General features: G+C 56.3%; 58 protein-coding genes and 1 tRNA gene (1 of these 59 only partly in view). 40 read left to right on the forward strand and 19 right to left on the reverse strand.

The window, feature by feature from the left end; all coding sequences use genetic code 11:
• Positions 1-187: 187 nt before the first annotated feature.
• Complete coding sequence (locus ACUTQ5_RS00005) at positions 188-577, reverse strand: hypothetical protein (RefSeq protein ID WP_445649569.1); 390 nt, start codon at positions 575-577, stop codon at positions 188-190.
• 285 nt (positions 578-862) lie between these two features.
• On the opposite strand from ACUTQ5_RS00005, the gene ACUTQ5_RS00010 reads away from it, so the two are divergent.
• The 17 genes from ACUTQ5_RS00010 (at position 863) to dkgB (ending at position 15,346) form a co-directional block, all read left to right on the forward strand.
• Positions 863-1,579, forward strand: a complete 717-nt coding sequence (locus ACUTQ5_RS00010) for a beta-ketoacyl synthase chain length factor (protein ID WP_445649570.1) — start codon at positions 863-865, stop codon at positions 1,577-1,579.
• Complete coding sequence (locus ACUTQ5_RS00015; RefSeq protein WP_445649571.1) at positions 1,579-2,397, forward strand: lysophospholipid acyltransferase family protein; 819 nt, start codon at positions 1,579-1,581, stop codon at positions 2,395-2,397. The genes ACUTQ5_RS00010 and ACUTQ5_RS00015 overlap by 1 nt, the downstream gene beginning before the upstream one ends.
• 4 nt (positions 2,398-2,401) lie before the next feature.
• Entirely contained in the window at positions 2,402-2,662 is a 261-nt protein-coding gene (locus ACUTQ5_RS00020) for a phosphopantetheine-binding protein (protein WP_017891685.1), read from the forward strand.
• Positions 2,663-2,671: 9 nt separating this feature from the next.
• Positions 2,672-2,923: an acyl carrier protein gene (locus ACUTQ5_RS00025; protein WP_445649572.1), complete on the forward strand. Its 252-nt coding sequence runs from the start codon at positions 2,672-2,674 to the stop codon at positions 2,921-2,923.
• Between the two features lie 42 nt (positions 2,924-2,965).
• Complete coding sequence (locus ACUTQ5_RS00030; RefSeq protein ID WP_445650229.1) at positions 2,966-3,523, forward strand: hypothetical protein; 558 nt, start codon at positions 2,966-2,968, stop codon at positions 3,521-3,523.
• A complete protein-coding gene (locus ACUTQ5_RS00035) occupies positions 3,490-4,863 on the forward strand; it encodes an AMP-binding protein (RefSeq protein ID WP_445649573.1) in 1,374 nt (457 codons plus the stop codon). Before ACUTQ5_RS00030 ends, ACUTQ5_RS00035 begins: the two co-directional genes overlap by 34 nt.
• Positions 4,860-5,204 carry an ApeI family dehydratase gene (locus ACUTQ5_RS00040; RefSeq protein WP_445649574.1) on the forward strand — a complete coding sequence of 115 codons (345 nt, stop codon included), beginning with the start codon at positions 4,860-4,862 and terminating at the stop codon, positions 5,202-5,204. The genes ACUTQ5_RS00035 and ACUTQ5_RS00040 overlap by 4 nt, the downstream gene beginning before the upstream one ends.
• Positions 5,195-6,913 (forward strand): glycosyltransferase family 2 protein, encoded by a 1,719-nt coding sequence (locus ACUTQ5_RS00045; protein WP_445649575.1) that lies wholly within the window; start codon positions 5,195-5,197, stop codon positions 6,911-6,913. The genes ACUTQ5_RS00040 and ACUTQ5_RS00045 overlap by 10 nt, the downstream gene beginning before the upstream one ends.
• Positions 6,910-7,338 carry an acyl-CoA thioesterase gene (locus ACUTQ5_RS00050; protein ID WP_445649576.1) on the forward strand — a complete coding sequence of 143 codons (429 nt, stop codon included), beginning with the start codon at positions 6,910-6,912 and terminating at the stop codon, positions 7,336-7,338. The genes ACUTQ5_RS00045 and ACUTQ5_RS00050 overlap by 4 nt, the downstream gene beginning before the upstream one ends.
• The gene (locus ACUTQ5_RS00055) at positions 7,335-7,940 is read left to right on the forward strand and encodes a LolA family protein (RefSeq protein ID WP_445649577.1); all 606 of its coding nucleotides are present in this window, start codon (positions 7,335-7,337) and stop codon (positions 7,938-7,940) included. Before ACUTQ5_RS00050 ends, ACUTQ5_RS00055 begins: the two co-directional genes overlap by 4 nt.
• Positions 7,930-10,236 carry an MMPL family transporter gene (locus ACUTQ5_RS00060; protein WP_445649578.1) on the forward strand — a complete coding sequence of 769 codons (2,307 nt, stop codon included), beginning with the start codon at positions 7,930-7,932 and terminating at the stop codon, positions 10,234-10,236. The genes ACUTQ5_RS00055 and ACUTQ5_RS00060 overlap by 11 nt, the downstream gene beginning before the upstream one ends.
• A complete protein-coding gene (locus ACUTQ5_RS00065) occupies positions 10,236-10,808 on the forward strand; it encodes a DUF3261 domain-containing protein (protein WP_445649579.1) in 573 nt (190 codons plus the stop codon). The genes ACUTQ5_RS00060 and ACUTQ5_RS00065 overlap by 1 nt, the downstream gene beginning before the upstream one ends.
• Complete coding sequence (locus tag ACUTQ5_RS00070; RefSeq protein WP_445649580.1) at positions 10,808-11,977, forward strand: beta-ketoacyl-[acyl-carrier-protein] synthase family protein; 1,170 nt, start codon at positions 10,808-10,810, stop codon at positions 11,975-11,977. The genes ACUTQ5_RS00065 and ACUTQ5_RS00070 overlap by 1 nt, the downstream gene beginning before the upstream one ends.
• The gene (locus ACUTQ5_RS00075; protein WP_445649581.1) at positions 11,974-12,447 is read left to right on the forward strand and encodes an ApeP family dehydratase; all 474 of its coding nucleotides are present in this window, start codon (positions 11,974-11,976) and stop codon (positions 12,445-12,447) included. Before ACUTQ5_RS00070 ends, ACUTQ5_RS00075 begins: the two co-directional genes overlap by 4 nt.
• Entirely contained in the window at positions 12,444-13,175 is a 732-nt protein-coding gene (locus ACUTQ5_RS00080; protein WP_445649582.1) for a 3-ketoacyl-ACP reductase FabG2, read from the forward strand. The genes ACUTQ5_RS00075 and ACUTQ5_RS00080 overlap by 4 nt, the downstream gene beginning before the upstream one ends.
• Positions 13,172-14,401: a beta-ketoacyl-ACP synthase gene (locus ACUTQ5_RS00085; RefSeq protein WP_445649583.1), complete on the forward strand. Its 1,230-nt coding sequence runs from the start codon at positions 13,172-13,174 to the stop codon at positions 14,399-14,401. The genes ACUTQ5_RS00080 and ACUTQ5_RS00085 overlap by 4 nt, the downstream gene beginning before the upstream one ends.
• 141 nt (positions 14,402-14,542) lie before the next feature.
• On the forward strand, positions 14,543-15,346 hold the full coding sequence (dkgB, locus tag ACUTQ5_RS00090; RefSeq protein WP_445649584.1) for a 2,5-didehydrogluconate reductase DkgB: 804 nt from the start codon (positions 14,543-14,545) through the stop codon (positions 15,344-15,346).
• 44 nt (positions 15,347-15,390) lie between these two features.
• On the opposite strand, the gene yafC is transcribed toward dkgB, so the two are convergent.
• Positions 15,391-16,275: a DNA-binding transcriptional regulator YafC gene (gene yafC, locus ACUTQ5_RS00095; RefSeq protein ID WP_445649585.1), complete on the reverse strand. Its 885-nt coding sequence runs from the start codon at positions 16,273-16,275 to the stop codon at positions 15,391-15,393.
• Positions 16,276-16,380: 105 nt separating this feature from the next.
• Here yafC and ACUTQ5_RS00100 point away from each other — a divergent pair, with 105 nt between their 5' ends.
• Positions 16,381-17,556 (forward strand): MFS transporter, encoded by a 1,176-nt coding sequence (locus ACUTQ5_RS00100; protein WP_445649586.1) that lies wholly within the window; start codon positions 16,381-16,383, stop codon positions 17,554-17,556.
• Between the two features lie 242 nt (positions 17,557-17,798).
• A complete protein-coding gene (locus tag ACUTQ5_RS00105) occupies positions 17,799-18,593 on the forward strand; it encodes an endonuclease/exonuclease/phosphatase family protein (RefSeq protein ID WP_445649587.1) in 795 nt (264 codons plus the stop codon).
• A 62-nt stretch (positions 18,594-18,655) separates the two neighbouring features.
• Here ACUTQ5_RS00105 and mltD read toward each other — a convergent pair whose 3' ends face one another.
• Entirely contained in the window at positions 18,656-20,044 is a 1,389-nt protein-coding gene (gene mltD, locus ACUTQ5_RS00110; RefSeq protein ID WP_445650230.1) for a murein transglycosylase D, read from the reverse strand.
• A gap of 71 nt (positions 20,045-20,115) precedes the next feature.
• Positions 20,116-20,871, reverse strand: coding sequence for a hydroxyacylglutathione hydrolase (gene gloB / locus ACUTQ5_RS00115; RefSeq protein ID WP_445649588.1), 756 nt, complete (start codon positions 20,869-20,871; stop codon positions 20,116-20,118).
• A gap of 44 nt (positions 20,872-20,915) precedes the next feature.
• Here gloB and ACUTQ5_RS00120 point away from each other — a divergent pair, with 44 nt between their 5' ends.
• A complete protein-coding gene (locus ACUTQ5_RS00120) occupies positions 20,916-21,635 on the forward strand; it encodes a class I SAM-dependent methyltransferase (protein ID WP_445649589.1) in 720 nt (239 codons plus the stop codon).
• Here ACUTQ5_RS00120 and rnhA read toward each other — a convergent pair.
• The gene (gene rnhA / locus ACUTQ5_RS00125) at positions 21,632-22,099 is read right to left on the reverse strand and encodes a ribonuclease HI (RefSeq protein WP_017891706.1); all 468 of its coding nucleotides are present in this window, start codon (positions 22,097-22,099) and stop codon (positions 21,632-21,634) included. The genes ACUTQ5_RS00120 and rnhA overlap by 4 nt on opposite strands.
• 72 nt (positions 22,100-22,171) lie before the next feature.
• Here rnhA and dnaQ point away from each other — a divergent pair, with 72 nt between their 5' ends.
• Together dnaQ and ACUTQ5_RS00135 are read left to right on the forward strand one after the other, a co-directional pair.
• Positions 22,172-22,912, forward strand: a complete 741-nt coding sequence (gene dnaQ, locus ACUTQ5_RS00130) for a DNA polymerase III subunit epsilon (protein ID WP_445649590.1) — start codon at positions 22,172-22,174, stop codon at positions 22,910-22,912.
• A gap of 146 nt (positions 22,913-23,058) precedes the next feature.
• Positions 23,059-23,135 (forward strand) — tRNA-Asp (locus ACUTQ5_RS00135).
• A 46-nt stretch (positions 23,136-23,181) separates the two neighbouring features.
• Here the strand turns inward: ACUTQ5_RS00135 and ACUTQ5_RS00140 are convergent.
• The gene (locus ACUTQ5_RS00140) at positions 23,182-24,642 is read right to left on the reverse strand and encodes an NCS1 family nucleobase:cation symporter-1 (RefSeq protein ID WP_445649591.1); all 1,461 of its coding nucleotides are present in this window, start codon (positions 24,640-24,642) and stop codon (positions 23,182-23,184) included.
• A 127-nt stretch (positions 24,643-24,769) separates the two neighbouring features.
• Here ACUTQ5_RS00140 and ACUTQ5_RS00145 point away from each other — a divergent pair, with 127 nt between their 5' ends.
• From ACUTQ5_RS00145 to puuE, 3 genes are read left to right on the forward strand one after another with little or no spacing between them, the layout of a single operon-like run.
• Positions 24,770-24,931 (forward strand): hypothetical protein, encoded by a 162-nt coding sequence (locus ACUTQ5_RS00145; RefSeq protein WP_445649592.1) that lies wholly within the window; start codon positions 24,770-24,772, stop codon positions 24,929-24,931.
• The gene (locus ACUTQ5_RS00150) at positions 24,931-25,662 is read left to right on the forward strand and encodes an aspartate/glutamate racemase family protein (RefSeq protein ID WP_445650231.1); all 732 of its coding nucleotides are present in this window, start codon (positions 24,931-24,933) and stop codon (positions 25,660-25,662) included. Before ACUTQ5_RS00145 ends, ACUTQ5_RS00150 begins: the two co-directional genes overlap by 1 nt.
• Positions 25,663-25,681: 19 nt before the next feature.
• Complete coding sequence (puuE, locus tag ACUTQ5_RS00155; protein ID WP_445649593.1) at positions 25,682-26,620, forward strand: allantoinase PuuE; 939 nt, start codon at positions 25,682-25,684, stop codon at positions 26,618-26,620.
• Positions 26,621-26,683: 63 nt separating this feature from the next.
• Here puuE and ACUTQ5_RS00160 read toward each other — a convergent pair whose 3' ends face one another.
• From ACUTQ5_RS00160 to ACUTQ5_RS00180, 5 genes are all read right to left on the reverse strand, one after another.
• On the reverse strand, positions 26,684-28,921 hold the full coding sequence (locus tag ACUTQ5_RS00160; RefSeq protein ID WP_445650232.1) for a TonB-dependent siderophore receptor: 2,238 nt from the start codon (positions 28,919-28,921) through the stop codon (positions 26,684-26,686).
• Positions 28,922-29,082: 161 nt separating this feature from the next.
• The gene (locus ACUTQ5_RS00165) at positions 29,083-30,411 is read right to left on the reverse strand and encodes a lysine N(6)-hydroxylase/L-ornithine N(5)-oxygenase family protein (RefSeq protein ID WP_445649594.1); all 1,329 of its coding nucleotides are present in this window, start codon (positions 30,409-30,411) and stop codon (positions 29,083-29,085) included.
• On the reverse strand, positions 30,408-32,156 hold the full coding sequence (gene iucC, locus ACUTQ5_RS00170) for an aerobactin synthase IucC (protein ID WP_445649595.1): 1,749 nt from the start codon (positions 32,154-32,156) through the stop codon (positions 30,408-30,410). Before iucC ends, ACUTQ5_RS00165 begins: the two co-directional genes overlap by 4 nt.
• Positions 32,153-33,103 carry a GNAT family N-acetyltransferase gene (locus ACUTQ5_RS00175; RefSeq protein ID WP_445649596.1) on the reverse strand — a complete coding sequence of 317 codons (951 nt, stop codon included), beginning with the start codon at positions 33,101-33,103 and terminating at the stop codon, positions 32,153-32,155. Before ACUTQ5_RS00175 ends, iucC begins: the two co-directional genes overlap by 4 nt.
• Entirely contained in the window at positions 33,100-34,845 is a 1,746-nt protein-coding gene (locus ACUTQ5_RS00180; protein WP_445649597.1) for an IucA/IucC family protein, read from the reverse strand. The genes ACUTQ5_RS00175 and ACUTQ5_RS00180 overlap by 4 nt, the downstream gene beginning before the upstream one ends.
• Before the next feature lie 137 nt (positions 34,846-34,982).
• Here ACUTQ5_RS00180 and ACUTQ5_RS00185 point away from each other — a divergent pair, with 137 nt between their 5' ends.
• Together ACUTQ5_RS00185 and ACUTQ5_RS00190 are read left to right on the forward strand one after the other, a co-directional pair.
• Complete coding sequence (locus ACUTQ5_RS00185; protein WP_445649598.1) at positions 34,983-36,206, forward strand: MFS transporter; 1,224 nt, start codon at positions 34,983-34,985, stop codon at positions 36,204-36,206.
• A 5-nt stretch (positions 36,207-36,211) separates the two neighbouring features.
• Positions 36,212-37,096, forward strand: coding sequence for a siderophore-interacting protein (locus ACUTQ5_RS00190; protein WP_445649599.1), 885 nt, complete (start codon positions 36,212-36,214; stop codon positions 37,094-37,096).
• Positions 37,097-37,105: 9 nt separating this feature from the next.
• Here ACUTQ5_RS00190 and ACUTQ5_RS00195 read toward each other — a convergent pair whose 3' ends face one another.
• From ACUTQ5_RS00195 to ACUTQ5_RS00215, 5 genes are read right to left on the reverse strand one after another with little or no spacing between them, the layout of a single operon-like run.
• Positions 37,106-37,231 carry an addiction module toxin RelE gene (locus tag ACUTQ5_RS00195; RefSeq protein WP_445649600.1) on the reverse strand — a complete coding sequence of 42 codons (126 nt, stop codon included), beginning with the start codon at positions 37,229-37,231 and terminating at the stop codon, positions 37,106-37,108.
• Positions 37,232-37,279: 48 nt separating this feature from the next.
• A complete protein-coding gene (hpxZ, locus tag ACUTQ5_RS00200) occupies positions 37,280-37,666 on the reverse strand; it encodes an oxalurate catabolism protein HpxZ (protein ID WP_445649601.1) in 387 nt (128 codons plus the stop codon).
• Between the two features lie 3 nt (positions 37,667-37,669).
• Positions 37,670-39,070: an AtzE family amidohydrolase gene (locus tag ACUTQ5_RS00205; RefSeq protein WP_445649602.1), complete on the reverse strand. Its 1,401-nt coding sequence runs from the start codon at positions 39,068-39,070 to the stop codon at positions 37,670-37,672.
• Positions 39,067-39,258, reverse strand: a complete 192-nt coding sequence (gene hpxX / locus ACUTQ5_RS00210) for an oxalurate catabolism protein HpxX (RefSeq protein WP_174355396.1) — start codon at positions 39,256-39,258, stop codon at positions 39,067-39,069. The genes ACUTQ5_RS00205 and hpxX overlap by 4 nt, the downstream gene beginning before the upstream one ends.
• A 25-nt stretch (positions 39,259-39,283) precedes the next feature.
• Positions 39,284-40,870, reverse strand: a complete 1,587-nt coding sequence (locus ACUTQ5_RS00215) for a gamma-glutamyltransferase family protein (RefSeq protein ID WP_445649603.1) — start codon at positions 40,868-40,870, stop codon at positions 39,284-39,286.
• 270 nt (positions 40,871-41,140) lie between these two features.
• On the opposite strand from ACUTQ5_RS00215, the gene ACUTQ5_RS00220 reads away from it, so the two are divergent.
• From ACUTQ5_RS00220 to ACUTQ5_RS00265, 10 genes are all read left to right on the forward strand, one after another.
• Entirely contained in the window at positions 41,141-41,980 is an 840-nt protein-coding gene (locus tag ACUTQ5_RS00220; protein ID WP_445649604.1) for a MurR/RpiR family transcriptional regulator, read from the forward strand.
• Between the two features lie 218 nt (positions 41,981-42,198).
• Positions 42,199-42,990 (forward strand): transporter substrate-binding domain-containing protein, encoded by a 792-nt coding sequence (locus ACUTQ5_RS00225; protein WP_445649605.1) that lies wholly within the window; start codon positions 42,199-42,201, stop codon positions 42,988-42,990.
• Positions 42,991-43,002: 12 nt separating this feature from the next.
• Positions 43,003-43,668 carry an amino acid ABC transporter permease gene (locus ACUTQ5_RS00230; protein ID WP_445649606.1) on the forward strand — a complete coding sequence of 222 codons (666 nt, stop codon included), beginning with the start codon at positions 43,003-43,005 and terminating at the stop codon, positions 43,666-43,668.
• Positions 43,668-44,324 carry an amino acid ABC transporter permease gene (locus ACUTQ5_RS00235; RefSeq protein ID WP_445649607.1) on the forward strand — a complete coding sequence of 219 codons (657 nt, stop codon included), beginning with the start codon at positions 43,668-43,670 and terminating at the stop codon, positions 44,322-44,324. The genes ACUTQ5_RS00230 and ACUTQ5_RS00235 overlap by 1 nt, the downstream gene beginning before the upstream one ends.
• Entirely contained in the window at positions 44,305-45,048 is a 744-nt protein-coding gene (locus ACUTQ5_RS00240) for an amino acid ABC transporter ATP-binding protein (RefSeq protein ID WP_261093905.1), read from the forward strand. The genes ACUTQ5_RS00235 and ACUTQ5_RS00240 overlap by 20 nt, the downstream gene beginning before the upstream one ends.
• 43 nt (positions 45,049-45,091) lie before the next feature.
• On the forward strand, positions 45,092-46,333 hold the full coding sequence (locus ACUTQ5_RS00245) for a pyridoxal-phosphate-dependent aminotransferase family protein (RefSeq protein WP_445649608.1): 1,242 nt from the start codon (positions 45,092-45,094) through the stop codon (positions 46,331-46,333).
• Positions 46,333-47,589: an allantoate amidohydrolase gene (gene hpxK, locus ACUTQ5_RS00250; RefSeq protein ID WP_445650233.1), complete on the forward strand. Its 1,257-nt coding sequence runs from the start codon at positions 46,333-46,335 to the stop codon at positions 47,587-47,589. The genes ACUTQ5_RS00245 and hpxK overlap by 1 nt, the downstream gene beginning before the upstream one ends.
• A complete protein-coding gene (uraD, locus tag ACUTQ5_RS00255) occupies positions 47,589-48,089 on the forward strand; it encodes a 2-oxo-4-hydroxy-4-carboxy-5-ureidoimidazoline decarboxylase (RefSeq protein WP_445649609.1) in 501 nt (166 codons plus the stop codon). Before hpxK ends, uraD begins: the two co-directional genes overlap by 1 nt.
• Positions 48,082-48,417: a hydroxyisourate hydrolase gene (gene uraH / locus ACUTQ5_RS00260; RefSeq protein WP_445649610.1), complete on the forward strand. Its 336-nt coding sequence runs from the start codon at positions 48,082-48,084 to the stop codon at positions 48,415-48,417. Before uraD ends, uraH begins: the two co-directional genes overlap by 8 nt.
• A 37-nt stretch (positions 48,418-48,454) precedes the next feature.
• Positions 48,455-49,807: a nucleobase:cation symporter-2 family protein gene (locus ACUTQ5_RS00265; protein ID WP_445649611.1), complete on the forward strand. Its 1,353-nt coding sequence runs from the start codon at positions 48,455-48,457 to the stop codon at positions 49,805-49,807.
• A gap of 33 nt (positions 49,808-49,840) precedes the next feature.
• Here ACUTQ5_RS00265 and ACUTQ5_RS00270 read toward each other — a convergent pair whose 3' ends face one another.
• Positions 49,841-50,614, reverse strand: a complete 774-nt coding sequence (locus ACUTQ5_RS00270; RefSeq protein WP_445649612.1) for an amidohydrolase — start codon at positions 50,612-50,614, stop codon at positions 49,841-49,843.
• Entirely contained in the window at positions 50,602-51,762 is a 1,161-nt protein-coding gene (locus tag ACUTQ5_RS00275; RefSeq protein ID WP_445649613.1) for a pyridoxal phosphate-dependent aminotransferase, read from the reverse strand. The genes ACUTQ5_RS00270 and ACUTQ5_RS00275 overlap by 13 nt, the downstream gene beginning before the upstream one ends.
• Positions 51,763-51,922: 160 nt before the next feature.
• On the opposite strand from ACUTQ5_RS00275, the gene ACUTQ5_RS00280 reads away from it, so the two are divergent.
• Genes ACUTQ5_RS00280 through ACUTQ5_RS00290 form a run of 3 tightly spaced genes read left to right on the forward strand, consistent with a single transcriptional unit; the run spans position 51,923 to position 53,762 of the window.
• Complete coding sequence (locus ACUTQ5_RS00280; protein ID WP_135315276.1) at positions 51,923-52,537, forward strand: methylthioribulose 1-phosphate dehydratase; 615 nt, start codon at positions 51,923-51,925, stop codon at positions 52,535-52,537.
• A complete protein-coding gene (mtnC, locus tag ACUTQ5_RS00285; protein ID WP_445649614.1) occupies positions 52,534-53,223 on the forward strand; it encodes an acireductone synthase in 690 nt (229 codons plus the stop codon). The genes ACUTQ5_RS00280 and mtnC overlap by 4 nt, the downstream gene beginning before the upstream one ends.
• Positions 53,220-53,762: a 1,2-dihydroxy-3-keto-5-methylthiopentene dioxygenase gene (locus tag ACUTQ5_RS00290; protein ID WP_445649615.1), complete on the forward strand. Its 543-nt coding sequence runs from the start codon at positions 53,220-53,222 to the stop codon at positions 53,760-53,762. The genes mtnC and ACUTQ5_RS00290 overlap by 4 nt, the downstream gene beginning before the upstream one ends.
• A gap of 17 nt (positions 53,763-53,779) precedes the next feature.
• Here ACUTQ5_RS00290 and mtnA read toward each other — a convergent pair whose 3' ends face one another.
• On the reverse strand, positions 53,780-54,762 hold the 3' portion of the coding sequence (mtnA, locus tag ACUTQ5_RS00295) for an S-methyl-5-thioribose-1-phosphate isomerase (protein ID WP_445649616.1). 46 nt of this gene lie beyond the right edge of the window; only the last 983 of its 1,029 coding nucleotides appear in the window; its start codon lies beyond the right edge, outside the window; the stop codon is at positions 53,780-53,782.

The following is a 54,762-nucleotide window of genomic DNA, read 5'->3' on the forward strand; positions in this document are numbered from 1 at the left end:
CTTATTTGATAAGCCCTGAGTTTTTGACTCAGGGCTTTTTCATATGCAAAATTCAACGAAAATGAATATAGCTGCGTGATTTATGCGGTGAAAATCTGCTCTGATAAATAATTATCCGAATTGCATGCCAATATAAAGGTTAATATACCCGGCAGTAGACCTCCGCCGGGTAATAAATTTTTTGTCGTTATTGAATATTCTGACGTGCCAGTTCTAACTGAATATCCTTATCCAGGTTGGCCACCCAGCGATTATAGTTTGGATGAATTTTTCCGTCTTTGGCATCCATATTACCGCTAGCAACATAGTTAATCTGATAACTATTTGTATTGTAAGTGATACGTATACCTGCGCTGTGGCCACGTAGCAAAATCTTGCCATCGATAACGCCATCTGCGGTAGGGTTCATAATCCAGCCGCGGCTCAAGCCGGCGGAGAGGATCGCCTGGCGTACCTGTGCATCACTGCGACTACCCGCAATGTTTTGGCTGACGTTTTTAACGGGAGCCGTGCCTGCGCAACCGGTGACCAGAATAGCGGCGAATACGCCAGTTAAAATGAGCTTAAATGGTTTCATACTCTTGTCCATGAGTGTTGGTAAATAAGAAATGTATTAATCATGCAGGGGAAGTGATGCATGACGATCCCTGACTAAGATACACTCATCGGAAAAATTCGACAAATACTGCTGTTTTTCATCGTTGTAATTCCCTTTTTTCTCAAGTGTTGCCAATTTGTGCCGATAATTAAGCCTAATCGTTTAATCAAATACACCGTGTAAAAATAGGAATTTTGGGAATGCATTCTGGGGTTAGATATAATAAATTTACCCACGGAATTTTTTTGACCGGTAATCCCCTTAATGGCGGGCGACATGAATATACTCAGTTGGTGGGCAATGGCCCCCGATCGTGGAACGCGTGATGCATGGCGCCAATGGGCTACGGATAATGCTCTTACCGCTGAAAATCCGGGAGTATTACCCGGGTGCTCTCATATCCCCATGATGTCACTGCGTCGAATGAGTATCGGAACGCGCCTGGCGGTAGAAAGTGGGCTGATATTATTGAATGATTACCCGGCGGATATGGCAATTTTTACCAGTCGTCATGGCGAGTTGGAGCGGACGCACAAAATCCTCCAGCACTTGCATCAGCAGCAACCCTTATCGCCAACGGATTTTGCCATGTCGGTACACAACACGGCGGCGGGATGGTTGACTATTATGGCGAAGAATACTTTGCCGACCACTTCACTGGCCGCCGGCGAAGACAGCTTCCAGCAGGGGATGATTGAGGCCCAGGCCGCATTGGCCACGGGCAGTGCGGAACGGGTGTTATTAATCGACTTCGACGGGGTCGTACCGGATGTTTACCGGCCTTTTGCGCCTGAAAATTCGGTTCCCTATGCTGTCGCCCTGCTGCTCGAAAGTGGTGGCACGCTGCAATGCCAGGCAATAACGCCCGAACAAGTGAGTCACCAGGAGCCGCAGGGCCTGTCTTTTTTGCGGGGGTGGCTGGGCGCTGATGATGAATTTACGGTACCGGGCCCAAGGCACGGCTGGTGGTGGAAACGCTGATGGCTACAACGATCCCTGCCCAAACGGATCCCGAACAATCCTCATGGTTTAATCGCTGTTGGCGGGTGGTGGCTACGGGCTTTTGCTTTTCGCTATTTGGTTTGGGTGGCCTGTTACTGTCTGGCGTCTGGTTTAACCTGATGCGTCTGGTAGTGCGAGATCCCGCACGCCGCAGCCGGTTAACGCAAAACTCAATCCGTCACAGTTTCCGTTTCTTCCTGGCCACGACGCGTTTTTTTGGTGTGCTGGATTACCATTTCGATAATATAGAACGCTTCAGTGAGGATCGCGGCTGCCTAGTGATCGCCAACCATCCCAGCCTGTTGGATTATGTGTTACTGGCGTCACAAATGCCGCGCTGCGACTGCATCGTCAAAGAGGCCTTGCTGAATAATATATTTGTCAGTGGGGTGATCAAAGCGGCGGGATATTTGGCTAATGCGCAGTCGGATATTCTATTGGAACAATGTCACCAACGTCTGACCAGCGGAGGGACCATCCTGATCTTCCCGGAAGGCACCCGTACCACGCCGGGCAAGGCGCTGACGCTGCAACGGGGGGCGGCCAATATTGCGCTGCGGGGGCAATGTGACATCCGGGTTGTGCATATCCACTGCCATCCCTCCATGCTGACGAAGCAGGGTAAATGGTATAAGATCCCGGCGATAAAACCGCAGTTCCATATCACCGTTCAGGATAAGATCGACGCCCGCGCATTCATTCATGCAAATGACGTTTCTCCCGCCCTTGCGGCAAGAAGATTAACCCAGCATTTAACTGACGCCTTACAGTCAGAACCTATAAATAATGAGATATAGCGGAATGAATTTATTGAGCACTGAAATCAAGCAATTGATCATTGATACGCTCAATCTTGAAGGTATGACACCGGAGGAGATTGACGCCGAGGCACCGCTGTTTGGTGATGGACTGGGTCTGGACTCCATCGATGCATTGGAATTGGGTTTAGCATTAAAGAACCGTTATGGCGTTGTGCTGTCGGCTGAAAGCCAGGATATGCGCCAACATTTTTATTCCGTGGAAACGCTGGCAAAGTTTGTTTCTGCACAGCGTAGCAAATAAGGGTTTTTCATGGATAAGCAAGAAATTTACCTGCAAATTAAGGCGTTGCTGGTCAAACTGTTTGAGCTTGATGCCGATGACATCAAGCCAGAATCCCGTCTGTACGAGGAACTGGATCTGGACAGCATTGATGCTGTGGATCTGGTGGTGCAACTGCAAAAAACAACCGGCAAGAAGATCAAACCGGAAATGTTCAAGTCGGTGCGCACCGTGCAAGACGTAGTTGATGCCATTGATGAGTTGCTTAAGTCAAATAGCTAAGGCCGCTGCGTTAAGGTGAAAACGTCCCCTTGGATACACCCGATGTTGCGGCTGTTGCAGGCCATGACCTGGCTGGCGCTGCTGCTTTATCCGCTGGCGGTCTGGTTTGGGTTGGCGCGCTGGGGCACCAACGTCCTGGTACCGCTGCTGGTGACTGTCTTCACCTTACGCCTGATATTGCTGCGCGGTAAACTTCGTCAGCAAATGTGGTTGGGCAAGGCCTTGGCGATTGTCGGCATCTTGCTGGCGCTTGCCAGTTGGGCGCTGAAGCAAAGCCATTGGCTGCTGTATTATCCGGTCTTGGTCAACGCATTACTGCTGTTGCTGTTTGCATACTCGTTGTTTGCCTCCCCCACCGTGGTGGAGCGATTGGCGCGTATAACCGAGCCACAGTTGGATGCCGCTGGCGTGGCTTATACTCGCAAGGTGACTCAGATCTGGTGCGGGTTCTTTATTGCTAACGGTGCAATATCGCTGGCAACCTGTCTGTCTGGGGATATCACACTCTGGACGCTGTATAACGGCGGCATCAGCTACCTGCTGATGGGGGCATTAATGGGTATTGAATGGATAGTCAGGAAAAGGGTCAGGCGCGCCTGAGTTTACCGATGAGCCAATGGCTCAGTGTGGAGCGTGATGATGGGGTGCTTATTGCCTGGCGTGGCGCTCAGGGATTCTGTCTCGGTCAGTTTCGCCGTGATGTCGCCGCATTGGTCGCACAACTGGCAGGCAGGGAAGAGCAGCGTTGGGCGCTGTGTTTTGATGATAGCTATCGTTTTGCCGTTGCGTTGTTGGCCTCTTTGTATGCCAGCAGAATGCCGGTAATTTTTGGTCATCAGCGCGAAGCTATCCTCAAAGAGCAGCGGGCAGATTTCGACGCACTGCTAACTGATTTACCTCTCGCTCTTGATGTACCGGTTTTGCCGGTACCAGAAGGGGGCAATACGGAGATAGCATTGCCCGTCTGGCCTCAAGACCCAAGGTTCATCCTTTATACTTCCGGCTCGACCGGCCAACCACAGGCAGTGACCAAGTCCGTTGCCTGCATGGATCGTGAAAGCGAACTGTTGGCCGCAAGCTGGAAGGATGTCTTTCAGGGGTGCAGCGTGATCGCGTCGGTCTCTCACCAGCATATGTATGGCCTGAGCTTTCGCTTATTCCTGCCACTGGCTTTTGGCCTGCCGTTTGATGCGCAGTTAACGCAATATCACGAGCAGTTGATTGCCCGTCACCAGGGGCGACGTTTGCTGTTTGTCAGCAGCCCCGCCTGGCTTAAACGTTTGGATAACCACCTGGCACTGGCCGAGTGCGTTGAGGTATTTTCCGCTGGCGGTCCGCTCTCTTACGCGGAGGCTAAACTGTCGCAGCGAGCATTGGGCGTATTGCCGCTGGAAATTTACGGCACAACGGAAACCGGCACGCTGGCATGGCGCAAGCAACTTCGGGAGGTCACCCTGTGGCGGCTGTTTGCCGGCGTGACGCTAACGGCAAACCCAGATAACAGCATAAATGTTGCGTCGCCCCTGATACCCGATACCGGTGAACTCGCACTGAGCGATGTGATTCAGCTCGCGCCGGATGGTCGGCAATTTCAGTTAAACGGCCGCGTTGACCGCATTATCAAGCTGGAAGAAAAACGTCTGTCGCTGACCGAAGTTGAGCGCCGGCTGGTTTCCCTGCCGGAGGTCGCCGCTGCTGCCGTGCTAACGCAGCAGCAAACCGGGCGCACAGTATTGGTCGCGGCGATCGTGTTGTCACCCTATGGCGAAACCCGTCGACAAAAATTGCCGGAAGGGGAGTTAACCCGCGAACTGCATCAGGCGTTGCGGGGCTGGCTGGAGCCGGTGGCTCTGCCGCGCCGTTGGCGTATTATCGAGGCTATCCCTCTGAATCCGCAGGGCAAGCGTGCCTATGCTGAACTACAGGAGCTGTTTTTATGATGCAACCTGAGGTGCTGCAGCAGCAGGTGAGCGATGCTACCCATGCCAGCCTGCTGCTGCGTTTGCCCACAGAGCTATTTTGGTTTCGCGGCCATTTTCCTGAATATCCGATCCTGCCGGGAGTCACGCAGTTGAATTGGGTGATGCAGTATGCCCGTCAGTTGCTGGCTATCGAGGCCGGATTCAAAGGCATTGAAGTGGTGAAGTTTCAACAGCCCTTACTGCCGGAGCAAAGTGTGTTATTACAGCTTGAGTGGCAGCCGGCACGGCATAAACTGTTGTTCAGCTACCGCGTGGGTGAGGCGACCGCCAGCAGCGGCAAGATCTCATTATGTCAGTGAAAGTTCCCTTTACTCCCTGCATTGTTATCCCCTGTTTCAATCATGGACAGATGATGGCCGCAGTGCTGACCAGGTTAGCCGATTATGGCCTGCCATGCCTGATAGTGGACGATGGTAGCGATGCCAGCACCGCCGAAGAGCTGCAGAGCCTGGCTGCTGATCGGCCATGGGTCAGGTTAATGCGGCTGGATGAAAACCAGGGAAAAGGAGCGGCGGTGATCGCCGGCCTGCAACTGGCGCAACGGCAGGGCTACAGCCACGCTTTACAGGTGGATGCCGACGGCCAGCATCAACTGAGTGACATTCCGGCAATGATTGACGAAGCCCGCGCTCATCCGGATTGTCTGATTTCCGGCAGTCCCATTTACGACAGCTCCGTGCCAAAAGCACGCCTGTATGGTCGCTATGTCACCCATGTCTGGGTGTGGATAGAAACCCTGTCGCTTTCGCTGAAAGACAGCATGTGCGGTTTCCGCGTTTACCCGGTGGCTCCGACGTTGGCGTTAACGACGCGTCATCCGCTCGGTAAACGGATGGATTTCGATACCGAAGTGATGGTCAGACTGTATTGGCAGGGCGTGCCCAGCCGTTTTCTGCCGACGCGCGTCACCTATCCGGTTGACGGTGTTTCTCATTTTGACGCACTGAGCGATAACTTACGTATTTCCTGGATGCATACCCGCTTGTTCTTCGGTATGTTGCCGCGTATTCCTCGTCTGCTGCGCCAACGCCGACAAACGGCCAGTCCGAAACACTGGTCGGCAACCCAGGAGCGCCACGGCCTATGGGGCATCCGGTTGATGTTACAAGTCTACCGACTGTTTGGCCGCCGGGTTTTTCAATTATTGTTGTATCCGGTGATTGGTTATTTCTGGCTGACTGGGCGTAGCCAGCGTGAGGCATCACGCGACTATCTGCAGCGCCTGCGGCAATTCGCCGAGCAGCGGCAACAGCCATTGCCTGCACCGCTCAACAGCTTCAGTCACTTTATGAGATTTGGTGATGCGATGCTCGACAAGCTGGCGAGCTGGCGCGGGGAGCACAATGACATTCGTCTGGTGGATCGTACGCGTTGTGAACGGCAGATAGCGTCCGGAAAAGGCACCCTGATCCTGGCTTCACACCTGGGGGATATCGAGTCTTGCCGCGCACTGGGTGAGCTGGATTCTGGCGTAAAGGTGAATGCCCTGGTGTTTACCGAGCACGCCGAGCGCTTCAATCAGGTGATGAAAGAGGTAAATCCGCGAGCAAATCTGAACCTGATCCAGGTGACGTCGCTGGGGCCAGAAACGGCCATGCGTCTGCAGGACAAACTCGACGCTGGCGAGTGGGTAGCTATCGTTGGCGATCGCACTTCGGCCGGCAAGCATCAGCGGGGTGAGCAACCGCGCGTGGTATGGAGCAACTTCCTTGGCCAACCGGCGCCGTTTCCTCAGGGGCCATTTGTCCTGGCCGCGGCTCTGCGTTGTCCGGTATTTCTGATGTTCGGCCTCAAGCAGCAGGGGCGTCTTAACGTTTATTTCGAACCCTTTGCCGATCCGCTGTTATTACCCCGTCAGCAGCGCCAACAGGCGTTGCAAGATGCGGTGGACGGTTATGCCGCGCGGCTGGAGCATTATTGCCTGTTGGCACCGCTCGACTGGTTTAATTTTTTCGATTTCTGGCAGTTGGCGGCGCAGCCGTCAGTGCAACAGGGGCCTGAGACATGAAGCTAAAAGACGATCCGCGATTTTCCGTCAGCATTGAAATCGCTATCCCTTTCCATGATACCGATGCCATGGGCGTGGTATGGCACGGCAACTACTTCCGTTATTTCGAGGTCGCGCGTGAAGCGCTACTCAAACAGTTTAATTACGGCTATCGGCAGATGCAGGCTTCAGGCTATGTCTGGCCGATCGTGGATACGCGAGTGAAATACATCGCGCCAGTGCTGTTTGAACAACGCATCATCGTCTGTGCCGAACTGGAAGAGTATGAAAACCGCCTGCGCATTGGTTACCGAATCCTCGATGCGGATAGCGGCAAACTCACTACTCGCGGTCATACCATTCAAGTAGCGGTAGAGGCTGACAGCAAAGAAATGTGTTTTGCCTCGCCACAGGTGCTGTTGGATAACATAGAGGGGGCACAATGAAGTACGGGTTATTGTTTCTTATCACCTTTTTCAGCCTGAGCGTCCAGGCGGTCACGCTGCCGGAGCTGCAACAGCGCTTTAGCCAACAGCCGGTGCTGCGCGCCGAGTTCGAACAGCAGCGCAGCATCAGCGGTATGGCGAAACCCCTGAAATCCAGCGGTGAGCTGCTGATTTCACAGCAAAAAGGGCTGTGGTGGGCGCAACAAAAACCCTTCCCACTGACCCTGCTGCTGGATGATAAGCGTATGGTGCAAACTCTGGCCGGCCAGCCGCCGCAGGTAGTGACGGCAGAAAACAACCCGCAGATGTTCCAGTTCAACCACTTGCTGACCGCATTATTCCATGCCGACAGTCAGGCATTGGAGCAAAACTTTGCTTTGCAGTTCAGCGACCTGGGTAATAACCAATGGCGACTGGTGCTGACACCGAAAACCACACCGCTCGACAAACTGTTCAGGCGCATCACCCTTAATGGTGCGCAATTCCTGGAAACCATTGATATCGATGACATGCAAAGTGATGCCACCCATATCCGTTTCTTTAACCAGCGTACGGCACCACTGACGCTGACCGCCGGGGAGCAACAGCGTTTTGCGTCCTGAGCTGCACCGGCGGCTGGCGTTTGGCTGGCTGGCGATTTGCCTGCTGTTGTTGGCTGCACTGTGTTGGCTGCTGCCGCGCAGCCAGATCAACAGCAGCGTATTGGCGTTATTACCGAAGCAGCAACTGGTGGGCGTGCCGGATGAACTGGCCGAAGGTTTCAGCCGTCGGCTTGACCGGCAACTGATGTGGTTGGTCAGCCCGCCGCCGGGGGCGGACAACGCTGCGGTGAGCTGGTGGTGGCAGCAGTTGCGCCAGATGCCAGAACTACAGCAGGTAGGCGGGCCTATGGATGCGCAGCGTCAGCAGCAGTGGGGGCGTTTTTTCTATCAGCACCGTAATGTGCTGCTCGATGACACTACCCGGCGGCGTTTGCAGCAGGGCGCGGACGCGCAAAGTCAGTGGATCCTCGGGCAACTCTATTCTGCCTTCGCCGGGGTCAGTGGCAAGGAGCTGGCGAACGATCCGTTGATGCTGGTACGTGCCTCGCAGTTGGCGCAGCAGCAAAACGGTGGCTTGCTGAGCCTGTCCAAGGAGTGGCTGGTGGCGCGTGATCTACAGGGGCGCAGTTGGTATTTGTTGCACGCCGAGCTTAGCGCATCATCTTATGACATCAGCAGTGCCCGGCTAACGGTAGATAAACTGACAGCATTGCAGCAACAGCTGCAGCTGCGCTGGCCGGGAGCTGAAGTGCTCAGCCGCGGCACGTTGTTTTACAGCAACTATGCCAGCCAACAGGCCGAAAAGGATATTTCCACGATTGGCCTGGCGTCGGTGGCGGGCGTGTTTTTATTGGTGTTGTTTATGTTCCGCTCACCTTTGCCGCTGTTGTTGTGCGCGCTGTCGGTGGGTATTGGCGCTCTGGCTGGCACCGTCGCTACGCTGTTAGCATTTGGCGAAATACATTTGATGACGCTGGTGCTGAGCATCAGCATCGTCGGCATCTCAGCCGATTACACGCTCTATTTCCTGACCGAGCGAATGGTGCATGGCCGGCAGTCGACGCCATTAGCCAGTTTGCAAAAGCTGTTGCCGGCATTATCGATGGCGTTGCTGACCACCGTAGTGGCCTACCTGGCGCTGTTGATTGCGCCGTTCCCCGGTTTGCAGCAGTTGGCGGTATTTGCCGCTGCCGGATTGAGCGCCGCCTGCATTACCGTTATTTGCTGGTACCCGCAATTGTCGCGACGGTTGCCGGTACGCCCGGCACCGGGATTAACGCTGATCCTGAATTGGCTGCATGCCTGGCGCCATCGGCCGCTGTTGCGTTATGGGTTGCCCGGCGCGGTGCTGTTGCTGGTGGTCGCGGGGTTCAGCCAGTTGAAGGTAGATGACGATATTGGTCAACTGCAGGCATTACCTGCGGCGTTACAGCAGCAAGAGCAGCGTATCGCCGCACTGACGGGCCAACATAACGATCAGAAGTGGCTGGTGGTCTACGGCGCTCATGCCGAGCAGTTGTTGCAACGTATCGAGCTGTTGCAACCCAAACTGGCTGAGGCCAAACGACAAGGTGTGCTGGCGGATTATCGACTGTTGCCTCTGCCTTCTCTCCAGCGCCAGCAAGAAAACATCGCTTTATTGCAGCGCGTGGCGCCGCAGGTGATGAACAACCTGCAGCAGGCAGAGTTGGTACTGAGTACACCAGATTTAACGCCTGAATGGGTGAGCCCGCAGCAGTGGCTGGGTAGCGTGGTTAGTGAGGGTTGGCGTCTGCTGTGGCTGACGTTGCCCGATGGACGCAGTGCGGCGCTGGTGCCCGTTAACGGCGTGAAGAACAGTGCGGCAATGAAGACATTGGCGGAGCAGGTTCCCGGCACCGGTTGGATCGATCGGAAAACCGAGTTCAGTGACCTGTTTGGTCAATACCGCCTGTATCTTTCTTATCTGTTGGCATTGTCGGTTGCAGCGATTGCGCTGATTTACCTGTGGCGTTTTGGTCTGCGTCACGGTCTGCGCTGCATGGTGCCAACGCTGCTGTCACTGGGCAGCGGCATTGCGGTATTGGCACTGAGCGGCCATACGCTGAACCTGTTCTCGCTGTTGGCGCTGGTGCTGGTTTTGGGGATCGGCATCAACTATACGTTGTTCTTTACCAATCCCCGGGGCACGCCGACCACCTCGATGTTCGCCATTTTTATGGCGGTATTCACTACCCAACTGACGTTCGGCATGCTGGTACTGAGCCACACTCAGGCCATCAGCAGTTTTGGTATCGTATTGAGCAGCGGAATTGCCGTGGCATTTTTATTGGCACCGCTGACGTTAGTAACGAAAAGAAAAAGAGGAAAAGCCTGATGCGCGGCTTACGAATGGTGCTGTTAATGTGGATTGTCGTGCTGGCCGGCTGCGCCGGTTCGCAGGATCCGACGCTGCCACAGGCGTGGCTAAAACCCGGTACGCAGGTGACCTTACCTCCTCCTGCGCTGGCTCAGCCGATTAATCAGCAACAGTTGCTGACCGCCGAAGTGAAAGGGCAGCAACATTCGATGCTGGTGCTGCTCAATGCCGACGGCCAGCGCTTGCAACTGGTGGGCATGTCGCCGCTCGGTATCCGTCTGTTTAACCTGACCTACGATCGTCAGGGGATCCACACCGAACAATTGATCAAGGTGGGAGAACTGCCGCCAGCCAGCCAGGTGCTGGCGGATATCATGTTGAGCTACTGGCCGGTGAAGGACTGGCAACCCTTGCTGCCAGCAGGGTGGCGACTGGAAGACCAGACGCTGGTGCGTCGCTTGTATGACGAGTATGGGGCGGTGATCAATGAAATCCGTTACCAGCAGATGGACGGAAGGCGAGAACCGGTGTCGATCGCTCAATCCGCCTTCCATTACCGGATCATCATTCAAACGCTGGGGAACGAATAATGATCTATTTCTCCGCCGTAGGGATGGTGAATGCGTTGGGCAGCAGCCTGTCGCAGATCGCGGAAAATCTAGCGCTTGGCGTGTCGCCCGGCATGCAGCAGCAGACGCAGTGGCTGCTGGACGGGGAACCTTCCTGGTTCGGTAATGTACAGGGTGAGCTGCCCGTCATTCCTGAACTTCTCAAACGGCATAACTCGCGCAATAACCGCCTGCTGTTGGCGGCACTGGCGCAGATCGACACGCCAGTTCGTGCAGCCATCGCCCGCTACGGTGCGGATCGTGTCGCGGTGATTATGGGCACCAGTACCTCCGGTATCCATGAAGGCGAGCTGGCGTTGCAGCAGTATCAGACGGGACAGTGGCCACCGGGTTATGACTATCAGCAGCAGGAGCTGGGCGATCCGGGGCTGTTTCTTAGCGCTTTTCTCGCGACCCGTGGCCCGGCCTATACCCTGTCTACGGCCTGTTCCTCCAGCGCGCGAGCCATCATCAGCGGTAAGCGGCTGATCGACGCTGGGCTGGTGGATGCGGCGATTGTCGGCGGTGCCGACAGCCTGTGCCAAATGCCCATTAACGGTTTCAACAGCCTGGAGTCACTGTCCTCACAACGTTGCACGCCGTTTGCGGTCGGGCGCAGTGGCATTAATATCGGCGAGGCAGCGGCGTTGATGCTGCTGACGCGGGAACCTGCGCCGGTGGCGTTGTTGGGCGTTGGCGAGTCATCTGATGCCTGGCATATGTCAGCACCGCATCCCGCCGGTGAGGGGGCTGAACGGGCCATCAGCATGGCGCTACGGCAGGCAGGTCTCAATGCCGGGCAAATTGGTTATATTAATCTGCACGGCACCGCTACGCGGCTGAACGATCAGGTTGAAGCGCAGGTAATCAATCGCCTGTTTGGCGAGCGGACACCGTGCAGTTCGACCAAGCATCTTACCGGGCACACGCTGGGTGCGGCCGGTGCGGTGGAGGCGGCGTTGAGTTGGCTATTGCTGACTCAGCCGTTGCCGCTGCCACAGCAAGATTTCAGCCGCGTGCCGCGCGATGCCGAACTGGCACCGATCGGTTTGGTTTGCCAGCCACAACCGCTGGGGCTGCGTGCGATTTTGTCCAATTCGTTCGCCTTTGGCGGTAACAATGCTTGTCTGCTGCTGGGGGATGCCCGATGAATCGTTATTATGCTGCCGAACACTACCTACCCCATGCCTCTCCCATGGTGCTGCTGGAGCAGGTGCTTGAAGTGGGGGAAGAGCATGCCCAATGCGCCGTCACGGTGAGTAGCGACGGCGTGCTGGCACCGTTTCTTGACGCACAAGGCGCACTGCCGGGTTGGTATGGTATTGAGTTGATGGCACAGGCAATTGGCGTCTGGAGTGGCTGGCATGGCCGTCAGAGTGCCAAGACGCCGCAGCTTGGCATGTTGCTGGGCGGGCGGGCGATTCACTGCGAGTTACCGGCTTTTCCTGCCGGGAGTAAACTGTTGGTTAGCGTGCAGCAACTGTTGAAAGACGAAAAGCTGGCCAATTTTGAGTGTGAAATCAGTATCGATAATGTGTGCATCGCACAGGGCAGGCTGAACACCTACCAGCCTGATCAACAAGAAATCATTCAATTGACGACCTTAAGGGGAGACGCATGATGCGTTCCGTTTTAGTCACCGGCGCCAGCAAAGGGATTGGTCAGGCTATTGCCTGCCGCCTGGCTGCCGATGGCTTTTTGATTGTAGTCCACTACCACAGCGATAAGACCGGGGCAGAACACACCTTGCAGCAAATTGTCAGTGCTGGCGGGCAAGGGCGATTGATTCAGTTTGATATCAGCCATCGTAGCCAGTGCCGTGCGGCGCTGGAGCAGGATATTGCCACCCACGGTGCCTATTATGGCGTGGTGAACAATGCCGGCATTACCCGCGATGGCGCTTTCCCGGCGCTGAGCGAAGACGATTGGGATGGCGTGATCCACACCAATCTCGACAGCTTCTACAACGTGCTGCATCCCTGCGTGATGCCGATGATTGGCCTGCGCAAAGGTGGGCGGATCATCGCGCTGTCGTCGGTGTCGGGCGTCATTGGCAACCGTGGACAGGTAAACTACAGTGCGGCCAAGGCCGGGGTGATCGGCGCCTGCAAGGCACTGGCGATTGAGCTGGCGAAACGCAAAATTACCGTTAACTGCATCGCTCCTGGGCTGATTGACACCGGCATGATCGACATGGAGCCGGCGGCGCTGGATGAAGCGATGCGGGCAATCCCGCTTAAGCGTATGGGTTCGGCGGAAGAGGTGGCCGGGCTGGCCAGCTACCTGATGTCGGATATCGCCGGCTATGTAACGCGGCAGGTCATTTCCATTAATGGAGGAATGGTATGACGCAACGAGTGGTCGTCACAGGCATGGCGGGCGTTACGGCGTTCGGCAATAGCTGGACAGAGGTGTCCAGCCGGTTGAAGCAGGGCAAGAATGCGGTGCGTTACATGACGCAATGGGAAGAATATCAGGGGTTGAACACCCATCTCGGTGCCCCGATCGAGAATTTCGTACTGCCGGATCACTATACGCGCAAGCGTATTCGTTCCATGGGCCGCGTTTCGCTGTTGGCGACCCGCGCGACGGAACTGGCGCTCGAAAAGGCCGGGTTGCTGGGCGAGAAGGTGCTGACTAACGGTGAGACTGGTATTGCCTACGGTTCTTCGACCGGCAGCACCAAGCCGGTCAGTGAATTTGCCACCATGCTCACCGAGAAGCACACCGGCAATATTACCGGCACCACCTATGTGCAGATGATGCCTCATACCGCGGCGGTAAACACTGGCCTGTTCTTCGGCCTGCGGGGCCGAGTGATCCCGACTTCCAGCGCCTGCACCTCGGGCAGTCAGGCGATTGGCTACGCTTACGAAAGCATTCGCCACGGCTATCAGACAGTGATGGTGGCGGGTGGAGCCGAAGAGCTGTGCCCTTCAGAGGCGGCGGTGTTCGACACGTTGTTTGCCACCAGCCAGCAGAACGATTGCCCCGAGTTTTCGCCACGTCCGTTTGACCGTCAACGTGATGGGTTAGTGATTGGCGAAGGGGCAGGTACGCTTATCCTGGAGTCGTTGGAGCACGCGCTGGCGCGTGGTGCCACCATTTATGGCGAGATTATCAGCTTTGCCACCAACTGCGATGCGGCACATATTACCCAGCCGCAGCAGGAAACCATGCAGATTTGCATGCAGCAGGCGCTGAAGGCCTCTGGGCTGGCGAGCAGCGATATCGGCTATATCAGTGCTCACGGCACGGCCACCGATCGTGGCGATATCGCGGAAAGTCAGGCAACGGCGGCGATTTTCGGCAATCGAACGCCGATCTCCTCGCTGAAAAGTTATTTTGGCCATACGTTGGGCGCCTGTGGTGCGTTGGAAGCCTGGATGACGTTGGAGATGATGCGCGAAGGCGGCTTCGCCCCTACCATCAACCTCAGCGAACCGGACAGCGCCTGTGGCGATCTGGACTACATCATGGGCGGCTATCGTCAGATTGATACCGAGTTTGTGCAGTCGAATAACTTCGCTTTCGGCGGCATCAATACTTCACTGATCCTGCGCCGTTGGGCGTAATCTTGCACTGCCGGAGGTTTTCCTCCGGCAATTGTTGCTATCTAATCAAAAGTCTTATGCACAATAGGGCGTTTTTGATCAACAAAACAGTTGCCATAATCCTCCCATATCGCATCAACATCCTAATGAGAGAATAAAATTATGAGCATCCCTGCATTTGGTTTAGGCACCTTCCGTCTCCAGGATCAGGTGGTGATCGACTCGGTCACTACGGCACTTGAGCTGGGATACCGCGCGATCGATACGGCACAAATCTATGAAAACGAAGCGGCGGTGGGGCAGGCGATTGCCGCCAGCGGCGTACCGCGTGAAGAGCTGTTTATCACCACCAAGATCTGGATCGCCAATTTGGCGAAAGGCAAGCTGATCCCGAGCCTGCAAGAGAGCCTAAGCAAGTTGCAAACCGGCTATGTTGATCTGACCCTGATTCACTGGCCTTCGCCGAACGACGAAGTTCCTGTTGCCGAGTTTATGGCCGAACTGGCGGAGGCGAAAAAATTAGGCCTGACGCGCCAGATTGGCGTTTCCAATTTCACTCTGGATCTGATGCAGCAAGCGATTGACGCTGTTGGGGCAGAGCAGATCGCCACAAACCAGATTGAGCTTTCGCCCTACCTGCAAAACCGCAAAGTGGTGGAGTTTGCCCAGCAGCACGGCATTGCCATCACTTCCTACATGACGCTGGCCTATGGCCAGGCGCTGAAGGACGAGACCATCAAGGCGATTGCGGCACGCCGCAATGCCACTCCGGCACAGGTTATTCTGGCCTGGGCGCTACAGCTGGGTTACGCGGTGATCCCATCATCGACCAAACGTGAAAACCTGGTGAGCAACCTATTGGCGCAGCAGCTGACGTTAAGCAGTGAGGAAATGGCAGAAATTGCCAAGCTGGAAAACAATGGCCGCCTGGTCAGCCCGGAAGGCCTGGCACCGAACTGGGATTGATTCTTTCTCATTTATGCATTGGGGCGCCCAAACGGGCGCTTTTTTTACGCCAATTGCTCACTGATAAAATCGATAAAGCTGCGCAGGCGGTTGCTGACGGCACTGTCGCTGTAATACACCGCATTGATTGGCATGGCGACCGGCAGCGTCTCCTCCACCAAAACAGGCACCAGATCGCCCCGCTCGATGTCTGCGCTAATCATAAAATCGGACAGGCAGGCAATGCCGTTGCCATGCAGGCACAAGTGACGCTGAGTTTCACCACTGTTGGTGGTCAGGCCTGGGGTGATTTCCAATTGGCGACCATCGGCACAAGCCAGTGGCCAGCGATTCAAACTAGGCAGATCGTTAAAACCGATGCAGCAGTGTTGCGCCAGGTCTTCCACCTTTTGTGGCATACCGTATTGTGCCAAATAGGCAGGGGAGGCCAGCACGCGTCGATAACTGGTCATCAGTTTGCGTGCCTTCAGGCTGGAGTCGGTCAACTCACCGACGCGGATGGCAATATCCACCTTACGCTCAATCAGATTAATAAAGTTCTCTGACGACACCAGTGACAGCGACATTTCCGGGTACAGGGCCCTAAATTTCGCCACCAACGGCGTTAATACGTGCAGCACGACTGGCGTGGCGGCATCGACGCGTAATAGCCCCTGCGGACGCTGACGGCTCTCCATCAGCGCATTCTCCGCCGCAGCCATATCACTTAGGACCTTCTGCACCTGACGGAAATAGTTTTCCCCTTCCTGCGTCAGACTGATCTGGCGCGTAGTGCGGTTGAGCAACGTCACGCCCAGCTTGGCTTCCAGCTTCTTGACCGTGCGGCTGACCACCGAATTGGCCTGATTAAGTTGTTCTGCTGCCCGGCTGAAGCTGCCGCTTTCCACCACCGTGACAAAGGTAATTAACTCATCAGAATTCGCTTTCACTGTTGCTCCTTTGGCAAAATTAATTTGATATTTTGAGCATTTTTATCATTTAAGCACGGGTCGATAATAGCCGCCATCAACCTGAATGCTATTTGGAGTAAAAAGATGCCTCTCGCATTACTTGCATTGACCATCAGTGCCTTTGCTATCGGCACCACGGAGTTCGTAATTGTCGGACTTATCCCGACTATCGCAGAACAGCTGGGGGTGACCGTGCCTTCTGCCGGGCTGCTGGTGACCATCTATGCTATCGGCGTGGCCATCGGCGCACCGGTGCTGACAGCCTTAACCGGTTGCGTGCCACGTAAGTTGCTGCTGATTAGCCTGATGGTGCTGTTCACTCTCGGTAACTTATTGGCCTGGCAGTCGCCTGGTTATGGGACGCTGGTGGTGGCCCGTTTGCTGACTGGCCTGGCTCACGGGGTCTTCTTCTCAATCGGTTCTACCATTGCGACCAGCCTGGTCGCGAAAGAGAAGGCCGCTTCGGCGATCGCCATCATGTTTGGTGGCCTGACCGTGGCGCTGGTGACAGGGGTGCCATTGGGGACCTTTATCGGCCAGCACTTTGGCTGGCGTGAAACCTTCCTGGCAGTATCACTGATTGGGGTAATCGCCACCGTAGCCAGCGTTATTTTGGTGCCAAACAACATTAAAAATCAGGCCAGCGCCAGTATTAAGGAACAGTTTAAAGTGCTGACCCATCCTCGCCTGTTGTTGATTTACGCCATTACTGCACTGGGTTATGGCGGCGTGTTCACGACTTTCACCTTCCTGGCACCGATGATGCAGGAACTGGCGGGTTTCTCAGCCCCGGCAGTAAGCTGGATCCTGTTGGCCTACGGCATTGCCGTGGCGATTGGCAACATTTGGGGCGGAAAACTGGCGGATCGTCACGGGGCGGTACGCGCACTCAGCTTTATTTTTGCCGCGCTGGCCGTTTTGCTGCTGGTGTTTCAATTCACCGCCAACCACAGCATTGCCGCGTTGCTGACGGTGATCGTTATGGGAGTGTTTGCCTTCGGTAACGTTCCAGGTCTGCAGGTGTATGTGGTACAGAAAGCCGAACAGTACACGCCAAACGCGGTGGATGTGGCTTCCGGCCTGAACATTGCGGCTTTCAACGTGGGCATTGCGCTGGGTTCGGTGATTGGTGGGCAAACGGTAGCCACTTTGGGATTGGCACAAACTCCGTGGATTGGTGCTTTGATTGTGCTGATGGCTCTATTGTTGGTTGGCCTAAGTGGACGGCTGGATAAGAAATATCGGCCGCAATTGGTCTAATCCGTAGCGCTTTCTCTTTTCAGGCCCGCATTTTGCGGGCCTTTTCGCATTTATGACACGGCGCCGCCAACCTTTACACACATATACTGTCAGAATATTGAAATCCCTGCATCACGCCCCTATAACTGAAAGGGTATAACCCCTAAAAGCCATGCCGTCAGCCGAGGGCAGGCGTATAATTAATTCATTGTTGGCGGGAATGTCACTGCCAGTTTTATCCTAATGGGAAATGGGCGAATAGCGTGCCGAAACGAACTTATGCAATGAGGTATGTTGCAGGTCAACCAGTTGAGCGAATTTTCCCTGGCGCCATCAACCAACCGCTGCCGCCTGGGGCTGCATTGCCTACGTCCGGCGCATTACGGGTGATGGTGTGGAATATCTTTAAACAGCAGAGGGCCGATTGGCTTTCGGTGCTGAAAAGTTATGGCAAGGATGCGCAACTGGTGCTGTTGCAGGAGGCGCAAACCACGCCTGAGCTGGTGAGCTTTGCCACGTCAAACTATCTGGCTGCCGATCAGGTGCCGGCATTTGTGTTACCTCAGCATCCTTCCGGCGTAATGACGCTGGCGGCGGCGCATCCGGTCTATTGTTGCCCACTGCGTGAACGTGAACCATTGCTGCGGCTGTCCAAGTCGGCGCTGATTACCGTCTACCCGTTGTTTAACGGTCAGCTTTTGATGGTGGTGAATATTCATGCGGTGAATTTCAGCCTGGGCGTGGACGTCTACAGTAAACAACTGGGGCCGATTGGTGAGCAGATTGCCAATCACCAGGGGCCGGTGATCATGGCCGGGGATTTTAACGCTTGGAGTCGTAAACGAATTAATGCGCTATACCGGTTTGCCAGTGATATGGCGCTGCGTGAGGTGAACTTTACCGACGATCACCGCCGCAAGGCTTTTGGTCGCCCACTGGACTTTGTGTTTTATCGCAATCTAGGGGTAGCAGAAGCTTCGGTGTTGGTGACCAGTGCATCGGATCATAATCCGCTGTTGGTGGAATTTCACCCAGAGGCCGACAAGCCGCACTGGTAATGTTGGCTCCGTATTCAGACAATAAAAAAGCACCCCGAAGGGTGCTTTTTTGTGCCGAAAATTTAGGTATCCGGCGACGTTTTATCGCTGACAAACAAGGTCAATTTCAGACCCGGTTGCAGGTTGCTGTTGGCTTTGGCAAGCTTTGAGTTCCAACGCATCACGTCGTTAATATCGACGCCGTGACGACGTGCAATACTGGCAAGCGAATCACCTTTACGAACCTTGTAGGTGATGCTGCTGTTACTGCCGGTATTACTGGCCACTTGCAGGGTTTGCCCAACTTTTAGCGTGCTCTTGGCGCGCAAATTGTTCCAACTCTGCAAATCGCTGGACTTGATATTCAACCGCTTGGCAATGCCCGATACCGTGTCGCCGGAGCGCACTTTATACGAGCTGCCACCAGTCAAACCGCTGTTTTTCGCCAACTGAGTGGTTGGTTGAGTCACTGCGATCTGACCATCGGCCAACGAGTCTTTCAGCTGATCGGCATGACCTTTGGGAACCATAATATAATGGGGCCCGTTGGGTGCCGTAACGCCTTTTTTATAGCCTGGGTTGTAAGCTTTCATCTTGGTCAGTGAAAGCCCAGCCATCTCAGCCGCCTGAGTTAACTGTATTTGCTGTCCAACATCAATACGCGCCAGAGCACGGGTGTTATCAGTCTTAGGCAGATTGATACCGTACTTCTTGCTGTTTTTAATGATGTCGCTCAGCGCCAGCATTTTCGGGACATAAATTGACGTTTCACGTGGAAGCGACAATGCCCAGAAATTGGTTGGCTTACCCTTGCGTTTATTCGCCTTAACCGCCTGCATGACACGGCCTTCCCCACTGTTATAAGCGGCAACGGTCAGTAACCAGTCACCGTTAAACATGCGGTTCAAATACTGCATCATATCAAGCGCAGCAGTTGTCGAGGCCACGACATCGCGTCGCCCGTCATACCACTGGTTGTTTTTCAAACCATAATTCCGACCCGTTTGCGGCACGATTTGCCATAGCCCTGCGGCGTTGGCACTTGACGTGGCGTGGGGGTCAAAAGCGCTCTCCACTATGGGTAGCAGTACCAGTTCCATCGGCATATTGCGTTTCTTAATCTGCCCGACTATCCAGTACATGTACGGCTCTGCCCGTAATGTTACATCGTGGAGATAGCTCTTACTTTTTAGGTACTTTCTTTTTTGCTCACGGATCCGGGAATTTTCCGGAACCTCCATCTTCAGCTCGTCGCTAATGAAGTTCCACAGGTTCTGTTGCGCGGCACCACTATTGTTATCTAGCCACCGCGCCGAGCTCGCTCGACCATTCGCTGTGTACTCTCCTGCTTCACCTTCTTGACCTGCCGAAGACAAACTCTGTGCATGCTGTTCTGGGGCCGGTGCGTCCTGCCTGGACGACTGGCACCCCACTAGCAAGACTGAGGCGATAAATATCGCTTTAGCCTTCATGTGTGTGTCAATATAGTTGCTTAAAAGACGAGCAATCATACTTGGCTTCGCCAAACAACACAACTAAAAGCTCAGAAGTTGTCTTTACGCAGGCGTAATTCGGAAAAAACTGAATGAAGGTGCTTTGGTGGTGTGTGAAAGCCTAATTCTCTTTGTAAATCAGTGTCATGACAGCGTAAAAACAGGTTAATTTTACGCTCTAATTGTAGCTGGGTGGGGACGCTGGGTTGGCCTTTTGTCCGTAACGCCTCAACTTGTTGCTGATATGTTTCAATCTGTCGATCTTCCGGCAAAATAGCGCGCGCAAACTTAAGATTTGAAAGCGTATATTCATGCGCGCAACAAATTAGGGTGTTATCGGGAAGTTGCGCGAGCTGTTGAAATGAGTTGAACATTTGCTCTGCGGTTCCTTCAAAAAGTTTTCCGCAGCCGGCAGAGAAAATAGTGTCTCCGCAAAACAGATAAGGTGCGCTATAGAATGCTACATGGCCCAAGGTATGTCCGGGAACCGCGATTGTGGCGAATTCTTGGCCGTTAATTTCTATGGTTTCGCCGTCATGAACGATGTGGTCGGCTCCCTTGTCGGCAGTTTCCTGCGGCCCATAGACATTCAGCCCGGAATAACGCGCCACAATTTGCGCTACGCCGCCAACGTGATCGTGATGATGATGGGTCAGCAGAATTGCGTCAGGTGTCAGATTCAGGCGCTCCAGAGCTGCCAATACCGGCTGCGCTTCACCGGGATCGACGATAATGCAATGCCCCTGCTGGTTATCCAATAACCAAATGTAATTGTCCTGGAAGGCGGGAATGCTGATAAGATTCATGTTGGACCTCTCGTTGGCAACGGCTTGAAAGAAGATAATAAATCATGAAACCAGCCCATACTCTACAAAAGCTCACCGGCCCACAGTCCTGGGCTGAGTTGCCGTGGGGGGAATACTATCGTGAGGCGCTCGAGCGGCAGTTGCAACCCTGGTGGTCGAAGCTGTTTGGTTTCCACCTGTTAAAGCTCGGAAATCTCAGTGCCAGTCTGGCGACCGACAAATGCGCCATTTCTCATCAGGTAAATGTAGCCCTGGAGGGGCCGAACCTACAGGTGATCGCGGATGCCTACCAGCTCCCCTTTGCTGCCAAGTCGGTCGATGCCTGCCTGTTGGCGCATACGCTGTCCTATGCTGACGACCCGCACCGGATGCTGCGAGAGGTTGATCGCGTGTTGATCGACGACGGCTGGCTGGTGATCAGCAGCTTCAATCCGTTCAGTTTATTGGGATTGGGTAAGCTGGTGCCAGGGTTACGTCACCGTCAACCTTATGCCAGTCGTATGTTCACCCAAATGCGTCTGCTGGACTGGCTGAGCCTGCTGAATTATGAAGTACTGCATCAGTCGCGTTTTCACGTGTTGCCGTGGCAGCGTAAAGGCGGGAAATTTTTATGTACCCATTTGCCGGCATTGGGCTGCATGAGCGTGATTGTGGCGCGTAAACGCACCTTGCCGCTGACGCCAACGCCGATGAAATTCGGTGCGAGAAAACCCGCTCTCAGCCGCGCCGTCGGCGCGACCAAGAGTTATCGCAAACTTCCTTAACTCTCCGGTTTGTAACCGACATCATCCTGGGTTGGGTTGCCGGCCGCATCACGCGCAAGCACGTCACAGCGTTCGTTTTCCGGATGGCCGGCGTGGCCTTTGACCCATTCCCATTTCACAGTATGGCGTTGAATGGCCAAATCCAACCGCTGCCATAAATCGACATTCTTGACCGGTTTTTTGTCGGCCGTTTTCCAGCCGCGCTTTTTCCAGTTGTGGATCCAGGTGGTAATGCCCTGGCGTACATACTGGCTGTCGGTGCTCAGGGTCACTTCGCAGGGCGTAGTCAGAGCTTCCAGCGCGACAATCGCCGCCATCATCTCCATACGGTTATTGGTGGTCAGGCGGAAGCCCGCGCTGAAGGTTTTTTCAGTCTGCTTATAGCGCAGTATTGCACCATAACCACCGGGGCCCGGGTTGCCAAGGCAGGAGCCGTCGGTGAAAATTTCTACCTGTTTGAGCATCTCTGGTAGACTCTTCCTATCAGTTTTATAAAAGCCAAGTCTGACATAAACAAGCGCTGCGAGCACTGCAATATGAACTCTACAACCACCAGACAGATTGTCCTCGATACCGAAACCACCGGTATGAATAAACTCGGGGTACATTACGAAGGCCACCGCATTATTGAAATTGGTGCGCTGGAGGTGATTAACCGCCGCCCAACCGGTCGTCACTACCACGTCTACATCAAGCCGGATCGGCTGGTGGATCCTGAGGCCTATGGGGTTCACGGCATCAGCGATGAGTTCCTGGCGGATAAACCGACCTTTGCCCAGATTGCCGATGAGTTTATCGACTTTATCCGCGGCGGCGAGTTAGTCATTCATAACGCGGCGTTCGACATCGGCTTTATGGATCACGAATTCCGCATGCTGCAGCAGGGTATTCCGAAGACAGATACCTTCTGTACCATCACCGACAGCCTGTTAATGGCGCGCCGCCTGTTCCCGGGCAAGCGCAACAACCTCGACGCCCTGTGCAGCCGTTACGAGATAGACAACAGCAAGCGTACGCTGCACGGCGCCTTGCTCGATGCCGAGATCCTGGCGGAAGTCTATCTGGCGATGACCGGCGGTCAGACCTCGATGGCCTTCCAGATGGAAGGCGATACGCAAAATAGTAATTCAACACAGGACATTCAGCGCATTGTGCGCCCGGCGACGACGATGAAAGTGGTCTATGCCAGCGATGAAGAAGTGGTGGCCCATGAAGCGCGTCTGGATTTAGTGGCGAAAAAGGGCGGCAGTTGCCTGTGGCGTACTGAGGCGGAATAACGCGGTTTTAATCCGGGCAGATAGTCTTTTGAACCTGTTAGTTGAAAAACTGTGCAAACGGTTCATTTGGTAAGAAAAAGGCATTGACGTCATAGTGGCTCAACCGTAATATGCGCCTCGTTCCTCTCGAAAGAGAAGAACGGCGCGGAGCGGTAGTTCAGTTGGTTAGAATACCTGCCTGTCACGCAGGGGGTCGCGGGTTCGAGCCCCGTCCGTTCCGCCAACATTAAGAAGCCCTGAGTTAGCAATAACTCAGGGCTTCGTTGTTTTTAATCTTTGCTCAACTCTGCCCTGGTAAAGGTTATCGCCTGATTGGCCGCCCATTCGCGGCGGGCAATAATTCGATAACATCCCCCACCCAGTGCTGCACCAATAAACCAACTGAAATTCGCAACCTGATGCAGGCCCGGCGTGAAACTGATCGCCAGCCCGATAATCACCGACGGCACCAAAGCCCAAATCGCATTCGGGTTGAACCCATTCTTGTACCAATAACGGCCGTTTGGCGTGGCGTTATACAGGTCATCGACGTGAAGTTCGCCGCGCTTGATGATGTAAAAGTCTACCAACAGAATGCCGAACAGTGGGCCGATAAAGGCTGCCAGTACGTCCAGCGTGTAATGAATCAGTTCGGGGGACTGGAACAAATTCCACGGCGTCAGCAGGAATGAGCCGACGGCGGCGATCATCCCACCGGTGCGAAAGCTTATCTTTTGCGGCGAGCAATTGGAAAAATCAAACGCCGGCGACACAAAGTTGGCCACGATATTAATACCGATAGTGGCGACAATCATGGTCAGCAAGCCAAGGGCGACGGCGATATCGCTGTCGAGGCGGGTGACGGTTTCGATCGGGTCGGTAATGAGCTGCCCGAACAGCGGTAGGGTACCAGAAACGATCACTACGGTTACCAGCGAGAACAACAGATAGTTGAAGGGTAAACCCCAACGGTTGCCGCGTTGCACTTCGGCAAGGCTTTTACCGTAGCGGGTAAAGTCGCCGAAGTTAAGCAACGGCCCAGAAAAATAGGACACCACCAGCGCGGTGGCGGTCAGCATCAGCCAGCCTTGCTCACCGGTGCTCAGGTTTTTACTTGCGAGAGTGAGTGAAAGGTTGGAGAAACCGACACGGTAAACAATCCAGCCCGCGAGTGCGAACATCACCACGTAAACGGCCGGGCCGGCGATATCGATAAAACGCTTAATGGCTTGCATGCCGTGCCAGAACACCATCGCCTGCAATAGCCACATGATGATGTAACAGACCCAACCCAGCTGTGACAGCCCGAGGAAATGTGGCTGGGTCATTGGTTCCAGCGACGGGAAGAATTTCAGCAGCGTCAGCATCAACGCGTTGGAGGCCAGATAGGTTTGGATGCCATACCAGGCGAAGGCGATCATGCCACGGATCACCGCTGGAATATTGGCACCAAACACGCCAAACGCCTGACGGCTTAAAACGGCGTAGGGCACACCGCCGAGCTGGCTGGGTTTGGCTACCAGGTTGGCGCAAAACTGCACGATGCAAATTCCCACCAACAGGCAAATCAATACCTGCCAGCTAGACAGGCCGAGGGCGAAGAAGCTGGCGGCCACCACATAACCGCCCATGCTGTGTACATCGGACATCCAGAAAGAAAAGATATTGTACCAGCTCCAGTTCTGGTCACGCGTGGGTGCCAGGTCGTCGTTACACAGCTTGGGACTGTAATTTTCATTAGGGATTGGCATAAATCCTGCTCCTCTCGAAATGGCATTCGAACGTTTTTAGCAACGGTGGTTAGCAGAGGCTTTGCAGGATCCAGACCAACTCGATATTTCTGGCTATGTTTAATGTGCCTAACCCAGGAGGAGGAGCATGACAATGGGCATTCAAACGACTGAAGGTGGGCGGCATATTTTTATTTTCATCATGGAGTTGAAGGTAACGCCGCGCTTTGGTGCAGTGCAGAGGGAGGTGAAAATGCCCGAGTATGGTGCACAACGTCTGATGCGTAATCAGGAACGGTGGGTATTTTGATTAAAATTCAACTGATCAATCCGAACACCAGCCAGACCATGACCGAAGCCATGGCTGCCACTGCACGATCGGTGGCTGCGCTGGGAACCGAGATACTGGCGGTCTGCTCACAAGAGGGAGCGGCTTCAATAGAAGGACATTTTGACGAGGCCATTGCTGCCATCGGCGTATTGCAACAGGTGAAGTTGGGGCGGGAGGCGGGCGTCAGCGGCCATGTCATTGCCTGTTTTGGCGATCCGGGGTTGTTGGCAGCGCGGGAGTTGGCAAACCGGCCGGTGATTGGTATCGCCGAGGCGGCTATGCATATGGCGACGCTGGTGGCGACGCGTTTTTCCATTGTCACCACCCTGCCGCGTACGTTGATTATTGCGCGGCATTTACTGCATCAATATGGCTTTGAGCGCCACTGTGCCGCACTGCATGCGATCGACCTGCCGGTGCTGGCACTGGAAGACGGCACCGGCTTGGCGCAACAAAAGGTGCGTGAGCGGTGTATTCAGGCAAAACAACAGGACGGTAGCGGGGCGATTGTACTTGGCTGCGGCGGCATGGCCGATTTGGCGCGTGAACTGACGCAGGATTTGGGCATCCCGGTGATTGACGGCGTCAGCGCGGCGGTGAAAATGATCGAGTCGTTGCATGTGCTAGGTCTGAGTACCAGCAAACACGGCGATCTGGATTTTCCGCAGGCAAAACGCTTATCCGGCATGTTCAGCAGTTTTAACGGGTAATCAGAAAAGGGAAACTGCAATGAATGAGTATCAGTTCAATAAAGATTATCCCAGAGATTTAATCGGCTACGGTGGCCGTCCGCCGCACGCGGGTTGGCCTGGTCAGGCACGAATCGCGGTGCAGTTTGTTCTCAACTACGAAGAAGGCGCGGAAAATAACGTGCTGCACGGAGACGCCGGTTCTGAACAATTTCTTTCCGATATCATTGGTGCTGCCAGCTATCCCGAACGGCACATGTCGATGGATTCCCTGTACGAATATGGTTCACGTGCTGGTTTCTGGCGCATTCATCATGAGTTTCAGCGTCGTGGTCTGCCTCTGACGGTATTTGGCGTGGCGATGGCGCTGGCGCGTAATCCGTTAGTGGTTGAAGCGATAAAAAATGCTGATTACGACGTAGTTAGTCACGGTTGGCGCTGGATCCACTATCAACATATGGATGAAGCGACCGAACGGCAGCATATGCAACAGGCGATCACCGTATTGCGCGATCTGTTCGGCAAGGCACCACTTGGCTGGTATACCGGCCGCGACAGTCCAAACACCCGCAGGTTGGTGGTGGAGCAAGGGGGCCTGTTGTACGACAGCGATTATTATGGTGATGATCTGCCGTTCTGGACCGAAGTGCAGTGCGCCAATGGCGAGAAGAAACCGCATTTGATCGTGCCCTATACGCTAGAAGCTAACGACATGCGCTTTGCCTCGCCGCAGGGTTTTAACACCGGTGAGCAGTTCTTTACTTATCTGAAAGACAGCTTTGACGTGCTGTACGCCGAAGGGGCAGAGTCGCCGAAGATGCTGTCAGTAGGTATGCATTGCCGCTTGCTGGGGCGTCCTGGCAAATTTCGCGCATTGCAGCGTTTTCTGGATTATATCGAGCAACACGATCGGGTTTGGGTCTGTCGGCGGCAGGATATCGCCGAGCACTGGGTTGCGCAGCACCCGTTCAAGAAATGAAGAAAGGGCCACTTCGGCCCTTTCTTCATTCTGTTTGGGCGCGAAAATGCGCCCAGGCAGGGATCAGAACAGTACGGAGTAGTTCAGACCAAAGGTGCGTCCACGGCCTTTATAGCTGTAAAGCTCTGGTGAGCCGTAGGTTGGGCTATAAAGGATCGGTGCACGCTGGCCCCAGACGGTGGTGTATTCCTTGTCCAGCAGGTTCTCTATGCTGAAGCTGAGTTTACCCACCGGCAGGGCATAGCTGCCGAGGAAATCGATGGTGTTGTAGCCATCAATTTTGCGGCCCTGAGTGGAGCTGGCCTTGGTGTAATCGCCGTCATCCGACACGTCGAAAGTCTGCTGTGACTGCAGGCGCAGGTTCCAGTCGCCCGGCGCCCAGCCGACATAGGCAGTCACTTTGGATGGGCTGGCGGTATCTACCACCAGCTTTTTCCATTCGCCGTTGACCTTGGTCTCGGAGCGGATGAAGTTAAAGTTGGTGCCCGCGCTCCAGTCGCTGTCTTCGAAGAAGTAATCGACCGCGCCTTCCACCCCGTAAATACGGCGTTTGTCCGAGTTGACGTTAATGGTCATGTCGGTTTTGTTGATCGAAATACTCTTATCGGACAGTGAATAGTAGCCGGCGATCTGCGTGCGCAGGTTGTCGCCGGTATAGCGCCAGCCGAGCTCATAGGAGTTAACCTTAATGCCTTCCAGCTTGGAATCGCCGACGTTGACGCTTTTGTTCAGCTGATAGTGGCCGTTGTTCAGCGAATAAGTGCCGTTGCCGTAATATTTGCCCGGATCCGGGATCTCGTAGCCCTGGGAGAAGTTGACCCAGGTCTGTTGACGTTCGGTCAGGTGCGCCAGCAGGCCGGCGTTGAACAGGGCATTGTTATAGTCGGTTTTCCCTCCAGGGATGGCGTCCGCTGAGGTCGCGCCGCCGGTGGCGATGGACTGCTGTTGGCTATAACCGACAAAGTCATCAATCTTGTTTTCAGTGTACTGATAACGCACACCGCCGCTTAGGGTAAATATCGGGTTAATATCGTAACTGGCCTGCATGAACGTGGCCAGATTACTGGTGGTGTAACCCGGATAGCGACCGGTGTTATAGGCATTCTCCAGCGTCATACCGCCGGATTGCTGTGCCTTCGCCAGATTGAAGAACTGCTGGTTGGAATTGAACGTTTCATGCTCGGCGTCGATGCCGTAGGTCAGCGTCAGGGCATCGATAGGTTTGCTGTTCAGCGTCAGCTTGCCGCCGTAAAAGTCGGTTTTTTGCTGGGAAGCGCCGATGCTGCTGACGTAGTAGTTCGGTGCTTTGCCTGCCAGCGTCGGGAACGGGTAGAAGGTCAGCGATTCATCGCGATAATAGACCTGTGCCACCAGATCCTGACCGAGGAAATCGGTGTTGGAGTACTGCAGGTTAATCAGGTGACGTTCAGTGCCAGGAATACGATCCGAATTCAGGTTGCCGCTGTTATAAGCTTTGGCGCTGCCGGTCACGGCGGAGAAATTCTCCCCCAGGAACAGGCCGTGGTCGCCGTCGGACTGGCTTTTGTAATACTGGGTGGTCAGTTGCAGCTGCTGGTGATCGTCGATATTAATGGTGCCGGTACCCATCACATCGAGGCGATCGGAATACTGCAGGCCAGTCTGGGTATTGTCGATCAGGACTTCATTGCCCTTGCCGTCGTACCAACCGCCGTAGCGCTGGTAAGAGACCGACAGGCGGCCCGAGGCATTATCGTTACCGCCACTGACGGCCGCCGCTACGTTTTCGTCGTGGTCGTTATGGCCGCCAAAGCCGGTTTTTCCGCCGATCTGCAGCTCAACCTGCTGCTCCTTCTGGCCTTTTTTGGTGACGATGTTGATCAACCCGCCGGTGCTGCCGCCGCCGTACAGCGAGGTGGCACCGGAGATCACTTCAATGTGGTCGATATTAAACGGGTCGATCGAGTCCAGCTGGCGGCTGTCGCTGCGTGAAGAGTTCAAACGCACGCCGTCGATCATCACCATCATTGAACGGCCGCGCAGGTTCATGCCGTAGTTGGTACGGCCCTGACCGCTGACGTCCATACCTGGGATCAATTGCGCCAGCATGTCCTTGATCTCTTTGCCGCCCTGTACCTGTTGCTCAATTTCCTGGCTCTCAATCACCCAGGTAGTCTGCGCCATTTCTGCTACGGTACGGTGCGCGCGGCTGGCGGAAACCACCATTTGTTCTTCGCTTTTTTGTTCTTCTGCCCAGGCTGCTGCTGGGGCGATCATCGCCAGCAGACAAGGATTTAATACCCAGAGGTGTTTGCGCTTCATCATTATCTTCCAGTGTTTCCCATCATTGGTGTGTATACCCGTCATCTTTCAAGCGGCAGCGTTGTTACCTGCACTAATTTACCCCAGTTACTTACTAAAGTAAGCGCCTGGGGATGAGTGAGTTTGTCGCCTGGCTGCAACTTGAAAGCTATAAGGTAGAATTAAAACTCGGTGTAATTGAGCATAGCGTGTGTCGCTCGGGCAGGGGTGCCCGGTTGCTGGCTGCGCCATTGGATCACCGCCGGGGTGGACGTTAAATCGAACTGGTCGCGTCCTAAAGCCCGGTTGAGAATACGCGCCGAACGCCAGGCCATCAGGCTGAGCTGGGGTTCGGCGATGCCGTGACTGTGCATGCCGGCGTTAACCGCAAACAGGCAGTTTTCCTTGGGGCCTTCCCACTCCAGGGTGAAGTCGGGGGCCACGCGATACTGGTCATCGGCGGTGGTTAACAGGCGGTCCGCCAGCGGTTCAAGGAACGCTGGGCGATCCTGCTGATAGCCGGTAGCGAAGATCACCACATCGGTATCGAAGGTTTCTTTGCCCTGATCGAGGTGGTGGTGAGTCACTAGCTGCCAGCCATTGCCTGCGGCCTGGATGGCCGCGAGCGAGCGGCTGGGTAACAGGTGCGCCCAGGGTTTTTCGCGCAGCACTTCAAATTGGTGATACATCGCCCGGTAAATCGCTAACAGCGAGTCGCTGGTGATGCCGTCAGAGGTCATCTTCTGCTCGGTCAGCATGCGTTGCTTGGCGCTGTCATTCAGGCCATAGAAGCTGTCAACGTAGTCCGGAGTGAAATACTCGTTGGCGAAGGCGGCTTCATCCAGGGCGTTATAGTTATTGCGACGCGAGATCCAGTTCAACTGCGCCGGCTGGCCCCACTCGGCGCGGAAGATGTTCAGGAACAGATCGGCACCGCTCTGGCCGCCGCCGACGATGGTGACGCGCTTGCCGGTCAGATCCGGATTGCGCAACGTCATCTCGCTGGCATGGAAGCAGCGGTCGTTTTGTTCGGTCACGCAGTCCGGCAGCTTGATGCGTTTGCCGATACCCAGACAGACGTGGCGTGCCCGGTAGGTGGTGCGCTGGGTGGTGACGACAAATTGCCGCTGTTGGTCGTCAAAATCTACGCTTTGAATGTCCTGACTGAACTCGATCGACTTCAGGCCATTGGCCGCCCAGTCGAGGTAGTCGGCAAACTCTTCGCGCGACACCGTGCGCAGCTCGGTGGTCAGGAAACGGTAAAATTTCTTCCGCTTCACCAGATAGTTAATAAAGCTGTAGGGATTGGTCGGCGATACCGCGCTGACCAGATCCTTGAGGAAACTGGTCTGCATATGGCAATCCGGCACCATCATGCCGGGGTGCCAGGAAAAGTGCGGTTTGCGCTCGAGAAACTTCACGTTAAAACCGGCAATTTCGCTGCCGAGTGCGGCAATACTGAGGTTGAACGGACCTACGCCAATGCCGATGAAATCCAGGGGCTGATTCATTGGGCAAACTCCTTGGTGACCAGGTAAAGAGGGTTATCCAGATCCTGCAGATAGTTTGGCAACATGCGGCTGCCGCCATCCTGCTCCGAATAGGTGAGTTTCACCGGGTTGAGCACCACGCGAATGATTTGTGGTTTAAACAGATCAAACAGAGCAAAGCGTTCTGCCATGTCCGGATGTTGAGCCATATAGCCTTCCAACACCTTTGCCAGCAGTTGATAGAAACGGGTTTCACTGACTCCGCAGGCTTGCATCAGCGGCGAAATAAAGCGCAGCACGGTGACGAAATGGCCGGTTTGCAAGTCATGGATCAGATAGTCGGCGGACAGACGCACGGTGACGTCCTTCACCACTGTTGGCAGCGACGCCGCTTCGGGGAAGTCCTTATCCACCAGGCGCATATCTCCCTGGAAGTCTTTAAGCAACACGTGTTGCGGCACGTGGTCTTTCATCACCAGCGTGATGTTCTGTCCGTGGGCAATCAGCGCCACGCCGTAGCGGCACATCAGGTGATACATCGGCAACACCACCACACTGAACATCTGTTGCAGCCAGGCTTCAGCGCTCAGGCCGGAGCGATCAATATAGGCGGCGATCAGCGGCTGGCCATGGTTGTCGGTTTCCATCAGCGTCGCCATTAAAATGGCCTGTTCGCCTTCCTGCAGATAGCAGGACGGATTCTCACGCCAGATCACGCCGAGCATTTCCTGATAGCGATAGGGTGCTTTGCTCAGGGATGCGTAGGTTGGGTGGGCCATATAACCCGCCGCCGGTTCACCCAGGATCTCGGCGCCGCTGGCACGCAGCGTGCTGTCTTCGCTAAAGATCTGCTGCAGCCAGCGGGAAGCGGCCGGCCCGGCGCTGATGTACTTGCCAGGAATGCCCCGATAGCACGAGGTGTTGTAAATGGTCAGCGGTAGCTTGATGTCGAAGGCGGAGCGGCGGCTGATGTTGGTCAGGGTACGCAACGATTGCTGCGCCAAATAGTTGTCACCAAATTCCCCCAACTCCACCAGTTCACCTTCGGCCAACTGCGGCAGGAAGTGCAGCGCGATCTTTTGCTGCCACTGCCACGGATGCAGGGGCACCGGGATCCAGTCATGAGTCAGTTTCAGCTCGCGCCAGCGGCGATCGAAGCGCTGGCGTTCGGCGCTGTCCATGGCGCTATCAAGCAACTGGGTCAGCGGATATTCTTCATCAGCACACCAGACGAAGCTGCCACGCTTGGCCGCCACCCAGTGCAGGCGAAACTGGCCCTGGTATTCCGGCGCATACTGCTGCAGCGCGGTCAGGCCCCAACCGCGACGACCTTTGTTGAAGATAAACTTGGGATGTCCGGCCAGCAGGCATTGCAGCGCATCGGCGTCCAGCGCGATTAGATCCTGCGCACTCATACCGTGGCGGGCAGACAGCAACTGCATATCGCCGCGCAGCGTGGCGTACAGGTCTTCCAGATGTTCTGCAACCTGCGCATCGTCCATCTTCAACACCTGTGCCAGTTGGCGCAGCGTTTGGTCGGCGGCTAACGGCAATTGATCGCAGGCCAGCGTAGTCGGGTCGATATGCAGCCAGCCCCAGATACCGCGTTCGGCGTCGAAGTTGTAGTGGGCGTCGCCCAGCGTAATGTGCCATTGGCCGTCGTGATGTTCGGCCTGCAGCGCGTGCTCGTATTCCAGCTCGGCGAGGATCTTGGCGATCATCTGGCGGTTAACGCGCTGCCAGTCGGCGTAATCCGGGGTCATCATACGCAGGTCTCCTGGAAGAATTCGGCACGCTGATTGACGATCAAACGCGAACGCTTATGTGGGAAATCAAACTCTTTAAGGGTGTGATAACCGGCGGCAGGCAGGTGACGGAACAGGCGTTGGTTGTCGGCACGCGGCTCGGCGACCACCCTAGTGGTGCGTGGTTCATCCAGATACAGATAATGCGTCAGGCCGCGTAGCCAACTGCGGATGTACTGCGCACCGCGGCAGTCTTCTTCACCCACCAGCATGTGCAGCCCACGATCGAAGGGTTGCCAGCGATAGTGGCGACCAATGCGATCCTCCGGCGCCCAATAAACTTCGAAATAGCCGAACGGGCGATCGTCAAAGCAACCCAGCAACGGGTAGCAATAGCTAGAGTCCAGTTGGCGCTGCAGATAGGCGGCCTGGGTTTCGAGCGGGCCGCTCATTTCCCAGAAGGCGTCAACGCGCGGTGAATTCATCCAGAGGGTGAACTGTTCGGCGTCGTGTTCCACTTCCGGCAGGCGGAAACTGAGGGTTTTCTTCAACTGCGGATCGTAACGGCGATATACCTCACCGTTGGGACGTGCCGGGCGTTGTGGGTACCACAGGCTGCGTTCCGCGTCATATTGCATCTGGCCGGAGGCGCGGTTGCGTTCAGCCATCAGCCACAACGGTAACTGATAAAAGGTTTCGCGTGGCAGATAGTCACCGCTGACCAACGCGAACAGTGCCTGCGCCTGCGGTTCTTCACGCCATTGCGCGTAAGGTAAGGTGACACCGCTGAGCTGCGGTGCGGCCACCAGTAACTGGTCTAACGCTTGAACCAGCCAGCCCTGTGGCAACGGGCCCGGATAGTGCAATACGGCGCTGCCGTCCAGGCCCAGGCCAAGCTGCAACTCCCGTTCCAGCCGTTCACAGCGGAAACCGCTGGCGGCATGCATCAGTTTGGCGTGCGGCATCATTGGGTGGCCCCCTGGCGCAGCGGGTTAATGAAATCGAAATAAATCACCGCCGGATCAACGATGGTGTTTTCGTTATGGTCGTGCAGGTAACAGAAGAAGTTGCCTTTGCAATTCCAGTGGCTGCTGTCGAGCACGTAGTCCAGGCACAGGGTATTTTTGGCGTTGGCGCGCAGGCCGCTCAGTGCGTCGCGTACCCGGGCCATCAATGCCTCTTCGCTGTCGAAACCGGCCGCGGCCAGTGCGGCGGTGACCGCCAGGCTGGAGTTCACCAGCAGGTAGTAAGGGAAGTAGCGCAGCAACTGTTGCTCGCTGAAGCGGTTTTCCGCATCGGCTTCGCCAATTTCTTCCAGCCAGGGGCCGGCGTCACGGGTAAAACCACTGCCCTGACAGTCGCGATACAGCATGCCGATCGGCAGGTCCTGCTGCATCTCTACCAGAATGTTTTGCTGGTGAGCCAGCAGCACCAGCCCGTAATCGGCTTCGGTACTGAACAGCGGCAGCAACACCTGTTGGCAGTAGGCATCCAGCCAGGTGTGGGCGGCTTGTTGCAACGGTAGATTCAAGCGGCTGGCCAAACGGCGCACCGCGGCAGCCAGCAGACTGTCGCCGCCATCCGGCGCGGCCTGGGTCAGCGTCACCAACACGTTGGTCTGGCTTTGCGGCTGCTCGAACAGCAGGTTATCGCGCAGCGCCATCAGGCTTTCTTCCTGGATGGTGCCGTCTGCCGAGCGAAGACCGGCCCAGCCGTCTTCCTGCATTACGCGGAAGGTCGGATAGCGCGCCTGTAACTGTTGCCAGCGTGGAGTTTGCGCCAGACGTGCCAGGCGGATCCCACGCTTCACTTCTTTTACCGACAGGGTGCGCACCGAGTTGGTCAGGCGCACGCTAAGGGAGAATTTGATCATGTCACGGTTACTGGCGCTGTACAGCGAGCGCGAAGAACTGGTAGGCAGCCAGCGTTCGCCGGCTTCACCCAGATCCTGCAGCAGTCCCTGGGTCACCAGATCCTGGCACCAGCCCTGCGTCAGTAAATGGTCGGCCTGCCAGGGATGCATCGGTAGCAGCCAGACATTATCGCTAAAGTGTGCCAACAGCTGCGGGGCACTTTCGGCGGCAAAACGTTGCAGGCGCTGCTGCAGCGTCAGATTCAGGCTATCACCGCACAGTTGGCGTTTATCGACCGCAAACCAACGCAGCGGGAAGCTGGCGGCAAAATCCGGCAGATAGCGGTGCGCCTGCTGATGGTTGAATGGCTCATGAGACTTCGGTGCCGGGTGGAAGGCGTGCCCCACCAACAGACCCTGTTCCGCCTGGGCGAAGTTCAGCGGCTTATCGCGCAGCGCGGGCCAATCCAGACGAATATTGATCGCCTGCTGGGTGTTGTCATGACTTTCCAGCACTCGCTGACGGAAGCGGGCTACCACTTCATCCGACAGTTCGCCTTTCACCGCCGGTTTTTCCAGCAGCAAGGTCACCAGCTGTTCCACGCTTAGCGCAACCCCGGCACCGTCATCCTGCTGATACAAATAAGCGGGGAACACATACTGGTGATGCTGAGTGGGGGAAGTATGGCGTAAAGCGATGCGAATAGCCTGAGAAGGCGAAAGTGGAATGTGCAGTTGCGGATACTGTTGGTGGCTGGCCGCCGGAACGATTTGCCAGTCCTGGGTTTCACGCATCAATGCGTTGAGAAAACATTGTGTAGCCACGTCGGTCGTCGCGGTTTCAAACTGGATTGTCATGATCCCATTTCACTGTTGAATCAATTGAGAATGATTCTTATATCAATAATATTTATTATTATCAATCGTCCTATGATACAATTTTTCAATGAATTGAACATAACCTTATAATTTTATTAACGGTAAATTTACGTTTGATGCATATTTCTTCTCCCCCTAAATCACCGAAAATTGGGAATACGTCTCCTTCCAACTGGCCGCTGGCGCTTTGCGCCGGGTTGTTGGGCATTGGGCAAAACGGCCTGCTGGTGGCATTGCCGGTGTTGGTCAGCATGACTCATCTGTCGCTTTCCGTCTGGGCCGGGCTATTAACGCTCGGCTCGATGCTGTTTCTGGTCGGCTCGCCTTGGTGGGGCAAGCAGTCCGAAATTCGCGGCTGCAAGTTTGTAGTCACCATGGCGTTAGCAGGGTATTTGTTCAGTTTTGCCTTGCTGGCACTGGCGGTTTGGGGGCTGGCGGCAGGCTGGCTTGCGCCGATGGCGGGATTGGGCGCCCTGATCGTGGCACGAATTATCTATGGCTTGACGGTGTCCGGCATGGTGCCTGCCAGTCAGACCTGGGCCCTGCAGCGGGCCGGTTACGAACAGCGTATGTCGGCGCTGGCCACCATCAGCTCCGGGCTGAGCTGTGGGCGACTGCTTGGCCCCTTGTGCGCCGCGTTGGCGTTGTCGATTCATCCGATGGCGCCGCTTTGGCTGATGGCGTTTGCGCCATTAATCGCCTTGCTGGTGATATGCCGCCAGCATAACGATCCACCTTTGCCACCGGTGGCCCATCAGCAAAACCGGCTGCGTCTCAATATGGTGCCTTATTTGCTGTGCGCGGTCTTGTTGGCGGCATCGGTCAGCCTGATGCAACTCGGGTTGGCACCACATTTGAGCCGTTTATTCAGCCACTCTGCTACCAACGTCAGCCATCATGTGGCGGTGCTGTTGAGCGTAGCGGCGGGTTGTACCTTATTGGCACAGTTTCTGGTGGTGCGCCCACAGCGCTTTAGCGCGTCACAACTGCTGCTGCTTGCCGCGGTATTGATGGTGGTCGGGCTGAGCCTGATGTGCGCTGAGCCACTGGCGTTGTTCTATGCCGGTTGTGCGTTGGCCTCCTTTGGCGCGGCTATGGCGACACCGGGCTACCAGCTGTTGCTGAACGATAAATTGTCCACCGGCAAAGGGTCTGGAGTCATTGCCACCAGCCACACGCTGGGTTACGGTCTGAGCGCGCTGATGGTGCCGGTGGTGGCCAGGTTTTATGGTGAGTCGCAGCTGATTGCGGCGGCTCTGACGATGGCGGTGCTGTTGGGCGGTATCAGCGGCTGGCTGTGGTGCCAGCACCGTGTCAGGGTAAATTCTGCGGGAGAGTAACAGCTATGTCCGGCGTATCAAGCTACAGAGTTTTTGATATCACACTGAAAGTAAAAGAAAACGTATCGCCTTCCTTGCTGCGCTGCGTTTTCGAAGGACCGGACGTCCACCGCATGAAGCTGGAGGCCCCGGATCAGCGCATCAAACTGTTGTTCCCGGCCGAGAATGGTCAGCCTTCCTGTCTGGAAAACAGCGACGACTGGTATCGTCATTATATGGCGATACCGAAAGAACAGCGCCCGGTGATGCGTACTTACACGCTGCGGGCGTTGCGCACTGAACTCCATCAGATGGACGTCGAGTTTGTGTTGCATGGCGTCAACGGCCCGGCTTCCGCCTGGGCGACCGAGGCCAAACCGGGTGATACCCTGCAGGCGGTTGCGCCCAATGCCGATTTTGACGGCGACAGCGGCGGTTATGAATGGGCACCGCCGAGCGCCTTGCAACAGGCACTGCTGATCGCCGATGAAACTGCGGTGCCGGCGGCAGTGGGTATTTTGGAACAGCTGGCGCTGCAGGCCAACCCGCCACGGGTGCAGGCGTTCTTTGAAGTGCCGGTTGCGGGCGACTGCCTGAATATGGACCGCTTCCCGTTTGCCGAGGTGTATTGGTTACCACGTGACGTGGGGCATCAGCAGATGCACGGCACCTTGCTGGTGGAATCGGTGCGCCAGCGGGTGAATATTCCAGAGTCGGCGCGTACGCAGTCACAGTCGCTGACTGAAAACAGCCTGGGTAGCGACCTGCTGTGGGAACGGGCCGAAGGGGCGAAAAGCTTCTACGCCTGGGTCGCGGCAGAATCTTCAGCGGTGAAGGCGTTGCGCCGCTATCTGATTGGCGAACGCGATTTAGACCGTTCTACCGTTAACTTTATGGCCTATTGGTGTTGAGTTAATCCCTCAATAACCGACTTCACTTTGGTGGCGCACCGCCAGCAGTACTGCGGCGTGGCCATCAAAATGATACAGCGCGATATAACCACTGTTGCCAAAATCAATCGGCCATTCTTTAAATTCCGTATCCATCTCTGCTAGCGGACGGCCTCGGGTTGTCCAATTTTTGTTCAGTCGCAATTATTCCGCCATCAAACTCACATGCGCGGCGACGATGCGCCAGCCGCAGGGCAATTTAACCCAGGTTTGCATCTGACGCCCGACACTGTCGCTGTCGGGGCGGCGGAATTCGGTGCTGGCAACGGCCATATCGTCACCGTAGGTGGTGATGACAGTGTTTTCCAGCAGGCGATCCAGCCCTTTTGATGGCCGCTGTTGGCGGAAGTCGCGGATTTGATCGATACCGTACAAATTCTCCGTCGCACCATAACGGACGGTTCGCCCGTCGTGCCAAAACAGTTCATCCAAAACTTCAATATCATTGCCAGTCAACGCCTGTTCGTAACGATAAAAGGCGGCTTTCATCTCTGCCAGTACTGCCGGCCGATCGATATATTCACTCTTCATCAGTTAATCCTGTTTCCCCGGTAAAACACAGACCGTTACGCCGCGTTGCTCCAGCGCATAGGCGGCTCGCAGCGCCAGATCTTCACGCCATGGCGGTGCGATAAGCTGCAGGCCGATCGGTAGCCCCGCCGCGGTTTTCAGCGGCACCGTCACTACCGGCAGGCCGAGAAAAGAGATCGGCTGTGTCAGCATGCCCATGCTGGCGCGGATCGGCAGGTCAGTGCCGTTAATACGCATGGTTTCCTGACCAATGACCGTCGCGCCGGACGGCGTGGCCGGGGCGATCAGAATGTCCCAGTGTTCAAACAGCGGCAATACCTGTTGCTGGAAATGAGTGCGGAAACGTTGTGCCTGCAGGTACCAGGCGGCGGGCAGCATGGCGCCGGCAAGCAGCCGCTCGCGCGACAGCGGTTCAAAGCGCTCAGGTTGGTTGCGCAACTGCGGCAGGTACTGGTTACCTCCCTCGGCGGCAGTGAGAATAAACGCCGCCGAACGCGCCAGTTCAGCCTGTGGCAGTTCGACTTCGGCGCTGGCTTCCAGCGCCTGAGCGAGCTGTTGTACAGCCGCTTTGGCGTCTTCATTGCACCATTGCTGGAAATAGCCGGTCAGCACCGCGCAACGCAGTCCTTGTTGGCCACGCGGCAGCAGCGATTCGGTTTGGGTGATCGGTTTTTCCGCCTGGAAGCGATCTTCGATATCGGTGCCTTGCATTACGTCATACACCGCGGCCAGATCGCGCACCCGCCGGGCGAAGGGGCCGACATGATCCAGGCTGGCGACAAACGGCTGACTGCCGCTGCGCGACAGGCGGCCAAAGGTCGGCTTCAGCCCGAAGATACCGCACAGTGAAGAGGGCACGCGTATTGAGCCGTTGGTATCGCTGCCGAGTGAAAAGGTGACCAACCCGGCGGCGACCGCAGCCGCTGAACCACCAGAGGAACCCCCGGCAATACGCGTGGTGTCGTGTGGGTTACGCGTTACACCGTAGTGGCTGTTTTCGGTGGTGAAACCGTAGGCATAGGCATCCATATTCAGCATGCCGGAGAGCAGCGCGCCCTGTGCCGCCAGCTTGTTGACTACCCAGGCGTCCTGTTTGGCGGACGGGTTATCGCAAAACAGGCTGGCACCGGCCAGGGTGGTTTCCCCGGTGACATCGAACAGATTCTTCACCGCATAAGGTATGGCCGCCAGGCTGGGCAATGTTTGCCCTTTAGCACGGGCGCGATCGAGATGATCGGCCTCCGTCAGCATACGTTCGCGGGTGACGTAGGTATAGGCGTTCAGCGAAGGATTTTGGGTGTCGATATTGTCCAGCGTTTGCTGGGTGATCTCTCGGGCGGAAATCGCGCCCTGCTTCAGGGCCGCGCGGATCTCGGCGATCGACAATGCGCTTATCGGATTCATGCTCGATACACTCCGGCGGTTTCCAGGCGCTGATCGAGCGGCAGCGCCATCAGCGGCTCTGCCATTGCGGCGATGCGGTTGAATTGGATCAGCAGTTCCTGACGGCGTGCGTCATTCAATTCCAGGGCCAGTATGTTCTCCATCTGGCTGATATAAGCCGCCCAGTCGGTGGCAGGTGGGTGGTTCATGGGGATCCCCTTATTGAAAGAGCGGCTAGAAGCCGGCGGCGCTGCCGTTGCTGCGTGGATCAAAAGCGCCTTCGAGCATGCCGTTAGTATGGCGAACAATGGCGCCGGCGTGGCCGACCGCCTCGCTGAAATCCGGTAATAGTTCCACCTCATGGCCGCGTTGACGCAGGTAGGCCAGGGTTTCTTCGCTAAAACGCCCCTCCAGTTTTAATGAGTCGGAGCTTTCACCCCAGGTGCGGCCGAGCAGCCAGCGCGGCGCGCTGATCGCCTGTTGCAGCGGCAACCCCTGCACCACATGGCGGACAAACACCGCTGCCTGGGTTTGCGGCTGGCCGTCACCGCCCATCGAGCCGTACACCAGGGTACGCCCGTCATACAGACGTGCCGCTGCCGGGTTCAAAGTATGGAAAGGTTGTTTACCCGGTGCCAATGCCAGCAGGTGCGCGGCATCCAGACTGAAGGACGCGCCACGGTTTTGCCACAGCACGCCACTTTGCGGCAGTACTACGCCGCTGCCGAATTCGTGATAAATGCTTTGAATAAAGGACACCGCCAGACCGCTGCTGTCCATCACCCCCATCCACACGGTATCGCCCGGCCCTTTGCCTTTCCCCCAGGCGGCGGCCTGTTCAGGCTCGATGCGCCTGGCCAGCGTATCCAGATGTTCGGCCGTCAATAACGCCTGTGGATCCTGAGTCATCTGACGCGGATCGGTGATGAATTGGTCACGCAGGCCGAAAGCCAGTTTGGTGGCCTCGACGATGCCATGTACCACCGCGCCTTCGCTGCGGCCGGCAAGCGGCAGACGGTCGGTCAGCCCGAGGATCGCCAACGACACCAGACCCTGAGTCGGTGGCGTCAGGTTAAAAATCTCACCTTTCTGATGCTCCAGCCGCAGCGGTGTACGGCGGCGTGGCCGATAATCCGCCAAATCCTGCGCAGTAAGTGGCATGCCCAGCCTGGCCATATCTGCCGCCATGCCTTCTGCCAATCGGCCGCGATAGAAGCTGTCCAATCCCTGTTCGGCCAGGGTAATCAGAGTCTCCGCCAACTGTGGCTGGCAGAAACGTTGTCCGGCGTGAGGAATATTACCGTGCGGCAGGTAAGTGCGGGCAAAATGCTCCCGCTCTGCCAGCTCATGATATTTACTGCGGGTAGCCGCCTCCTGTGAGGCCGTGACCGGAATGCCGTCTGCGGCATAACGGATCGCATCTGCCAGCAGGCGCGGCAACGGCAACTGTTCACCGCCCAGTTCAGCGGAGTAATCCAGTGCTTCTTGCCAGCCGCCGACGGTACCGGCGACGGTCAGCGCGGCTTTTGGCCCCCGATGGGGAATGTGAGTTTCACCAGCGTAAAAATCCAGCGTGGCCAAGGATCCGGCTGCGCCGCTGGCGTCGATGGCCACCGGATCACCCTGCGGCGGCACGATCAGCCAGAACCCATCGCCACCCAGGCCGTTCATGTGTGGGTAGACCACGGCGATGGTAGCTGCGGCGGCGACCATGGCTTCAATCGCGTTGCCGCCTTTGCGCAGGATCGCCAGCGCGCTTTCGCTGGCGAGGTGGTGCGGCGTGACGGCCATGCCCAATGGCGCGGTGTTGCTGTTAATCATTTTTTGGCCCTTGTTTGAGGTCAGCGTCTGCCTCAAACACAAGCAAGAGACGTTCCATATTTTCTGCCAGGGCAATAATCGCTTGCCAGCGGGTGGATTGGCCGTGTTATGTTCCGCTGAAACGAACGTTACATCCCCGTCATATTTCACACTGCATCGGCGTTGGCTTCCCTCGCTCACCCCAGTCGCTTAGAGGGCTAAGCTTCTGGGGATTCGTTCGGTTGCCGCCTGGCTGCACTCTGAAATCTATTGGGGAAAGCAGGAGTAGCAATGCAGCAGATTGATGAACGCCTGCGCGGGGAATATCCGCAGCTTACGCCGCAGGAACAGCGGGTGGCCGATTTTATTTTCGATCATTTCGATGACCTGATCAGCTACAACAGTGCTGAACTGGCGCGGTTGAGTGGGGTATCCAAAGCCACCGTTAGTCGCTTGTTCAAACGCCTGGGCTACCCGAGCTATCGCGCTATGCGTGACGAATTGCGCACTCTGCGCCAGAGCGGTATGCCGCTGACCGATAACCGTGACGCGGTGCAGGGCAATACTCTGCTGGCGCGCCACTACAAGCAGGAAATGGCTAACCTTACCCAGTGGGTGAACCATATTGATGCCGGCCAGTTCAACGCAGTGATTGCTGCTTTGGTGCAGGCGCGGCGCGTGGTGTTGATGGGGTTTCGCAACAGCTATCCGGTGGCGATGCACCTGCGCCAACAACTAATGCAGGTGCGTGAGCAGGTGTTACTGGTGCCGCAACCGGGTCAGACACTGGCGGAAGAGCTGGTAGATTTGGCCCCGCGAGATGTCGTGATAGTAGTGGCGTTTCGCCGCCGACCGCGCCAGATACGGGCGTTATTGACGCAGTTGCAGGTTCAGCAGGTACCGACACTGCTGGTGTGTGAACCCCAGGCACAGGCGCTAATCCCGCTGGCGAACTGGCATCTGGCGGCACCGCTCGACAGCGTTTCCGCTTTTGACAGCTATTCCGCCGCCATGAGTCTGGCCAATCTGCTCAGCAATGCGCTTCTGCACGAGACGCTGGCGCAAGGGCGGCAACGAATTCACCAAATCGCAGATCTGTATACGGGTCTGGATGAGCTGGATCAGCGCTGAACCCAGCGCCGTTTTGGTGCTTTCGCACTTTTATGGTGCGCAATTTGCCCGCTTTATTCCTTCACCCTGTCATCACGTTGGCAGGGGAATTCCCAGCTTAATCCCCTAACTTACCGCCACTAAAGCCGATCGTTCCCTACGCTTTTTTTTGGCACATTAGTTGCAGAGTGGTGATCAAAGAATCTTTTGTTTCATCATTTCACCATCGGGGATAGTCTATGAACTTCAAGAAAATCGGCGTAGTGGCTTTAGGTGCAGTGCTGTTGATGGCTCAGACTGCTTCGGCGATGGCGGATCAACTGCAGGAAATCCAGCAGCGTGGTGTGTTGCGGGTCGCAGTGCCCCAGGACTTCCCGCCGTTCGGCTCCGTGGGCACCGATCTGCAACCACAGGGTTATGACATCGATATGGCGCAGTATCTGGCCGACAAGATGAAACTTAAGTTGCAGCTGGTGCCGGTCACCAGTGCCAACCGCGTACCTTATCTGCAGACCAACAAGGTTGATCTGGTGATTTCCAGCCTGGGCAAAAACGCGGAACGCGAGAAGGCGATCGCCTTCAGCCGCACCTATGCGCCGTTCTTCCTGGGCGTCTTTGGCCCGAAAGCGTCGGTGCTGGCAGACGCCGCGCAGTTGGACGGTAAAACCATCGGCGTGACGCGCGGTGCGGTGGAAGACATGGTGCTGAGCGACACCGCGCCAAAAGGCACGCAGATTAAGCGCTATGAAGACAACAACACCACGCTGTCGGCTTATCTGTCCGGTCAGGTGCAGTACATCGCTACCGGCAATCTGGTGGTGAGCGCCATCGCGCGGCAGAACCCGACCAAGGCACCGGTGGCCAAATTTATGCTGAAAGATTCACCCTGCTTCGTCGGACTGCGTCTGGGGGAGCCGGCGCTGAAAGCGAAAGTGGATCAACTGATTGAACAGGCATTGAAGGATAACACCCTTAATGGCCTGTCCGAGAAATGGCTCAAAGCGCCGTTGCCTGCCAATTTCGGCGCATAACGGGGGCGTCTGATGACCTATCAGCTGAACTTTTCCGCCCTGTGGCCTTACCTGCCTGAGTTGCTGGTCGGTTTATTGACCACCATTGAGCTGACGGCTATGGCCACGTTGATCGGGGTGGCGCTGGGGATTTGTGGTGCGGCGATCCGCAGCGGTAAGGCTAACCTGGCCAGTCGCATTTGGGGTATTTACGTTGAGGTGGTACGCAATACGCCGTTCGTGGTGCAACTGTTCTTCATCGTCTTCGGCCTGCCGAGTCTAGGCTGGAAACTGACCGCCGGGCAGGCGGCGCTGCTGGCGATGGTGATTAACCTGGGAGCTTACAGTACCGAAATTATCCGTGCCGGTATTCAGGTGACGCCGAAAGGCCAGTGGGAGGCCGGCAGGGTGCTGGGCCTGGGCCGCAGCCAGATTTTTTTGCGCATTGTGCTGCCACCGTCGCTGCAGCGGATTTACCCGGCGTTGGTCAGCCAGTGCATTATCGTCATGCTGGGGTCATCGGTGGTGTCGCAGGTGTCGTTTGAAGAGTTGACCTTTGCCGCCAACCTGATCCAGTCCCGCACCTTCCTCAGTTTTGAGGTGTATCTGGTGACGGCGCTGTTTTACCTGCTGTTGTCGATATTGATGCGCCAGCTGCTGCTGGCCGCCGGACGTCGTTTTCTAGGGAGCCAGAGCTGATGTTGACTTTTACCGACTGGGACATTGTGCGCAACCTGCTGCTGGCGGCGCGCTGGACTTTGCTGCTGTCGCTGACGGCGTTTTTGGGTGGCACCTTGGTGACACTGCCGCTGTTGTTGCTACGCCTGAGTAAACGTAAGTGGGCGCTGCGCTTTGTTCGCGGTTATTCCGAGCTGTTTCAGGGCACGCCGCTGCTGATGCAGTTGTTCCTGGCTTTTTTTGGGCTGGCGCTGTTCGGCATTGATGTTAGCCCCTGGACCGCGGCCGCGTTGGCACTGACGTTATTCACCAGCGCTTTTCTGGTGGATATCTGGTCCGGCAGCATCGCTGCCTTGCCGAAAGGCCAGTGGGAAGCGTCGTGCTGTCTGGGGCTGAGTTTTGGCCAGACGTTGATGCGAGTGATTGTGCCACAGGCCGTGCGTATCGCCATTGCACCTACCGTCGGCTTTTCGGTTCAGGTGATCAAGGGGACCGCATTGGCGTCGATCATCGGTTTTGTCGAACTGACCAAGGCCGGCACTATGCTGAACAACGTCACTTATCAACCCTTTAAAGTTTTTGGTCTGGTCGCGCTGGGCTATTTCCTGATGTGTTATCCGCTGTCGCGCTACAGTCATTATCTGGAGAAGAAATTCCATGCCGCTCATCACAATTAATCAGGTTCAAAAATATTACGGTCAGAACCATGTACTGAAGGGCGTGGATCTGGATATCGACATGGGCCAGGTGATTTCAATCATTGGCCGCAGCGGCTCCGGCAAAAGCACCTTGTTACGCTGCATCAACGGGTTGGAAGGTTATCAGGAAGGCAGTATCAAATTGGGCGGTATGACGGTGACCGATCGCGATTCGCAGGCGCGTGAAATCAGCCGCTCTATTGGCATGGTGTTCCAGAACTTCAATTTATTCCCGCACATGACCGCGCTGGAGAACGTGATGCTGGCGCCGCGTCGGGTGCTGAAGAAAAGCCCTGCCGAATGCCGCGAGCTGGCGGAAGAAATGTTGAACAAGGTCGGGCTGGGCGAACGGATGCATTATTCACCGGCCAACCTTTCCGGCGGCCAGCAGCAGCGGGTGGCGATAGCCCGGGCGCTGGCGATGAACCCGAAAGTGTTGCTGTGTGACGAAATTACCTCGGCGTTGGATCCTGAACTGGTGGGCGAAGTGCTGAAAGTGCTGGAACAGTTGGCCAAAGAGGGCATGACGCTGATCCTGGTGACCCATGAAATGAACTTTGCCCGCGAGGTCGGTGACCGGGTGGTGTTTATGCACCAGGGCAAGGTATGGGAGCAGGGCGATAGCCGCACGCTGTTCGCCAATCCGCAAACGCAGGAATTAAAACAGTTTATTGCGTCGGTCCGTGGTCTGTCTGAGAACTGATGCCATCAAATCTATTAAGTTATTAAGCTGGTAAGGAATTAACATGTTAGATATCACCCAATTCGATCAGATTAATCCACCTGCCCGCCTGTTGATGGGGCCGGGGCCGATCAACGCGGATCCGCGCGTACTGCGCGCCATGTCGAGCCAGTTGATTGGTCAGTACGATCCGGCGATGACCGGTTACATGAATCAGGTGATGGAGCTGTATCGCGCATTGTTCCGCACCAAAAACCGCTGGACGATGTTGGTGGACGGCACTTCTCGCTCCGGTATAGAAGCCATGCTGGTCTCCGCCATTCGTCCTGGTGACAAGGTGCTGGTGCCGGTATTCGGTCGTTTTGGCCATCTGTTGTGTGAGATCGCTCGCCGCTGTCGCGCCGAAGTACACAGCATTGAGGTGCCCTGGGGCGAAGTATTCAGTGCCGACCAGATTGAAGACGCGATCAAGAAGGTGCGTCCGCGCCTGCTGTTGACGGTGCAAGGCGACACCTCTACCACCATGTTGCAGCCGCTGGAGCAATTGGGGGATATCTGTCGCCGCCACGGCGTGCTGTTTTACACCGATGCCACTGCCTCCTTTGGCGGTAACCCGCTGGAAACCGACGCCTGGGGACTGGATGCGGTCTCCGCCGGTCTGCAGAAATGCCTGGGCGGCCCATCGGGCAGTTCGCCGGTCACGCTCAGCCCGCAGTTTGAAGAGATTGTTCGCCGCCGTAAATGCGTGGAGCAGGGCATACGCACCCTCGATCACGCTGATGGCGAGGACGAGATGATCTACTCCAACTACTTCGATCTCGGCATGATCATGGATTACTGGGGCCCGGAGCGCCTGAACCACCATACCGAAGCCACCAGCATGCTGTTTGCCGCGCGCGAGTGCGCCAGGGTGATCCTGGAAGAAGGGCTGGATAACACCATCGCCCGTCATAAGCTGCACGGCGCGGCCATGCTGGCTGGCATTCAGGGCATGGGGCTGGAAGTCTTCGGCAGCCTTGATAACCGAATGAATAACGTGCTTGGCGTAGTGATCCCGCAGCAGGTTCATGGCGAGCAGGTACGCCAGATGATGCTGAACGACTTCGCCATTGAGATCGGCACCTCGTTCGGCCCGCTGCAGGGAAAAATCTGGCGCATTGGCACCATGGGCTATAACGCACGTAAAGACTGCGTGCTGCAGACTCTGACTGCACTGGAAGCGGTGCTGAACCGGCTGGGTTTCGCCAGTAAACAGGGCGAAGCGCTGCAGGCGGCATGGAATACCTACGACGACGGCAGCCGTTGATGGCCGCGCTATTAACCGCCCTGGAGGCGGAGCAGGCCGCGGCACGGGTGATGGCCCGCTGCGATGCGCTGGCGGCGATCAGCGCCACGCCGGGCCAGTTGACGCGGGTCTACCTGTCGCCGGAGCATCAGCGAGCCAACCAGTTGGTCGGTGACTGGATGCGCACTATCGGCATGGAGGTTTGGCAGGACAGCGTCGGCAACCTCTGTGGCCGCTATGAAGGCCAAACGCCCAATGCCCCTGCACTGCTGCTCGGTTCGCATCTGGATACGGTACGTAACGCCGGGTGCTATGACGGTATGCTCGGCGTGTTAACCGCGCTGGAAGTGGTCGCGCATTTGCATCGACAGCAGCGACGTTTGCCGGTGGCGGTGGAGGTGATTGGCTTTGCCGATGAAGAGGGCACACGTTTTAGTATCGCTCTGCTCGGCAGCCGGGGTATTACCGGCCGATGGCCGGCCGACTGGCTGCAACGCACCGATGCCGACGGCATCAGCGTAGCACAGGCGTTACGTGAGTTTGGGCTGGATCCGGCAGCCGTCGGTGAGGCGCGGCGAGCACCCGGTGATATTTGTGGCTATCTGGAATTGCATATTGAACAGGGGCCGTGCCTGGAGGCCGCCGATCTGGCTTTGGGCGTGGTGACGGCGATCAATGGTGCCCGTCGGCTTAACTGTACCTTTACGGGCCAGGCTGGGCATGCCGGTACCGTGCCGATGGGGCAACGCAAAGACGCATTGGCGGCGGCAGCGGAATGGATGGTGGCGGTAGAGACGATCACCTCGGCCGCCGATCGGCACCTGGTGGCTACCGTCGGCCGGATTGAAAGCCTGCCGGGAGCGGTGAATGTGATCCCCGGTGAGGTCAGGTTGTCACTGGACGTGCGTGGGCCGGAAGATGGCCCGCTGGCTGCGTTGCTGACGCAGTTGCTGGAACAGGCGCAGGCGATCTGTACCCGTCGGGGGCTGCGTTTTGACAGTGAAGAGTTTTACCGCATAAATGCAACGGCTTGTGATGCAAATTTGCAACAACGCTGGCAGCAGAGCGTGATGGCGGTTCAGGGGCGCAGTATGGCGCTGCCGAGCGGGGCCGGGCACGATGCTATTGCCGTAGCGGCCTGTTGGCCGGTGGGGATGCTGTTTGTCCGCTGCGATCGCGGCATTAGCCACCACCCGGCCGAAGCCGTCAGCCAGTCCGATGTGGCGTTGGCGATCCAGGCTTACTGCCATACGGTTGGTAGTTGGGAGGATGGCTGATGAGTCTGCAGCGATTTAATCAGTTACCGGAGGCGGAAGCTGAACGCTTACTGCGGCCCTGCGTAGATATTGCGTCCTGGATTGCGGCGGTGGTGGTGGCGCGGCCCTTCAGCAGCATCGACGCCGCGCTGGCGGTGGCCTGGCAAGCGGCATTGTGCTGGCAGCAGGAAGAGGTCAGCCAGGCACTGGCGCAGCATCCGCGTATCGGCGAACGTGCCAAAGGCCAGGGGCAAGAGGCGCAGTTTTCGCAGCGTGAACAAGCGGCGGTCAACGCGCAGGATGCAGAGCTGACCGAAGCGCTGCGGGTCGGCAATCGACGTTATGAACAGCAATTTGGTCAGGTGTTTTTGATCCGTGCCGCCGGTCGTGACGGCCAGAGCATTCTGCGCGAGTTGCAAAGGCGATTGAGCAACAGTGTGGAACAGGAACAGCAGGAAACAGCCGAACAACTGCGTGAAATCACCATGCTGCGTTTTAAGGAGTTACTGAGCGATGAGTAATATCAGTACCCATATTCTGGACACCTCACTTGGTAAACCCGCTGCGGGTGTACGGGTGTGGCTGGAACATCAACAGGACGGGCAGTGGCGAACCCTGACGGAAAGCCTGACCGATGCTGACGGCCGCGCGCGTGATCTAACTTCTGACAGTCTGACCGCTGGGCATTACCGTCTGTCTGCCGATCTCGGCGCTTACTTTACCGCCGATCGGCGTGAAACGCTGTATGCCACGGCAATTATCGATTTCGTCATCCAGGATGCGGCGCAGCATTACCATTTACCGCTGCTCATCAGCCCGTATTCCTATTCGACCTACCGGGGCAGTTAAACGCCCTTAGCGGTTAACCCGCATTGACGAGGTACTTATGGCTCTGTCTCAGGATAAGGGGGCGGTTTCGTGCTGCCCGGAAGATGAAAAATTGCCGCTGGCAAAGACCTTCGCCTACGGTTTACAGCATATTCTGACCATGTACGGTGGGATTATCGCGCCGCCGTTGATCATCGGTTCGGCCGCAGGGTTAAGTGCGCCGCAGATTGGCATGTTGGTGACGGCAGCACTGTTTGTCAGTGGGCTGGCGACGTTGCTGCAAACCCTTGGTATACCCGGCTTCGGTTCGCGACTGCCGCTGGTACAAGGCGTTTCCTTTGCCGGGGTTGCGACCATGGTGACGATTGCCACCGGTGATGGCGGGCTACCGGCGGTGTTCGGCGCGGTGATTGCTGCTTCGCTGGTCGGGCTGTTGATCGCGCCATTCTTTTCGCAAATTATCCGTTTCTTTCCGCCAGTGGTGACCGGCACCGTAGTAACGGTGATCGGGCTGTCGCTGATGCCGGTGGCGGTGCGTTGGGCCATGGGTGGCAACGCCAAGGCGGCAGACTGGGGATCGACCGGGAATATTGGCCTGGCAGCATTCACGCTGGTGGTGATTTTGTTACTCAATAAAGTGGGTTCTCTGGCGCTGAAACGACTGTCGGTATTGCTGGCGATGGTGATTGGCTGCGTGGCGGCGGTTCTGGTAGGTAACGTGAGCTTTGCCGCCGTCGGCAACGGGCCATGGTTGGCCTTCCCCGAGCCATTTGCCTATGGTTGGCCGACCTTCGAACTGAGTGCGATTATCTCCATGCTATTAATAGTGCTGGTGTTGCTGACGGAAACTACCGCTGGACTGATGGCGGTCGGCGAGATTGTCGGTTCACCGGTGAACGCACGCCGTATCGCCAACGGTTTGCGTGCCGATATGCTGTCGAGCGCGTTGTCACCGGTATTCAACTCGTTCCCGCAAAGCTCGTTTGCCCAAAATATCGGGCTGGTGGCGATCACCGGCGTGAAGAGTCGTTTTGTGGTCAGTGCCGGTGGGGGAATTTTGGTGCTGCTGGGGGTTCTGCCGGTGCTGGGGCGGCTGGTAGCCTGTATTCCGTTGCCGGTACTGGGTGGTGCCGGTGTGGTGTTGTTCGGCTCGGTGGCGGCCAGTGGCATACGTACTCTGGCGAAAGTGGATTATAAGGACAATATGAATCTGGTGGTGGTAGCGACGGCAATTGCCTTTGGCATGATCCCGATAGTGATGCCGAGTTTTTATGATCAGTTCCCAGGCTGGGTACGTACTTTATTGCATTCCGGTATCAGCGCTTCTTGTTTGGTGGCGTTGTTGCTGAACCTGCTGTTTAACCCTATTGATGTTACACAAGACAATACGGCGGGAGAGGAGGTTTCCTGAAATGACGGGCGCAGAGAACCGCGCCCGAGAATATCAATCGTGGCGCAGGAAACTGTCGGCATCACGCCAGGCCGGGAAGGCGCTGCGGTAGCTTTGCAGGTTTTCCAGCGACAGTTCGGCGTCCAGCCGCGCGGCGGCACCGGGTTCGAGCTGGGCCAGTGTTTCCCCCTGCGGACTGAGGATCAGGCTGTCGCCGCTGTAGTTCAGGCCGTTACCGTCTTCGCCGACGCGGTTACAACCGGCCACATACACCTGATTCTCGATAGCGCGTGCCGCCAATAGCGTTTGCCAGTGTTTACTGCGCGGGGCCGGCCAGTTGGCGACGTACAGCGCCAGATCGTAATCCTGCTGATAGCGTGACCACACCGGAAAGCGCAGGTCGTAACAGATTTGCGGTAGAATACGCCAGCCACGCCATTCGAAAATTTCACGTTTTTTGCCTGCCTGATAGTGCAGGTGCTCGCCGGCCATGCGGAACAGGTGGCGCTTGTCATAGGCATGCACCCGGCCGTTCGGCTCCACCAGCAGGAAACGGTTAACCGCGCCTTCGGTGGTTTTCAGTGCCACGCTGCCGCCGACCAGAGCGTTACTTTTGCTCGCCCAACCGTGCAGCCAGTCGACGACCTGTTGCTCCGGTAGTGCGCTTTCCCCGGCATCCATGGCAAAACCGGTGGTAAACATCTCCGGCAGTACAATCAAATCGCGGCCGCTTAAGGGCGCCAACAGCTCATCAAAATGCCGCAGGTTGGCTTCGCCATCACGCCAAACCAGGGGTTGCTGCAACAGGGTAATTTTTAAAGTCGACATAACCGCTCCGCAGCTGCATCCAGCGTGGCATCCTGTTTAGCGAAGCACAGCCGGATCAATTTATGAGGGAAAGGATCGGCACAGAAGACCGACAGCGGGATCGCCGCCACGCCTACGTGCTCGGTTAACCAATGACAGAACGCCACGTCGTCCAAATCGGAGACGGCGCTGTAATCTGCCAGTAAGAAGTATGTCCCCTCGCAGGGCAAAATTTCCAGTCGACTGCTGGACAGCGCCTGCACAAAACGGTCGCGCTTGGCACGATAAAATGCCGATAGCTGCTGCCAGTGTTCCGGCTCGCTGCGCAGCATATCCGCCAGCGCCAACTGGGCCGGGGTGTTGACCGAGAAGGTCAGGTACTGATGCACCTTGCGAACTTCCGCGCTCAGCGCTGCCGGTGCTACACAGTAACCCACTTTCCAGCCGGTCATGTGGAAGGTCTTGCCAAAAGAGGACACCGCAATAGCGCGTTGGCGCAGTTGCGGGTGGGCCAATACGCTGGTGTGGCCGCCCCTGGCGAAACAGATGTGTTCGTATACTTCATCACTCAGAACGTAGATTTCGCGATCGCTAATGGCGTGCCACAGCTGCTGCATATCTTCCGCTTGCCAGGCAGTAGCAGAAGGATTGTGCGGTGTGTTGAGGATCACCAGCCGGGTGCGTGGTGACAGCACTTGAGCAAACTGTTGCCAGTCGACGTTGAACGCCGGGGGCTGCAACGCAATGCGTTTTAGCGTGCCGCCGGATAAGGTCACCGCCGGTGCATAGCTATCGTAGCTGGGATCAAAGCAGACAACTTCATCACCCGAGCGCACCAGCGCGCTAATGGCGGCGAACAGTGCCTCGGTGGCACCTGCCGTGATGGTAACTTCGTTAGTGGCGTCCGGTAGCCAGCCGTACAGAGCAGCGGTTTTCTCGGCGATGGCTTCGCGCAGTGGGGCAACGCCGGTCATCGGTGCATATTGGTTCGCACCCTGGCTGACATGCCAGGCCAGACGTTCTTTCAGGTAGTCTGGGCCATCGAAATCGGGGAAGCCCTGCGACAGGTTGATTGCCTGATGCTGTGCCGCCAGCGCACTCATCTGGGTGAAAATAGTGGTGCCCAGCGCGGGTAGTTTACTTTCGGGAATCAGTGCTGAAGTGCTCATCGTAGGCTAATACTCCTGGCGCTTATGTTGCCGTCAATATAACACGATGTTAGTATTTGGCAATCAAGACGCTTAGATGGCTAAATGAAGAAAAAGTCTTACCCTTAATCAAATCATTCTAGGCATCATTTGCTTATAACCTACAGGTCAAAAAATGTTAATGACTGAAAATCAGCAACTTAAAGCGTTATTGTCGGCCTGTCACTGGATTGGTGAAAAGGGCTGGTGCCCGGCAACCGGCGGCAATATGTCGCTGCGTCTCGATGATCAACATTGTCTGGTCACCGAATCCGGCAAGGATAAGGGCAGCCTGACCGAAACTGACTTCCTGCTGGTGGAAACCGCCAGCAACCATGTGCCGAGCGGCCGCACGCCATCGGCAGAAACTGGTCTGCATACCCTTATTTACCGTTTGTACCCGCAGATTGGCGCGGTGCTGCATACGCATTCGGTGAATGCGACCGTACTGTCGCGGGTTGAACGCGGCGATGGGCTGGTATTGCAGGGCTATGAGATGCAAAAATCACTCGGTGGACAGACTACGCATCTGGACAGCGTGGTGATCCCGATTTTCGATAACGATCAGGACATCCCGCGATTAGCGGCACGGGTGGCCGCCCATGCTGAAGCCACGCCGTTGCAGTACGGCTTTCTGGTGCGTGGCCACGGTCTGTATTGCTGGGGCCGTCAGGTCGCGGAAGCTCGTCGTCATCTTGAAGGGCTGGAATTCCTGTTCCAGTGCGAACTGCAACGCCGTTTACTGGAGGCAAAATGATCCGCGCCATCGTTACCGACATTGAAGGCACCACCAGCGATATCCGTTTCGTTCATCAGGTGCTGTTCCCCTACGCACGTGAACGCCTTGCCACATTTCTCCGTCTTCACGCTGAAGATGCCGAAGTCGCTGCGCCACTAACTACCTTACGCCAGGAGCTTGACCAGCCGCAGGCGGATATTGAGCAACTGATTGCCGCGCTGTACCGCTTTATGGACGAAGACCGCAAATCCACCGCGCTGAAGGCGCTGCAAGGTATTATCTGGCGCAGTGGTTATCAGAACGGCGATTTTCGCGGGCATTTGTACCCCGAGGTGGCCGGGCAGTTGGCCGCCTGGCAGCAGCAGGGGCTGAGGCTGTACGTCTATTCTTCTGGCTCGATAGAGGCGCAAAAGCTGCTGTTCGGCTACAGCGATGCCGGGGATCTGCAGCCGTTGTTCAACGGTTATTTCGATACTCACGTCGGTGCCAAACGTGAAACCGCTTCGTACCTTAATATCGCCGGTAACATTGGTATCGCCCCTGATGAACTTTTATTTCTTTCCGACATTCATCAAGAGCTGGACGCCGCGCGTGCTGCTGGTTGGCATACCTGCCAACTGATCCGCGATGAAGCCGATAGCCAAAGCAAGCATCCGCAGGTTAACCGTTTTGATCACATCGATTTAGGGGAGTTTGCCTCATGAGTGGATTGACGATTTTCAGCGATAAAGAGCCGCAGCAGCCGCTGTGGCAGAGCCGCGATGCCGAAGCTATTCAGCAGCAACTGGCACAAATCGGCGTGCGTTTTGAACGCTGGCAGGCCGATCGTGAACTGGGTGACAACCCGGAACCGGCGGCGGTGATCGCCGCCTATCAGCATCAGATCGACCGGCTGGTGGCGGAGAAGGGCTACCAAAGCTGGGATGTGATCAGCATGCGTCCGGATAATGCTCAGCGCGAAGTGTTGCGCAGCAAGTTTTTATCCGAGCATACCCACGGAGAAGATGAAGTGCGTTTCTTTGTCGAGGGGGCCGGGCTATTTTGCCTGCATCTGGAGGGCAAGATCTTCCAGATCCTGTGTGAGAAGAACGATCTGATCTCGGTGCCGGCCAATACCCGCCATTGGTTCGATATGGGCTCAGCACCGAATTTCACTGCCATCCGCGTGTTCGATAACCCGGAAGGCTGGGTGGCGCATTTCACCGGCGATAACATCGCCGATGCCTATCCGCGTCTCGACTGAGCGCTATAACGCGGGCGTTAGCCCAACGACCGTTGGAAAATCCCTTCATTGACCTGTTGTGGCGTGATCACGCCACTGTCGAAGACCCAACCGCTAATCAATGTCGCCGGTGTCACGTCAAACGCCGGGTTATAAACCGGGGCATCGACGGGTGCCCACTGGCATGAGCCAAAGCTGCCGGTGACACCGGTTACTTCAGCTACGGCCCGTTGCTCAATCGGGATGGCTGCCCCGTTCGGGCAGTGTGGATCGTGAGTAGTGTGCGGCGCGGCGACGTAGAATGGAATGCGGTGATAGTGCGCCAGTACCGCCAGGCTATAGGTGCCAATCTTGTTGGCGACGTCACCGTTGGCAGCGATGCGATCGGCCCCCACCCATACGGCATCTACCTGGCCTTGCGCCATCAGGCTGGCTGCCATGGAATCACATATCAGCCGGTAGGGAATACCCAGTTCACCCAGCTCCCACGCGGTCAGCCGGCCACCCTGCAATAGCGGACGCGTTTCATCGACCCACACCTGCTGTACCTTGCCCTGCTGATGAGCACGCAACACTACGCCGATAGCGGTACCGATACCGGCGGTAGCCAGGCCCCCGGTATTGCAGTGGGTCAGCAGGCGGCTGCCGGGTTTCACCAGCTTGGCACCGTGATCGGCAATGCGATCGCACAATTTTCGGTCTTCTTCCACCAGCCGCAGCGCTTCTTCCACCATCGCAGCTACCCATTGTGGCTGTGCCAATGCCAGCTTCATGCGATCCAGATTATTCATCAGGTTGACTGCCGTCGGCCGTGAGGCACGCAGAGTGATTAGTGCCTGCTCCAGTTCCTTACGCGGCAAGCCGCGCTCTGCCAGCAGGGCTAATAACAGACTGGCGGACAGACCGATCAGCGGTGCACCCCGTACACGCAGGGTAAGGATATGATCGACCAATTCTTCCACACTGTCGCAGCTGCGCCACTGTTTTTCCTGCGGCAAAGCCTGCTGGTCGAGGATCCAAA

The organism is Serratia sp. NA_112.1 (assembly GCF_052691715.1).

Excerpts from the sequence above, each read along its gene's own strand:
- ACUTQ5_RS00055 (WP_445649577.1), top strand. The coding sequence starts at position 7,335 with ATGAAGTACGGGTTATTGTTTCTTATCACCTTTTTCAGCCTGAGCGTC.
- ACUTQ5_RS00245 (WP_445649608.1), top strand. The coding sequence starts at position 45,092 with ATGTTAGATATCACCCAATTCGATCAGATTAATCCACCTGCCCGCCTG.
- ACUTQ5_RS00165 (WP_445649594.1), bottom strand. The coding sequence starts at position 30,411 with ATGAATCAGCCCCTGGATTTCATCGGCATTGGCGTAGGTCCGTTCAAC.
- ACUTQ5_RS00225 (WP_445649605.1), top strand. The coding sequence starts at position 42,199 with ATGAACTTCAAGAAAATCGGCGTAGTGGCTTTAGGTGCAGTGCTGTTG.
- ACUTQ5_RS00180 (WP_445649597.1), bottom strand. The coding sequence starts at position 34,845 with ATGACAATCCAGTTTGAAACCGCGACGACCGACGTGGCTACACAATGT.
- ACUTQ5_RS00230 (WP_445649606.1), top strand. The coding sequence starts at position 43,003 with ATGACCTATCAGCTGAACTTTTCCGCCCTGTGGCCTTACCTGCCTGAG.
- ACUTQ5_RS00270 (WP_445649612.1), bottom strand. The coding sequence starts at position 50,614 with ATGTCGACTTTAAAAATTACCCTGTTGCAGCAACCCCTGGTTTGGCGT.
- dnaQ (WP_445649590.1), top strand. The coding sequence starts at position 22,172 with ATGAACTCTACAACCACCAGACAGATTGTCCTCGATACCGAAACCACC.
- ACUTQ5_RS00080 (WP_445649582.1), top strand. The coding sequence starts at position 12,444 with ATGATGCGTTCCGTTTTAGTCACCGGCGCCAGCAAAGGGATTGGTCAG.
- uraH (WP_445649610.1), top strand. The coding sequence starts at position 48,082 with ATGAGTAATATCAGTACCCATATTCTGGACACCTCACTTGGTAAACCC.
- ACUTQ5_RS00275 (WP_445649613.1), bottom strand. The coding sequence starts at position 51,762 with ATGAGCACTTCAGCACTGATTCCCGAAAGTAAACTACCCGCGCTGGGC.
- ACUTQ5_RS00120 (WP_445649589.1), top strand. The coding sequence starts at position 20,916 with ATGAAACCAGCCCATACTCTACAAAAGCTCACCGGCCCACAGTCCTGG.
- ACUTQ5_RS00160 (WP_445650232.1), bottom strand. The coding sequence starts at position 28,921 with ATGAAGCGCAAACACCTCTGGGTATTAAATCCTTGTCTGCTGGCGATG.
- ACUTQ5_RS00185 (WP_445649598.1), top strand. The coding sequence starts at position 34,983 with ATGCATATTTCTTCTCCCCCTAAATCACCGAAAATTGGGAATACGTCT.
- ACUTQ5_RS00280 (WP_135315276.1), top strand. The coding sequence starts at position 51,923 with ATGACTGAAAATCAGCAACTTAAAGCGTTATTGTCGGCCTGTCACTGG.
- ACUTQ5_RS00065 (WP_445649579.1), top strand. The coding sequence starts at position 10,236 with ATGCGCGGCTTACGAATGGTGCTGTTAATGTGGATTGTCGTGCTGGCC.
- ACUTQ5_RS00240 (WP_261093905.1), top strand. The coding sequence starts at position 44,305 with ATGCCGCTCATCACAATTAATCAGGTTCAAAAATATTACGGTCAGAAC.
- puuE (WP_445649593.1), top strand. The coding sequence starts at position 25,682 with ATGAATGAGTATCAGTTCAATAAAGATTATCCCAGAGATTTAATCGGC.
- iucC (WP_445649595.1), bottom strand. The coding sequence starts at position 32,156 with ATGATGACCCCGGATTACGCCGACTGGCAGCGCGTTAACCGCCAGATG.
- rnhA (WP_017891706.1), bottom strand. The coding sequence starts at position 22,099 with ATGCTCAAACAGGTAGAAATTTTCACCGACGGCTCCTGCCTTGGCAAC.
- ACUTQ5_RS00145 (WP_445649592.1), top strand. The coding sequence starts at position 24,770 with ATGACAATGGGCATTCAAACGACTGAAGGTGGGCGGCATATTTTTATT.
- ACUTQ5_RS00040 (WP_445649574.1), top strand. The coding sequence starts at position 4,860 with ATGATGCAACCTGAGGTGCTGCAGCAGCAGGTGAGCGATGCTACCCAT.
- uraD (WP_445649609.1), top strand. The coding sequence starts at position 47,589 with ATGAGTCTGCAGCGATTTAATCAGTTACCGGAGGCGGAAGCTGAACGC.
- hpxZ (WP_445649601.1), bottom strand. The coding sequence starts at position 37,666 with ATGAAGAGTGAATATATCGATCGGCCGGCAGTACTGGCAGAGATGAAA.
- ACUTQ5_RS00140 (WP_445649591.1), bottom strand. The coding sequence starts at position 24,642 with ATGCCAATCCCTAATGAAAATTACAGTCCCAAGCTGTGTAACGACGAC.
- gloB (WP_445649588.1), bottom strand. The coding sequence starts at position 20,871 with ATGAATCTTATCAGCATTCCCGCCTTCCAGGACAATTACATTTGGTTA.
- ACUTQ5_RS00075 (WP_445649581.1), top strand. The coding sequence starts at position 11,974 with ATGAATCGTTATTATGCTGCCGAACACTACCTACCCCATGCCTCTCCC.
- ACUTQ5_RS00190 (WP_445649599.1), top strand. The coding sequence starts at position 36,212 with ATGTCCGGCGTATCAAGCTACAGAGTTTTTGATATCACACTGAAAGTA.
- ACUTQ5_RS00175 (WP_445649596.1), bottom strand. The coding sequence starts at position 33,103 with ATGATGCCGCACGCCAAACTGATGCATGCCGCCAGCGGTTTCCGCTGT.
- ACUTQ5_RS00195 (WP_445649600.1), bottom strand. The coding sequence starts at position 37,231 with ATGGATACGGAATTTAAAGAATGGCCGATTGATTTTGGCAACAGTGGT.
- ACUTQ5_RS00085 (WP_445649583.1), top strand. The coding sequence starts at position 13,172 with ATGACGCAACGAGTGGTCGTCACAGGCATGGCGGGCGTTACGGCGTTC.
- ACUTQ5_RS00045 (WP_445649575.1), top strand. The coding sequence starts at position 5,195 with ATGTCAGTGAAAGTTCCCTTTACTCCCTGCATTGTTATCCCCTGTTTC.
- ACUTQ5_RS00100 (WP_445649586.1), top strand. The coding sequence starts at position 16,381 with ATGCCTCTCGCATTACTTGCATTGACCATCAGTGCCTTTGCTATCGGC.
- ACUTQ5_RS00265 (WP_445649611.1), top strand. The coding sequence starts at position 48,455 with ATGGCTCTGTCTCAGGATAAGGGGGCGGTTTCGTGCTGCCCGGAAGAT.
- ACUTQ5_RS00035 (WP_445649573.1), top strand. The coding sequence starts at position 3,490 with ATGGATAGTCAGGAAAAGGGTCAGGCGCGCCTGAGTTTACCGATGAGC.
- mltD (WP_445650230.1), bottom strand. The coding sequence starts at position 20,044 with ATGAAGGCTAAAGCGATATTTATCGCCTCAGTCTTGCTAGTGGGGTGC.
- ACUTQ5_RS00215 (WP_445649603.1), bottom strand. The coding sequence starts at position 40,870 with ATGATTAACAGCAACACCGCGCCATTGGGCATGGCCGTCACGCCGCAC.
- ACUTQ5_RS00025 (WP_445649572.1), top strand. The coding sequence starts at position 2,672 with ATGGATAAGCAAGAAATTTACCTGCAAATTAAGGCGTTGCTGGTCAAA.
- ACUTQ5_RS00070 (WP_445649580.1), top strand. The coding sequence starts at position 10,808 with ATGATCTATTTCTCCGCCGTAGGGATGGTGAATGCGTTGGGCAGCAGC.
- ACUTQ5_RS00020 (WP_017891685.1), top strand. The coding sequence starts at position 2,402 with ATGAATTTATTGAGCACTGAAATCAAGCAATTGATCATTGATACGCTC.
- hpxK (WP_445650233.1), top strand. The coding sequence starts at position 46,333 with ATGGCCGCGCTATTAACCGCCCTGGAGGCGGAGCAGGCCGCGGCACGG.
- ACUTQ5_RS00015 (WP_445649571.1), top strand. The coding sequence starts at position 1,579 with ATGGCTACAACGATCCCTGCCCAAACGGATCCCGAACAATCCTCATGG.
- ACUTQ5_RS00205 (WP_445649602.1), bottom strand. The coding sequence starts at position 39,070 with ATGAATCCGATAAGCGCATTGTCGATCGCCGAGATCCGCGCGGCCCTG.
- ACUTQ5_RS00290 (WP_445649615.1), top strand. The coding sequence starts at position 53,220 with ATGAGTGGATTGACGATTTTCAGCGATAAAGAGCCGCAGCAGCCGCTG.
- ACUTQ5_RS00030 (WP_445650229.1), top strand. The coding sequence starts at position 2,966 with ATGTTGCGGCTGTTGCAGGCCATGACCTGGCTGGCGCTGCTGCTTTAT.
- ACUTQ5_RS00010 (WP_445649570.1), top strand. The coding sequence starts at position 863 with ATGGCGGGCGACATGAATATACTCAGTTGGTGGGCAATGGCCCCCGAT.
- ACUTQ5_RS00235 (WP_445649607.1), top strand. The coding sequence starts at position 43,668 with ATGTTGACTTTTACCGACTGGGACATTGTGCGCAACCTGCTGCTGGCG.
- ACUTQ5_RS00220 (WP_445649604.1), top strand. The coding sequence starts at position 41,141 with ATGCAGCAGATTGATGAACGCCTGCGCGGGGAATATCCGCAGCTTACG.
- dkgB (WP_445649584.1), top strand. The coding sequence starts at position 14,543 with ATGAGCATCCCTGCATTTGGTTTAGGCACCTTCCGTCTCCAGGATCAG.
- ACUTQ5_RS00005 (WP_445649569.1), bottom strand. The coding sequence starts at position 577 with ATGAAACCATTTAAGCTCATTTTAACTGGCGTATTCGCCGCTATTCTG.
- hpxX (WP_174355396.1), bottom strand. The coding sequence starts at position 39,258 with ATGAACCACCCACCTGCCACCGACTGGGCGGCTTATATCAGCCAGATG.
- ACUTQ5_RS00050 (WP_445649576.1), top strand. The coding sequence starts at position 6,910 with ATGAAGCTAAAAGACGATCCGCGATTTTCCGTCAGCATTGAAATCGCT.
- mtnC (WP_445649614.1), top strand. The coding sequence starts at position 52,534 with ATGATCCGCGCCATCGTTACCGACATTGAAGGCACCACCAGCGATATC.